The organism is Nitrospirota bacterium (genome assembly GCA_040752355.1).
Taxonomy (GTDB): Bacteria; Nitrospirota; Thermodesulfovibrionia; order Thermodesulfovibrionales; family Dissulfurispiraceae; genus JBFMCP01.
The window spans coordinates 1-57,508 of the sequence record JBFMHE010000004.1 but is presented as its reverse complement, the minus strand read 5'-3'; the positions used below and the strand labels follow the sequence as shown (position 1 = coordinate 57,508).

Genomic DNA, 57,508 nt, shown 5'->3' with positions numbered 1-57,508 from the left:
AAACCAGGTTCAGGACCGACGAGGGCATAATCACGGTGACCGATGTAATGCCGCTTTCGGGCGACATTCACGGCTGCGGAAAATCGGAGGCCCCTCCCGAAATCCACCGGATCGCCACCTGCGAAGAGGGCACGGTGGAGCTTGCTGTCGAATGGTCGCCCCGGTTCGACTACGGCCGCGCCGCGACCCGTATGGAGCGGACCGACGGAGGGTGGCTGGCGACGGGAGGCGGGGACAGACTCTCTCTCGGCGGCATCGGCGATGCGGTTATCACGGACGAGGAATCAGGTCCCGTGCTTCGTGCGCGCATAAGGATGGAAAAGGGAGAGCGTATGGTCCTGGTCATGCGCTGGGGCACGGAGGACGTATCGCACGATGTGAACGATTCGATGGAGAAGATGCGGCGCACGGTGGATATCTGGCATGAGTGGGCCCACCATGAAGCGGCCGCACACTTCGAGGCATGGGCGGGAAAGTGGCTTCCGCTTCTGATACGGTCCGAGCTCGTCCTCAAGATGATGTCGCATGCCGATACCGGGGCGATCGCTGCAGCTCCCACCACCTCGCTTCCCGAGGCGATCGGCGGAGTGAGGAACTGGGACTATCGCTATACCTGGATCAGGGACTCCTCGATGACCGTTCAGGCTCTCGTCGCGATGGGGCATGCACGGGAGGCGGTTGGGCTCCTCGAATGGATGGAGCGCGTCTCGGCAGGAGGCTCCACCGATGGATTACACCTGCAGATCATGTACGGGCTCCACGGCGAATCCGAGCTGGAGGAGCAGGAGCTTTCCCATTTCGAAGGGTACCGCGGTTCGCGGCCGGTGAATATCGGGAACGGGGCCGCGAAGCAGTTCCAGCTCGAAACCTACGGGGAGCTCCTCAACACGGGGTATGAATGGGCCAGGCGGGGAGGGCGGTTCGATGATAAGATCACGGCGTTCCTCCGCACAGTGGCGGACCACGTCCAGGCAGTATGGGATAAGCCCGACTACGGCATCTGGGAGGTGCGCGGAGAGCCGCGCCACTTCACCTATTCCAAGGTGATGGCATGGGTGGCGCTCGACCGTGCGGTCCACCTCTCGGAGCAGTTCGGGTTTCCCGGGGATGTCGAGCAGTGGAGGCGCACAAGAGCCGAAATCCGCGAACAGATCCTCGAGCACGGCTACAATCGTGAACGGGGCGCCTTTGTGCTCGCCTTCGATTCCGACGAGCTCGACGCAGCCAATCTCCGCATCCCCCTGATGGAGTTCCTCCCTATCGATGATCCGCGTGTCCAAGGCACTATCGACCGCACTCTCGAACAGCTCACCGAGAACGGGCTGGTTTACCGTTACCGCTTCGACGACGGGCTCCCCGGGGAGGAAGGGGCGTTCGGGCTCTGCACCTTCTGGATGGTCGATGTCCTGGCGCTCTCGAATCGCCTCGACGAAGCACGGAGCATTTTCGAGACGATGCTTCGTCATGTGAATCACGTCGGGCTCCTGCCGGAACAGCTCGATGCGCACACCGGGGAGTTCCTCGGCAATTTCCCCCAGGCATTCACGCATATCGGGATGATCAACAGCGCCCTCTATCTCGCCTATGCCGAGGGCAAGGAGATCCCGGAGCATGCGCCTATCGGCACGCCAGATCATAGAGAGGCCATCGGCAGACCATGAAAGAGGAGGGGAGTCGATCTATGCAGCAGGAGTGGACGAACTGGTCCGGCAGTCTGAGGTTTACGCCCGGCAGCACCGAGACCCCCTCGGACGAGGAAGAGCTCGCGCAGCTCGTGTGCAGGGCTGCATCCGACGGGCGCACCGTGCGTGCAGCGGGCGCAGGCCACTCCTCCTCTCCGCTGGTGCAAACCGAGGATATTCTCGTCTCCATGGAGAGGTTCAGAGGAGTCGAGCACCACGACCCCGGAGCCCGGGAGGTGACGGTAAAGTCCGGGATGATGCTCAGAGAGGCGAACCGGGCGTTTCTCGATCTCGGCCTGGCGCTGGAGAACCTCGGGGACGTGGACCTGCAGTCCCTTGTCGGCGCTATCGGCACCGGCACCCACGGTACGGGGAGGCGGTTCCATATCCTCTCTCATCATCTCATCGGCGGCCGCCTGGTAAACGGCAGGGGCGAGATCGTCGAGTTCCCAATGGAAAGAGATTCCGAATTTGTTCTCGCCGCGCGGGTCGCTCTCGGCGCGCTCGGTATCTTCACCGCGCTCAGGCTCCGCCTCGTGCCCGCGTTCCGTCTCCACCGCAGGGAGTGGTGCGCCCATATCGAAGACTGTCTGGCGGACCTGGACCGGCTCATCGAGGAAAACAGGAACTTCGACTTCTATTGGTATCCCCGGAGCGACGAGGCCAAGCTCAGGACGCTCAATTTCCCCGAAGAGGATCAGAAGACGACGATACCTTATGCCAGGTGCGTGAAGGAGATGTCGGGCTGGAGCGGCGAGGTCATACCACGGCAGCGCGAGCTCAGGTTTGACGAGATCGAGTTCTTCTTTCCGGCCGAGGCAGGGCCCCGATGCTTCAGGGAGGTGCGCAAGAGGGTGAAAGCGCGGCATCGAAAGAGCGTCGGCTGGCGGGTGCTCTATCGAACGATCGCTGCCGACAATGCGTACCTGAGCGGCGCGCACAGCCGCGACTCGGTCACGATTTCCCTGCACCAGAACAATACGCTCCCTTACGATGAGTACTTCAGGGATATCGAGCATATATTCCGGGACTACGGAGGCCGGCCCCACTGGGGAAAGAAGCATTACCTGAAAGCCGGAGACCTGAGACCGCTCTATCCGATGTGGGACCGGTTCCTGGAGCTCCGGCAGCGGATGGACCCCGAAGGGGTATTCCTGAACCCCTACCTGAGCGAGCTCCTCGGGTGCGGACGGACCGCACCGCTGCATGCCTGAGCCGACGGAGGCGGAGGCAAAGATGAAGATCATAGGAAGAACGACCTGGGCCATACCCGGGGGGCGCATTCCCCTGAACAGCACCGGACCGGAGCCCGACTTCACCAGCAATGAAGAGCTCTGCATCCTGAACGCGGGGTACCAGGATGCGAAGGTGGAGATCACCGTCTTTTACGAGAGCCGCGATCCTGTCGGACCGTACCGGATAACCGTGCCCGCCAAACGGACCAGGCACGTACGGTTCAACGACCTGATCGCCCCCGAGGCGATGCCGCTCGATACCGACTATGCCTGCATCGTCGATTCTGATGTCGCCATCGTCGTCCAGTTCAACCGCCGCGATACGAGCAGGGCCGAGAACGCCCTCATGGGTGTCATGGCCTTTCCGGTCGACTGAGGCGGTGGAAAGAGGGATATCTCCGATCATGGGCGCTACTATGCCGGGAGGCGAGCGCGTGCAGCGACGGGAGAAAGTAGCCGCTGTGCCCAAGGGAGGGGACCGCCTCAAATGGTACGGTCCCGGGCTCCTCTGGATGGTCTCTTCGGTCGGCTCGGGCTCGGTCCTTTTTACCCCGCGCGTCGGCTCCCGTTACGGTTATGCGCTCCTCTGGGCCGCCTTCCTCGTGGCCTTCCTGACCTGGGTCATTATCCGCGAGATCGGCCGCTACACCGTCGTGTCGGGCAGGACCATCCTCGACGGCTACTACAGCATTCCGGGACCGCGGGGCTGGGCTGTGTGGCTCATCTTCCTGCCGGGACTCGCGAGCGGGGTGGTGGTCGTTGCCGGGATAGCCGCTCTCGTCGGCAGCGCCCTGGCGATTGTAGTGCCCGGAGAACAGGCCTTCTTCTCGATCGGGATTATCCTCATCTCGGCTGTGCTGGTGATCAGCGGCAGGTATACCTATCTCGAAAAGGTGACTACCGTAATGGCCGTTATTCTCATCCTTTCCACCTTCGCTACTGCGGTCGCGGTTTTTCCCGGCTGGCGTGTCTATTCACGCGGCCTGGTACCGGTCCTGCCCCAGGATTTCGACGCCTACTTCGTGCTCCCCTGGATCGGCTTCCTCCTGGCCGGGGCCGCCGGGATGATGTGGTACTCATACTGGGTAGCCGCACGCGGTTATGGGGGAGCGGTCTTCGAAGAGGAGAGGCCCGGAGAGGAAGAGCTTCCGTCCGGCAGCAGCGCCGGGGCCGGCGGAAGCTCCGCGCTCCGCTCCTGGCTCGCGATCATGGGGAACGCGGCGGCGATCGGTGTGATCGGGGCGACGCTCGTCAACCTCTCCTTCCTCACCCTCGGCGCCGAGCTGTTCGGCCCCCTGGACATCATACCGCAGGGCATCCGTGTGGCCGAAGACATCGTGCGGCTGCTGTCCGGGGTATGGGGACCGGCCGGTGAGTGGATTCTCATAATCGGGATATTCGTAGCCCTCTGGGGATCGATCCTCGCCAACCAGGACGGCTGGGGCCGCATGTATGCCGACGCCACGCTCATGCTCGCGCGACGCGGCAGCCCCGAAGAGGGCGGTCCGCCCCGCAGCCCGGCAGGCAGCCGCCTCCTCATCAAGAACGGGTACATCATCGTGGTGCTGACCGCTCTTCCTATAGCCGTCTTCCTCATGCTCCGCGATCCGGTCGGCATCCTTTCCATAGGGGGCATCATCTCCGCCGCACACCTTCCCGTTGTCATAACCCTCACGCTCTACCTGAACAGCCGCAGGCTGCCCGCTGAATTCGGGCCCGGACCGCTCTGGACCGCAGCCACTGTCGCCGCCATTTTGTTTTACGCCTTCTTTTCCGGGTTCTATTTCTACCGTCTCCTGTTCCGGACTCAATAAAAAGGTGAAAAGATGTCACGAGCGAGAAGAAAGAATATGTGATAACAGAAGGGCACCGCAATGATAATAACCGCGTCCGGCCTCGAGACGGTTCCGAAGAGCCCTGCTACTTTTCGGCACTTCCCGGCCGGCGGGGGTAAGGGGGAGCCATGAGCCAGGCGCATACCGCTTGTCCCGTCAATTCGCACAACGAGTGGGACCCGCTCGAGGAGATCGTCGTCGGGAGGCTGGAGGGGGCGACCATCCCTCCTGCGCATGTGTGCGTAACGTTCAGCATCCCGCCGCTGACGAAAAAGCTCTACCGCCTCGCTGCGGGACGCAGGTACCCGAAATCACTGGTGAAGCGTGCGCAGAAAGAGCTCGACGGGTTCATTCACCTCCTCGAAGCCGAGGGGGTCGTCGTGCGGCGGCCTGACGCTCTCGATTTCCATGCGGAATTCAAAACGCCGCACTGGTCGGCCAGGGGCTTCTGTGTGGCATGTCCGCGCGATACGTTCCTGGTGGTCGGCAGCGAGATCATCGAGACCCCCTCGTGCTGGCGCTCACGGTATTTCGAGTCCTATGCCTACCGCAGCCTCTTCAAGGAGTACTTTATAAAAGGGGCGAGGTGGACGGCAGCCCCGAGACCCGAGCTGACCGACGACCTTTACGACTATAACTTCAGGCTCCCTAAAAAAGGAGAGCCTCTGCGCTACATCATCAACGGGAATGAGCCGGTCTTCGATGCCGCGGACTTCGTGCGCTGCGGGAGAGATATCTTCGTGACGAGAAGCAACGTCACCAACCTCCTCGGCATCGAATGGCTGCGCCGGCACCTCGGCGAACCCTACCGGATACACGAGATCGAGAGCCGCTGCCGCCAACCGATGCATATCGATTCGTCGTTCCTGCCGCTGGCGCCGGGCAAGGCGCTGGTGAATCCCGAGTACATCGACGTCACCCGGCTCCCGCCGGTCCTGAAGTCCTGGGATATCCTGATCGCGCCCCGGCCCGACCCTGTCAAAGGGCTCATCGCGAAGGCCTCGTCGGCAGTGAGCGAGTGGACGAGCATCAATGTGCTGATGCTCGACGAGAAGCGGGTGGTCGTGGACAGCTCCCAAACATCTCTCATCAAGGCGCTCAAGGAGTGGGGGTTTACGCCTATCCCCTGCGCGTTCAACAACTACCGGCCCTTCGGCGGCGCCTTTCACTGCGCCACTCTCGATATACGGCGCAGGGGGGCGCTGCAGTCGTACTTCTGAGGAGGGGGGAGAGCGGCGGTACAGGGCGTCACCCGGGTATCGTCTCGCCCTGCTTCTCTTCCGTGCCCGCGAGGACGAGGTCCCGGAGCGTTCGGTCTTCCAGGGAGCGGGCCCGGGCATGGTCGATACGGTCGAGGAGGACGTCGACCTCGTGAGGGGCGGAGGCGGCTCCGCCGTATCCGTCCCCTGTACCCGGTTCTTCCGCTTCGAGTATCTCCTGCAGCGTTATGGTCTCGATCGCCCGCGCCGGGAGATAGGCCGGCGGTTTATCGCGGGTCGCGGCGATAATGCCCTTCCTTTCGAGACGCCCGAGCACCTCCTGGACGCTGCCGGCCGGCACCTCGAGCCGCTTGGCGAGGGCATCGAGCCTCCACGGCGTCTTCTTATGATAAAACTGTTCGCCGATGAAGAACATGACCGAAAGCGAGAGCCGCTCCGTTGCCCTGCACCGGGAGAGAGTATCCTGCGGCGCTGCAACGAGCCGGGGATGCCGGAGGAAATCCTGCCCGAAGTTCTGCCGGAAATTCTGCCAGAAATTCTGATGATAAAAAGCGATCCGCGCACCGATGAGAAGAATGAACCAGCTCATATACAGCCACATGAGAAAGAGTATGGGGATGGCGAACCCCGAGTAGACGGCCGAATATTCGGCCGAGGATATGGTGAAGGTCGCGAATATCCAGCCCGCAGCCTCCCAGCCGATCCCTGCCAGTATGCCGCCTATGAGCGCAGAGCCGAAGCGCACCTTCGTATCCGGCAGGAACATGTAGATGAAGGTGAATACCGCGACGACGATGCCGTAGGGTACCAGCGCGCCGGCTGCATCGACCAGCGGGCCGAGCAGCCGTATCGAGAGCAGCCGCTGTACGAGGGTCGTGCTCATCAACGAGAAGGTGATGCCGGCTGCCGTAAGGAGGAGAACCGGTCCGACGAGCAGCACGATGGTGTAGTCGCCGAACCGGCGCAGCATCCTCCTCGTGCTCTCCACCTGCCAGATATGGTTGAGGGCCCGCTCGATCTTGTATATAAGAAAGAGCGCCTTGTAGAGCAGGAAAATGAAGCCTACGGCGCCGAGGACGCCGAGGTCGACCTCCTCGACGGTCGTGATCACCCGCCGTGCGAGGTCCTCTCCTGCGGGCCCTATCGGCGCCAGGGCGTTCGCGATGACGCCCTCCATCCTGGTATGGACGCCGAAGGCCTTGACCAGGGAGAAGCTTACCGCCAGCAGGGGAATGAGCGAGAGGAGCGTGGTATAGACGAGGCTCATGGTCCTCAGCATGAGCTGCTCGTCGAAGATCGCCCGCGCCGCTATCCAGAGCATCCCCCCGAACCGTACCGCGAACGCCTTCAGGACGCCGGCCGGGAGGCGCTTCACTCGGCCCACGCAATGGTGGAGAGCAGCGCGTTCTCGGACTGGCGCGAATCGAGCCGCGTATGCTGTACGACGATAGGCACATCGGATTCGATGACGCTGGCGAAGTCGGTGTCGCGGGGAATAGGCTCGGGGTCGCTGAGATTGTTGAAGCGCAGATGCTGCGTGCGGCGCGCCGGGACCGTAACACGATAGGGGCCGGCAGGCTCGCGATCGGTGTAGAAAATCGTGATCTCCACATGAGCGTCGTCATTGCCCGCATTGAGCAGGCATACGGTCTCATGGCTGGTGAACTGCGGCTCGGGGCCGTGGCTCCAGCCGGGGATATAACCCTCCGGAATGGCCCATCGCTTGCGGCCTATCGGAACAGATGGCGAACGCATGGTCTCCTCTTGAGGCAGAATTCAGGAGCCAGGAGTCGGAATCCAGAATGCACAGCCCTCGTTCCGGCTTCCGACTCCTTCACTTAAATTATAGCAAGGTATCGGTTCGCGGGCGACCCGGCGAGACGGTCGGGGCTTCAGAGGGAAGGAACGGCCGAGGGCTGCAGGGGGAAGGTGAGGGCCTCGCCCGGCTTCAGCTCGTACACCTCGCCGCGGAACCCTATCTTCGCCGTCTCCATCTCGCCTCTGCTCGAGGAGATGACCATCGACTCCGGCGTGGTGACGACATCGAGCCAGTTCCCCCGGTACTTGATGCTCATCGAGAGCCTGTTCAGGCCTTCCGGGATCCTCGGGTTGAACAAGAGCACGTCGTCGCAGAACTCGAGCCCCGTATAGCACCGCTGCAGGATATCGACGGTGCCTGCCAGGGCGCCGAGGTGGATGCCTTCGTGGGTGGTGCCTCCCTGGATGTCGGAGAGGTCGCTTTCGAGCGCCCTGTTGAACAGCTCGAGGGAGCCGGGGCGGTTCGACCGCGCCAATACCCACGAATGGACGATATTGCTCAAGGTGGAGCCGTTGGAGCTGCGGTGTAAATAGTAATCGATGTTCTTCGGCACCATCCGGGGATCGAAATCGTATCCCATATCCGAAAACAGCTTCCCGAGCTCTTCTACGGAGAAGAGATAGAAGAGCATGAGCACGTCCGCCTGCTTCGAGACCTTGTAGCGGTTGGTGGTATCCCCCTCTGCCTCGAGGATGCGGTCGAGGCGCTGTATGTTCCCGTATTTCCTGCGGTAGCCCTCCCAATCGAACTCCTGCAGCCGGTCGTATCCCTCGAACTGGCTTATGATGCCGTCCCCGTGAAAGACGACGCGCATCTTGCGGGCTATGTCCTGCCAGAGCTCGATCTCGGCGTTGTCCAGGCCGATGCTCTCCCGCAGGTCGCTCCGCCTCTTGGCCTGGAGCATCCCGAGGGCCTTGATCGCGGTGCGGAGCACCCAGACGGTCATGATGTTGGTATAGGCGTTGTTGTCGATCCCCGGGCTCTCGGAGTCAGGGTACCGCTCGTGGTATTCGTCGGGGCCGATCACGCCGGGCATCTCGTAGCGGTCCAGCTCCCCGTTGTAGACGGCGATGCTCGACAGCAGCCGGGCTATCCCGAGGAGCATCTCGGCTCCGTAGGTGGCCATGAACTCCCTGTCACCGGTCGCCTCGAAATACTGCCAGACGTTGTAGGCGATCGCCGCGGTGACGTGGCGCTGGAGATGGGTGTGGTCCGGAAGCCAGCGGCCCGACTTCGGGTTGAGATGGAGCTTCTGCGTCTCCTCTCTGCCGTTGCTGCCGCTCTGCCACGGGAAGAGGGCGCCCCTGAACCCCTCTTCCCGCGCTGTCATACGCGCCCTCTCGAGCCTGCGGTAGCGGTACAGGAGCAGGGAGCGGGTGAGGATCGGTATTCTCAGGTTCAGGTACGGGAAGATGAAGAGCTCGTCCCAGAATATGTGTCCCCGGTATGCCTCGCCGTGCCATCCTCTCGCCGGAACGCCGATGTCGAGGTCGATCGAGTTCCGGGAGACGGTCTGGAGGAGGTGGAAGATATGCAGCCTCAGGATCATCTGGGTGCGGTCGCTGTCCGCGATCCGGATATCGCAGCGGTCCCAGAGATGGCTCCATTTCATGCGATGGCTGCGGAGGAGCTCATCGAAGGCGCCTGCATGCCCGAGGGCCTCGATGCCGTCGAGGAGCGGTTCCGAGATCGCGAAGTCCCTCGAGGTGTAGAACGAGACGACCTTCTCTATCCTCACGGGTCTGTCCTGCGCCGCATCGATGAAGAGGTCATGGGCAGCGTATCCGCTCTCGGAGAAGAAGCGTCTTTCCGCCTCCGTCTCCCCGGCATCGGTATAGACCCTGGTCCTTGCAGCCTCGGCAACGCGGATGCCGGACTGGCTGGTCTGCACCAGCAGGAATATCCCGTCCCTGCCGAACTCCCCGGCCTGCACCGGTTCGAGGTGCTTGCTGTTGAGCTGCCGGTAACGCTCCACCCCTGCGTTGATCACGGTCCCGTCCAGGGCCGAACGGACCTGCATGCGGCCCGACCAGTTTACGGGAGTGATCGTGGTGACCAGCGCGGCCAGGTGCATCGCCGCCATGTGCACGATCCGCTGCTGGAAGATCGCGGTCTCCCTGCCCTGTTTATCCCTGAAGCGGACGGCCCGCGTGAGTACGCCGTGCCGTATGTCCAGCTCCTGCCGGTAGGAGACGAGGTCGACGGACATGAGGTTGAACCAGTCGCCTCCCTCCGGCCTGAAGGTGAGGACGAGCCAGTTCGGCATGTTCACCAGGTCTTCGTTCTCGACGACGCGGCCGGCGATCTCTGTCTTCAGGCGGTTGTATCCTCCGGCCAGGTAGGCGCCGGGATAGTGGATGTCGTCGGCCCCCGACTCCGGCGCCGCGCCCCTCGTCGCGAAATAGCCGTTGCCCAGAGTGCAGAGCGCCTCCCTGAGATTCTCTCTCGTCGGCTCGAACTCCTCATACGTCAGCGTCCAGCTGTTCATCGCGGCCTCCTTTGCAAAGGGGGATCAGCGCACGCAGGAGCTCCCGTACCTCGCCGGGGTCCTTCAGGCTGTATGCTGCTGCTGTCTCGAACGGTTCGTCCCGCACCACGATCCCCAGCCCCCGGCCCCGAAGCTCCCTGAAGGCGTCCTCGTCGGTCACATCATCGCCGATATAGACCGGCAGGACTCCTTCGCTGCCCAGGCCGAGGGTGCGGAGGAGCGAGAGGAGGGCCTTCCCCTTGTCCCAGTCGATCGAGGGCCGGAGCTCGAATACCTTTTTGCCGTAGGTCTTCCTGAGCTGCGGGTAACCGGAGGCGACCCTGTCCACTACCTCCTCGACCGTGCGCACCTCTTCGGGGGCGACACGGCGGTAATGGACCGCGATCGCGAACCGCTTCCGCTCCACCAGGGCTCCTCGTACAGCGCCGAGCCCGCGTGACAGCTCTTCCTCCGCCTCGTCCAGGACGGGCAGGAATTCTTCGATCCCTGCGGGGCCTTCCATCGTACCCCCCGGCCCGGAAATGTCGAAGCCGTGGCTCCCTGCGTAAACGGCGGAGCCGACCGCCACCTTGTCCCGCACATCGCCGAGGTCGCGTCCGCTGATGATCCCCACCGTACAATACTGCGCCAGGCGCGTAATCACCTGCCGCATATCCTCCGTCATAACCGCTCTGTCCGGCGTCTCGACGATGGGAGTGAGGGTGCCGTCGTAATCGAGGAACACGGCGAGCCGTTTCCCGGCGGCCTTCTGCGCTATCTCGCTCACGCTGTCGAGCGCCGAGGGCAGGAATTCTCTCTCTCCGGCGTCCTCCGCCCCGACCTCCGACAGGTCCTCGACCGCAATGTCCGCGCCGTTGCCGAGCAGGGCATCCCTATCGCCCTTCCGGGCCACGCCGATCACGAGCTTGAACCCTCCGGCCCGGCCCGCCCGGACGCCTGCGAGAGCATCCTCGACGACAGCCGTTCTCCCCGGCTCCGCGCCGAGCTGACGGCAGGCCTCGAGGAGGATGTCCGGCGCCGGCTTGCCCTCGATACCGAGCCGCTCTGCATCGATGCCGTCCACTTTCACATCGAAGAGTCCGGCAAGGCCCGCGGCCTCGAGCACCGGGGCGGCGTTCTTGCTCGACGAGATGACGGCTGTCTTGATGCCCTGTCTTTTCAGCGCGTGTATGAGAGCCACGGTCGATCCGTACGCCCTGACCCCTTGCCTCTCGAGCTGCTCCCTGAAATACCTGTTCTTCAGATTGCCCAGTGCATGCACGCTCTCCTTTCCGGGCGCATCCCCGGGAGCGCCCTCGGGCAGGCGTATATCCCTCGACCGGAGGAAGCTCCGAACCCCGTCGATCCTCGGTCTCCCATCGATGTAGAGACGATAGTCCGCGTCCCTGTCGAAGGGCGTAAAAGGGATCCCGTTCCTCACTGCGTACTCTTCGAGGAACTCGTCGAACATCCTCTTCCACGCCTCTGCGTGGACCGTTGCGGTATCCGTGACCACGCCGTCCAGGTCGAAGACGACCGCGTCGAAGTCCGCCTTTGCAATAGTATATGCGGCGCCTTTGCGCTGTATCGGCGCCTTCACTGCCGCTCCTCTCCCTGTTGCGGCAGCGCTGAAGGGATATGGCATCTCGTGCAGCTCTCGTCGCTCCAGCCGGTATGGTTCAGGGGATACGGGCTCTCGCCCTTCATGCCATGGCAGCTGTCGCAGGGCCGGTATCCCTCAATGGGGTGAGGAGTATCCGAGGCCGCTCTCACCGACGCGGTAGCCGGCAGATCGAGCAGCTCGGGATTCTGGACCAGGGCGAAGACGGTGGTTACGATGACAATGAGCACCCCGGTCGCAATCGCCAACTGAATCGCATACAACTGTCTCATGAAAATCACCCCTGTCGCTATACGAAATTGAAGCTCTCGGACTCGACCTGCTCGAGCGGCAGTCCCAGTGCATCCAGGGCGGCCCTGACACCGCGCTGCATCGGCTCAGGCCCGCAGATGAAATACGCGCACTCCATCCTGTTCTCCGGGAGATAGCGGGCTATGAGCCCGGCTGTAACCCGGCCCCGCTCTCCCTCCCAGCCTTCGTGCGGACTGTCGAGCACATGCACGACCCGCATCGCAAGACGCTGCTTCAACTCCTCGAGATCTTCCCGGAAGGTCACCTCCTCCCAGGTCTTGTTCCCGTAGATGAGCACCACGGGCCGCGCATCACGCCGGTCGGCCATGGTGCGGAGTATGCTCATCACCGGCGTGATGCCGACGCCTCCCGCGATAAAGACATAAGATGGCGCGTTCCTCGTATCGATGGTGAAGGTCCCGTACGGACCGTCGATATAGGCGCGGGTGCCGGGCGGTATCTCCCCGATCTTCCCCGTGAAGTCGCCGAGCTCCTTTACGGTCATCGTGATCGTCCTCGTGTCCATGGCGCTCGATGAAAAGGAGAAGGGATGCTCCCTGATCGAAAACGGGGACCTGCCTGCCGTGAGCCATGCGAACTGGCCCGGCCTGAAGCGCATGCCCTCGTGGCCCTCGGGACTGAGCACCAGGGTCCACGATCTCCCCCGCTCCTTGATGACCCTTTCTATTCGATAGGGAGCTTTGAGCATCTTCGCCTGCTTGATGAGCCGCACGTAGACAAGGGCGAGTACCCATGCGATGACTACCGCAATCCAGACCCCCCGTTTCAGGTTCCCCTGCACATAGTAGCTGACGCCCACGATATGGACGACCGAGAGCGTCACCGCCGCAACCGACGCGTACCCGTGAAGAGCACGCCATGCCTCATAGCGCAGGCCCAGCTTCATCCGGTAGAGGGATGTCCCGATCACTATGCCGAACGCCAGCAGCCCGAGCAGTCCTGCCGCCGTCCGCCGCGGCATCATTGCCGGGATCATAAGCACAAGGGCGTCGGGACTCGCAGCAAAGATCATGACAGGGTGAAGAAGGATGAAGAGGAACGCGATCAGCGAAATGGAGCGATGGAAGTGGTAGACCACATCTATCCCGTAGGGAAAGGTGATGCTCCGGAAGCGCCCTGTCAGGAAGAACTGGAGTCCCATCATCGAGAGGCCTGCAAAGCCGAGCCCGACCGAGAGCTCCCGCCAGAAGCCGCGGCCCGGAGGCGTAGGGCCGACCAGCATAACGAGAAGGGGCGTCATCACGACGATGAAGTACACCCCGATCCAGAACGCGCTTCGCACGAAATGTCCCATGCTCATCCGGCAGACCTCATTCCTGCTGCTGCGGTGACGACCTTGGTTGACGATGCCCTGCGCCAGAAGCGCTCTCTACACAAAAGGATATCATTAACGGAAGGGCTTCTCAAGGGCGGGCCAATTAGGGAGGAGGCTCGCCCTTTCGTTTGACAACCGAAGTGAGGGGTGATAGCATCTAAGAAACAAACGCGCCATTTCTACGCTGTGCTATTGACGGCCTCCTGCAGTATGTATCACCGCTCCCGGAGCATCTGACACCATGAACGAGACCTGGTACCAGCGCACTGTTCAAGAGACCTTTGCCGAGCTCGGCGCCTCCGAGCACGGCCTGTCCGACGCAGCGGCGAAGGAGCGCCTCGAGCGGTACGGTCCGAACAAGCTCGCGGAAGAGGAGGAGATAAGCAAGCTCCGGATACTCCTGCACCAGGTCGCCAGCCCGCTCATCTATATCCTCATCATCGCCGCGATAGTCACGTTCATCCTGAGAGAGCTGATCGATACCGGCGTCATCATGGCGGTCGTCATCTTCAATGCGGTCATCGGGTTCTTCCAGGAGTACAAGGCCGAGCAGAGCATACGGGCGCTCAAGCAGATGGTGGTCCCCAAGGCGCGGGTGTTGAGAGACGGCAAGGAGCGGGAGATAAGGAGCGAGGAACTGGTTCCGGGCGACATCGTGCTGCTCGCCTCGGGCACGAGAGTGCCCGCGGATATGCGGGTGACCCATGCTCTCGAGCTGAAGGTCGAGGAGGCGATGCTGACCGGTGAGTCGCTTCCCTCCGAAAAGCATTCCCGTCCGATCAACGAGGACCATCTGTCCCCGGGAGACCAGAGGAACATGCTCTTCATGGGGACCATTGTCCTGAGCGGCAGGGCCAGAGGGGTCGTCGTCGCCACGGGCTCCGCTACGGTGCTCGGGACGATCGCGAGCGAGGTGAGGGAGTTCGAGGTGAGCAGGACCCCCTTGCAAAGGAAGTTCGACCGGTTCGCCAAATGGATCGGCGTGATCGTCCTCGCCGCCTCGATAGCGCTGTTCGGTGTCGGGGTCCTCGTCGGCGAGGATATCCGGAGCATGTTCATGACCATGGTCGCCGCTGCGGTGGCGACCGTTCCCGAAGGACTGCCCATCGTCGTTACCATAACCCTTGCGATCGGGGTCGCGCGGATGGCGCGGCAGCATGCGATCATCAGGAAGCTCCCCGCGGTCGAGACCCTCGGCAGCACGACGGTCATAGGCTCCGACAAGACCGGGACCCTGACCAAGAACGAGATGACCGTGAAGGCGATCTATGATGGCAAGCGTATCTATGAGGTTGAGGGGAGCGGCTATGAGCCTGCAGGGGAGATACGCGGAGGAGGGAAGGCCGAGGACCCTGAAGCGATGCAGCGTCTGAGGCGTGTCCTCCGCATAGGGCTGCTCTGCAACGAGTCGGACATTTACGAGGAGGAGGGGCGGTACAAGGCCGACGGCGATCCTACCGAGGCGGCGCTCATCGTCTCTGCGCTCAAGGGGGGGCTCGACAGGGAGGAGGAGCAGGAGGAGTATCCCCAGATCGGGATCGTCCCCTTCGAATCCGAACGGGGATACATGGCGACGCTGCACCGGCACCGGGGGCGCACCCTGGTCTTCGTCAAGGGAGGCCCCGAGAAGGTGCTGGACATGTGCGCCCGGTATTCTGTCGATAACGGTGATGAAGGGCCGGAGAGAGAGGAGATCGCCCGCCGCGCGGCACGGTTCGCCGAGGAGGGGCTGCGCGTCCTCGCCCTCGCCTACAAAGAGGCCCCCCCGGAGATGGACGAACTGACCCACCACGATGCGGAGTCAGGGTTGACCTTTGCAGGGCTCCAGGGCATGATCGACCCGCCGCGGCCCGAGGCGATAGAGGCTGTCGAGGGCTGCAAGCGCGCGGGGATCCGGGTCGTGATGATCACCGGCGACCACGCGATCACTGCAAAGGCCATCGCGAAGAAGATCGGCATTGCCGAGGGCGATGAGGCGGTCCTCACCGGCAAGGAGCTGGAAGAGATGGATGACGCGGCGCTCTTCGAGCAGGTGAAGACCGTATCCGTATACGCACGGGTATCCCCGCACCATAAGCTGAGGATCGTGGAGCAGCTCAAGACGAACGGGGAGATCGTGGCCGTTACCGGCGACGGGGTCAATGACGCGCCGGCGCTCAAGGCGGCGCATATCGGCATCGCCATGGGCAGGAGCGGCACCGACGTGGCGAAAGAGGCCTCGGACATGGTGCTCACCGACGATAACTTCGCCAGCATCTTCAATGCGGTGAAAGAGGGCAGGATCGTCTTCGACAACATCCGCAAGGTCGTCTTCTTCCTCATTCCCACCGGGATCGCCGCGATCATCTCGATTATCGGCACGGTCCTCCTGGGACTGCCCATACCCTACCTGCCTTCGCAGCTTCTCTGGATAAACCTGGTGACGAACGGCCTGCAGGTGATCGCCCTCTCGTTCGAGCCGGGCGAGAGGAATGTCCTTACCCGGCCGCCCCTCGATCCACGGGAAGGGATAATGTCCCGGGTGCTGATCGAGCGGACGGTGCTCGTCGGTCTCCTCATCTCGGCAGGCGTGGTCTATAACTTCTTCATCTCCCTCAGGGGGCCGGGGTCGCTCGAGCATGCGCGCACGGTTGCGGTGACCACGATGGTGGTCTTCCAGTTCCTCCAGGCGTGGAACAGCCGTTCCGAGTACCAATCCGTGTTCCGGATGCGCCCTCTCGGCAACCCGTTTCTCTTCTACGGCATGATCGCCTCGTTCCTCGCCCAGGGTGCGGTCATTTATCTGCCGGCGCTCCAGTGGGTCTTCAGGACCGAGCCGATAGCGGTCGGCGAGTGGGCGCGGATTCTCGCCGTCGCTGCCACGGTCATCGCTGCCGTCGAGATCGACAAGGCGGTGAGGAGGGCGAAGAGGGGCACGTCCTGACCGGAGGCGCTATGGCCGTTCCGAAATTCTATATCGCCCTCCTGATCGTCCTCGCCGTACTCTTCGGCTATCTCAGCTATCTCGTGGCAGCGCCGTTCCTTTCCTCTCTCGTATGGGCCCTCGCGTTCTCGGTCGTCTTTCACCCGGTGTATGCGTTTCTCCTCACCTATGTGCGGTGGAAATCTCTCGCCGCCTCCCTGGTGCTGGGGTTGATCCTCGCGCTCATCGCGGGCCCGCTCTCCTATGTGGCGGTTCTGCTGGGGAGGGAGCTGTTCTCCCTCGCGGAATATCTCGAGAGCGGCGGGATATCGAGCTTCGGCGATATCGCCCGGCACCCGCTCTTCCGGGAGGCGGTCGAGGCGATTGCGGATATCACCTCGGTTCCCGAGGAGAAGGTAACCCGGACGATCATGAGCAATCTCTCGACAGCAGGAAGAGAGCTCGCCTTCAGGATCACGGGCTTTGCCGAAAGCCTCCTTGCCGCACTCCTCAATCTCTTTTTCATGACGGTCGCAATCTTCTTCCTCCTGAAGGACGGCGCCGGGCTCTTCCGGAAGGTCCGCGACTCCCTGCCTTTTGCGGCGGAGCGGAAAGAGACCGTGGCGCGGCGCGTCAAGGACATCATCTTCTCGACCATGTACGGCGGCGTCGTCATCGCCATGGTCCAGGGACTCCTGGGAGGGATCGCTTTCTTCGGCCTCGGCTTCTCGTCTCCGGTCCTCTGGGGATTCATCATGGCCGTCGCCTCATTCCTTCCGGCAGTCGGAACGCTCGCTGTCTGGGGCCCTGTCACCGTCTACCTCTTCGTTCAAGAGGAGGTCGTCAAGGGCATCATCCTCGCCGCAGTGGGGGTGTTCGGCATCAGCATGGTGGATGAGTTCCTGAGACCCTACGTCATCGGCAGCAGGACACGCATGCCCTTTCCCGTTCTCTTCTTCAGCGTCATCGGCGGCGTGCAGCAGTTCGGCCTGCTGGGGCTCGTAGCGGGCCCGATGATCCTGGTCATCTTCGCCTCGGTCATGGAGGTCCTGCGGGGAGTCGAGAGAGCGCGGCAGGGCGAGAGCAGCGTTTCTTGACAGGCGAAAGGAATCCTGATAAATAGGAATTAGATCAGGAATTAGATCAATAAGTCCTCTCTTCCCGGTAAAAGGAGCGAGTATGACATCGACGAAAGAATATATACGCTGGTTCGAGGACCTGGGTTCGCGCGACGTGCCGTCGGTGGGCGGAAAAAACGCCTCGCTGGGAGAAATGATCCGCTCCCTCAAGGAGGAAGGCATTCGCGTGCCCGACGGCTTTGCCACTACCGCCGAGGCTTATTGGAAGTTCCTCGGGACCGGCGGCATCGGAAGCAAGATCTCATCGTATCTGGATGCGTGGCGTGCAGGGACGATGCCGCTCGACAAGGCGGGAAAGGCTATACGCCGCCTCTTCCTGGACGCGGAGATCCCGGAGCAGATCGCCGCGGCTGTTCTGAGCGCCTACCGGGAGCTCTGCCGCCGCTATGACACGGAGGATGTGGATGTCGCGGTCAGGAGCAGCGCCACTGCGGAGGACCTTCCCGAGGCGAGCTTTGCCGGTCAGCAGGAGACCTTTCTCAACATCACCGGCGGGAAAGAGCTGCTCGACGCATGCAGGCGGTGCTACGCCTCGCTCTTCACCGACCGGGCGATAAGTTATCGCGATGCCCACGGGTTCGACCACATGAAAGTGGCGCTCTCGGTCGGGGTGCAGAAAATGGTGCGCTCCGACAGAGCGAGCGCGGGGGTGATGTTCTCGATCGATACCGAAACCGGGTTCCCGGAGGCGGTGGTGATCAACGCCTCGTGGGGGCTGGGCGAGAACGTGGTCAAGGGTGCGGTGACTCCCGATGAGTATATGGTCTTCAAGCCCCTGCTGAGGGATCCGCAGCTGAAGCCGATCATCGAGAAGAGCCTCGGCACCAAAGAGAAGAAGATGGTCTATGCAACCGGAGGGACCGGCACCACCAGGAATGTCGACACCACCATGGGGGAGCGCCGCGCGTTCGTCCTGGAGGACGGCGAGATCGTACAGCTTGCGCGGTGGGCTTCGGTCATCGAGCGGCATTACGGCGTGCCGATGGATATGGAATGGGCCAAGGACGGCGATACGGGAGAGCTGTTCATTGTGCAGGCGCGGCCCGAAACCGTACAGTCCCGGAGAGAGGCGGACGTATTCACGTCCTACGCGCTGAAAGAGAAAGGGGAGCTGCTGCTTACCGGCCTCGCTATCGGCCAGGCTGTTTCGGCGGGCAGTGCCCTCGTCATCAAGAGCGCCGATGAAATCGGCCGTTTCGAGGAAGGGGCCATCCTGGTCACGGGGATGACCGATCCCGACTGGGTGCCGATCATGAAGAAGGCGAAAGGCATCGTCACCGACTACGGCGGCCGGACCTCCCATGCAGCGATCGTGAGCAGGGAGCTCGGGATCCCCGCGGTTGTCGGCACGGGCAGCGCCACAAAGGTCCTGCGGGACGGCGAGGAGATAACGCTCTCCTGCGCCGAGGGCGATCAGGGCCATATCTATAAAGGCATGCTCGAGTTCGAGGAGACCGAGATGCGCCTGGAGGACGTCCCCCGCGTCAAGACGCAGATGATGATGAACATCTCCAGCCCTGCAGCGGCATTCCGGTGGTGGCGCCTGCCGGTGAGAGGAGTGGGCCTGGCGAGGATGGAGTTCATCGTCAACAACATCATAAAAATCCACCCGATGGCCCTTGTCCGTTTCGATCAGGTGGAGGACACGAACGCGCGAAGAGCGATCGAAGAGCTTACGGCGGGCTACGGGGATAAGGCAGAGTATTTCATCGAGAACCTGGCGTACGGTATCGCCAGGATCGCCGCATCCCGCTACCCCGACGAGGTCATCGTCCGCATGAGCGACTTCAAGACGAACGAGTACGCCGATCTCATCGGCGGACGGCAGTTCGAGCCGGAGGAGGAGAATCCCATGCTCGGGTTTCGCGGCGCCTCGCGCTACTACAGCGACCGTTACCGGGAGGGTTTTGCGCTCGAGTGCAGGGCGCTCAAACGGGTCCGCGACGAGATAGGGATGACCAACGTCGTCATCATGATACCGTTCTGCCGGACCCTGGAGGAAGCCGACAGGGTGCTCGATGTGTTATCGCACAACGGGCTCAGGCGCGGCGAGCGGGGCCTCCAGGTGTATGTCATGGCGGAGATACCCTCCAACATCATCCTCGCCGAGCAGTTCGCGGAGCGTTTCGACGGCTTTTCGATAGGGTCGAACGACCTGACGCAGCTCGTGCTCGGCGTGGACCGCGATTCGGCGGAGCTGAAAGCGCTCTTCGACGAGCGCAACGAGGCGGTCAAGAGAATGATCCGGAGCCTGATCGAGACCGCCCATCGGAGCGGCGTCAAAGTCGGCCTCTGCGGCCAGGCGCCGAGCGATTACCCCGAATTCGCGGAATTCCTGGTAGAGGCGGGCATCGACTCCATATCGCTCAATCCCGACAGCGTCCTCCCGGTGATCCCCCACGTAGCGAAGGCCGAACAGGCCGCACTGACACCCGCCTGATCAAACCGATGCAAAGAGCGGCCGCCGCCCTGCGCACTTGACAGGGGCAAGGAAATATGGAAAGATTTATAAATAGAAATTATTTCCATTTACCAGGACGGCACCGGCGGCCCGATCGATGCAGTGCTCATACCATCAGACATTGAAGCGCCTCAACCTCAAGGCGACGCCGAAGCGGCTCGCGATCCTCGATATCCTCGCGGGCGAGCTCGTCTACCTGGGGCCCGAAGAGGTCTGGGCCCGGCTGAAGGAGCGCTTCAGGCGGGTAGGGCTCCCGACGGTCTACCGGAACCTCGAAGAGCTCTCCGAGGGCGGCGTCATCTCGAAGGTGATCCACCCCGACCGCAAGCTCTACTACTATTACTGCAGGAACGAAGGCCACCACCACCACTTCATCTGTATCTCCTGCCGCAAGGTGGAGGATGTCGCCTTCTGCGCGGAGCAGGAGATCACCCGGGAGGTCGCCGAGAAGATCAAGGGGAGGGTCCTCTCGCATATCCTCCAGATAAACGGCCTCTGCAGGAAATGCGTCGGCAAGGAGAAGCGCCGTGCCGGGTGAGCGGAGCGCCGTCATTCGTTTCTTCAGGGCAGCCGGCATGCTCGCGCTGGTGCTGCTGGCCGCCGCCTGCACGAAGCCCGAGAGCCGCGACCCGGGAAAACCCCGGGGCGCCGGCGGCCAGCGGCTCGAAGCGGTCGCCAGTCTCTTCCCGCTCTACGACTTCGCCCGGCAGATCGGCCAGGAGAGGGCGGACGTCACGCTGTTCCTCCCTCCCGGCGTCGAGCCCCACAGCTTCGAGCCGAAGCCGAGCGATGTCGTGCTCCTCGGCAGGGCCGACCTCGTCATCTACACGAATAAATACATGGAGCCCTGGATCGACGATATCCTCAAAGGGGTAAACAATCACGGGCTCCTCGTGGTCGACGCGAGCAGGGGCATCTCCCTTTACGAGGGGAAAGAGGAGGCGCACGGCCGCGATCATGGACACGGGCACGAGAGCGGGAGAGCCGTCGATCCCCATATCTGGCTCGATCTCTCGAATGCCATCGTCATGGTCGATACGATCCTCGAAGGCTTCGTCGCGAAAGACCCGGCCAACGGAGACTTCTACCGGAAGAACGCCGAGGCGTACAAGGCGAAGCTCGCCGCCCTCGACCGGCGGTTCAGCGAGACCCTGAACGGCTGCAGACGGCGCACCATCGTGAGCGGCGGCCACTTCACCTTCGGCTACCTGGCGCGGCGGTACGGCCTCGCGCATGTCTCCGCCTACGGCTTCTCCCCGGACGCCGAGCCCACGCCGCAGGGGATCATCGCGGTCAGCAGGACGTTGAGACAGCACGGGCTGAAACACCTCTTCTACGAGGAGCTCATCACTCCCCGCGTAGCCGAGACGATCGCGCGGGAGACCGGGGCCGCGCTCCTGATGCTCCACGGAGCGCACAACATCTCGCGGGAGGATTTCGAGCGCGGGACCACCTTTCTCTCGCTCATGGAGCAGAATCTCCATAACCTCACCATAGGACTCCAGTGCCGATGACAGCGGGCGAAACGGTCGTCGCGCTCGAGGGGGTCGGCCTCGAGTACAACGGCATCGAGGTGCTGAGCGATATCTCCTTTGCGGTGGAGCGGGGAGACTACATCGGCCTGGTAGGGCCCAACGGCTCGGGCAAGTCTTCCCTCGTCAAGGTGATCCTCGGCCTGCTCCCGGCCTCGCACGGGGCGGCGGCGCTCTTCGGGCAGCCGGCCGCGTCGCTGAAGGAGCGGCGCAGGGTGGGCTATCTGCCCCAGAGGATAGGCTCCTTCAACCCCTTCTTCCCGTCCACTGTGACCGAGATCGTAGGACTCGGCCTGATCGCGACAAAGCGCTTCCCCCGGCGCTGGACGAGAGCGGACAAGTCGGCCATCGAGAGGGCGCTCGACCTCCTGGGCATCGCTGCCATAAAGGATAACCTCATCGGCGAGCTTTCGGGGGGGCAGCAGCAGCGGGTGCTCATCGCGCGGGCGCTCGTGCACGAGCCCTCGGTGCTGATCCTCGACGAGCCGACGACCGCGCTCGACCCCGAAACACGGGAGAACTTTTTTGCGCTCATACGCGACCTCAACCGGCAGCACGGGGTGACGGTGATCCTCATTACGCACGACATCGGCAGCATCGGAAAGTATGCCTCGAAGCTCCTTTACCTCGACAAGAAGGTGATCTTCTACGGCAGCTTCGCCGAGTTCTGCCTCTCCGACCGGATGGCGAAGTTCTTCGGCATCGCCTCGCAGCATCTCATCTGCCACCGGCATGGATGATATGAGAGCGATAACCCCGAAACTCGAATCCCGAAATTCGAAAGCGGAGAGCCGCCTATGAATGTAGGCGAGCTCTTGCAGTACGGCTTCATCCAGCGGGCGCTGCTGGCAGGCGTCTTTGTGGCGCTGCTCTGTTCGAACCTCGGCGTTCTCCTCGTGCTCAGGAGACTCTCGCTCATCGGCGACGGGCTCGCGCATGTCACCTTCGGGAGCGTCGCCCTCGGCCTCGTCCTGAGGGTCTATCCGCTGTACGCGGCTATACCGCTGGTGATGCTGAGCTCGCTGGGCATACTCAAGCTCACCCAGAAGGCGAGGATATACGGCGACGCCGCCATAGGCGTCGTCTCGGCCTTCGGCATCGCCGGGGGCGTGGTGCTGGCGAGCATTGCCGGCGGCTTCAATGTCGATCTCTTCAGCTATCTCTTCGGCAATATCCTCGCGATCAGCGCCGCGGAGGTCCTCACCGCCGTGGTCCTCTCGATGGCTGCGCTGCTGATCGTTTATCTCTATTACCACGAGCTCCTTTCGATCACCTTCGATGAAGAGTTCGCGAGGGCATCGGGCATCAATGCGGACCGGCTCAATGCCGTCGTCGTTCTCCTCACCGCAGTCACGGTCGTGCTCACCATGCGGGTGGTGGGAATACTGCTCACCTCGGCCCTGCTCATTCTGCCTGCGGTCACCTCGCTCCAGCTCGCCCGGGGGTTCAGGCACTCCCTCGTCATCGCCTCCGCAGCCTCGGTCTTCTCGGTGGTGGCGGGAATCGCCCTTTCCTTCTACGCCGACCTGCCTACCGGCGCGACGATCGTCCTCATCAACCTGCTCCTCTTCGTTGCCGCCTTTGCCTTCAAAAGCGCCCTCGTAATGCTGCGCTCCCGGTCCGGACGGCACGGGAGCTGAGCGGCAGCGGAGCGGGCCTGTTCCCCTCCTTGTATCGCGATTTCTTCCATCGTTCTCCCGATGACAGGCAATAAGAAATGTGATACGCTTTATTTAGATTTTTCGTGCAGCAGGCGTAATGGTGCGGACGGATTCCTGATGACTTCATCCGAGAGGAAAGGAGGTGCTTTCATGATGCGGTTCATGGTCCCTGTTACGGCTCTTGTGCTCGCTCTCTCGTCCGGATGCGCTTCGAAGGAGTATGTGCGGCAGCAGGTCGAGCCGTTAAACGACCGGATCGGCAGGCTCGAGCAGCGGGTGGCGGGTCTCGAAGGCAGGCCCTCGCTGTCGGCGGCTGACCTCGATGCAGCGCGCCGCGACGCTGCGGACGCGAAGGCGATGGCACAGGAAGCGCGCAGCGCTGCCAAGGGCGCCGATCCCGATGCCGCCAAGCGGGCAGAGGACGCGGCCAGGCGGGCCGAAGCTGCGGCAGAGCGGGCTGAGAAAGCCGCAGACCGCGCGGCAAAGGCGTTCGAGCTGCAGCAGAGGAAGTAGGAGCGCCGGAGGGCGGGGGCCGGCGTTGCGTGGACGCGCCGCTCCCGTTTCCGGTTATGGAGTGGTATCCTGCATGAAGCCGCGATCGGAGATATCGACAGGAACACCGCTCTTTTCCTTGATGGCCTGCTCGAGGCGGTCGTAATCGATCCGGCCGGCATCGAGCCCCATTCTCGTCAGTAAGAGCATCGCCTCGTCGTAGTAATCATACCGCTCATGCACCGGACCCGCAGGGTCCTCGTGGACCTCGATATGAATGCGGCCCTCCCGGACCCCGATCTTCACCGGCTGCCGCACGATGACCACCTTCGCTCCCACCGGTGTCAGTTGGTAGAGGCGGGGGATATCTTCGGGGTAGAGCCTGATGCAGCCGTGGCTGACGCGCCTGCCCACGCCCCAGGGCCGGTTGGTGCCATGGACGAGAAGAGAGCCGAGCGAGAGACGGAGCGCATGGGAGCCGAGGGGGTTATCAGGCCCGGGAGGCACGACCCGCGGGAGCCCGGGTCTCTCTTTCCTGATCGACTCAGGCACATGCCAGCTCGGGTTCTCTCTCTTCTCGACAACCGTGAAGGCGCCTGTCGGCGTGTCGTTGCCCTCGGCGCCGATACCGATCGGAAAGGTGGCGACGAGGCGCCGGCCGTCCTTTCCCTTTTTCAGGAACGCGTAGAGCCGCATCTCGGAGAGATTGATTACCAGGCCGTCGTACGAAGGGACCCGGGGCAGGACCCATGACCGCGGGACCGTAATCATCTCTCCTTTTCCCGGGATAAAGGGGTCGAGGCCGGGATTCGCAGCGGCGATCTCGTTGTAGCCGAGACCGAATTCCCGGGCCTTTTCGATGAGGGATTCGCCCTTGCCCGTGATCGTTGCAACGGAGACCGCGCCGATCACGGTGGCATTGTCGTCGTAGGAGTATACCTCGGCGCGGGCCGCAGGGCACGAGGCGAGCGCAACCAGGAGCACCGCAGAAAAGAGTGCGTGAAGGACCATACCTCTTCATCATAAAGCACAAAACGGCCCCTGGCAAGGAATTGACAAAAGGCGCGTACCTATAGTTAAATATAAATTCCCGGGCGGATAGCTCAGCTGGGAGAGCGCAGCCCTTACAAGGCTGATGTCACAGGTTCGATCCCTGTTCCGCCTACCATCCATACCGTAATCAGTGATCGGTGGCGGGTGATCGGTAAACAGAAGAAGAAGCGTGATTTTCTTCTCATTAAACTGATCACGGATAACGCATTACCCATCACGGCTTTTAGATTGGGGCGGTAGTTCAGCTGGTTAGAACGCCTGCCTGTCACGCAGGAGGTCGCGGGTTCGAGCCCCGTCCGCCCCGCCAGTTTTTATATTTAATTTCAGCAGCTTATTTTTTTGTTATGTAAAAAAGTACCGTCCCCGGAGTGTCCCCAAAATGCAAAATGTAGTTATCGGATTGACGAGGGGTTGTTAAAATCCGCCTGTAAAACTGTTTGCTGTCGCGTTCCTTTAACATAATCGCTAGTGCCTGATCAAACACCATGAATGTCACTGCATGGCCAAAGAAAACTGGACAAAACCAGACGCTTGTAGTTATGCTGTAAGACCTTCAGCTATCGTGATATAATGAAGTTGAAGTCATCTCCGATAACAATCAAAGAAAGGAGAGCCGAGATATGCCCATCGCAGAGTTCATCGTAAAAGTGCCGGTCAAGATAAAGAAAAAAGCAAACGTGTATATTTCTTCCTGTCCAGTACTTGATGTATATTCACAAGGCAATACTGAAGCTGAGGCAAAGAGAAATCTGGCGGAAGCATTGAGGTTGTTCCTTGTGTCCTGCTTGGAGAGAGGGACATTGGATGCAGTCTTGAAAGAGTGCGGCTTTAAGCTGGTTAAGAAGACAGTTCATGCCCCGAAAGATCAAAATTACGTCTCAATACCTATCCCCTTCAATGTTTCAGGTGGTTGCGCTGTAGCATGCCACGCCTAACGCCGGTTCACTGGAAAGTTCTCGAATGCATTTTTCAAAAGGCTGGCTTTACATTCAGTAGACAGGATGGTTCTCATCGCGCCTATGTTAAAGATGGCGTGCTCAGGCCTGTAGTAATTCCCACCTATAGCAGTATCGATCCTGAACTCATCAAATCCAACATGAGAACAGCTGGGATGTCGAGAGAGCAGTATTTCGAATACCTGAAGGAATGCAAAGGTAAAGCTTAGTCAGCTTTCTTTGAAATGAATAAGGAGCGGGCCTGAGAATCGGGGGGCGATTGTTAATCGGCATCGAATCTTGACCCACCATCGGCGTCCAATTTTGACCCACCCCTAGCGGTCGTTTTTCTTTGCGTTTCTCGTCTTGATTCTCCAGCTATCGTTTCCGGTCTCAATGATATCACAGTTCGGTTGTGTCTTACGGTCATAGGTGAACTCGGTGGCATTGCCCCGGAGCACCTTCTTTACGGTGTTGCGGGACAGGGTGAACTCACGGGCTATCTGCCGTATGGTCTTTCGGTCCCTCTGGTATGCGACACGAATCTTACGGATGGTTTCCACTATCAGCATCTCCTTTCATGTGCTCCTCTCTGTCGTTCATTGCAGAGAGCATGCAGTATCCGCTGAGGTGGGTCAATTTTGGACGCCGATTTACAAACGGCACTTGATCCTACAAAGAATCCCTGGTACAAAGTAAATAAGAGGAGTATCCCGTGAGCAAAGGCGGGTACACACAGCGGAGGATGCCGGCTACAGATTGCGTGGACGGGCGATATCGTCGAGCTGCTCCCTGATGAACCCTTTAGCCCATGGCCTTTCCGGCATACGCCCCTCGTTGTCCAGGTAACGGCCCGCCCGCTGTTCGACAGGAGGAGATCATGTCAGCCTCACAAGTATCGAGTGAACAAAAGAGAGGAGCCCTGAGGAGCGTGAAGCGCCTTTCCGGATTCACCGTCTTTGCAGAGGGCGACGAGGTCGGTCCAAGGTGACGATCTGCGCAAGCCGGTTCATCCTCGCCCTGATCATGCTCCTCTCCTTGTGTCGGTCCGTATCCGCGAACGTTCATGAGCAGCATACCGTCTTCTACCCTCTGGGCTACAGCCAGTTTACCGAGCAGCTGAATGCGGACAACATCGCGTCCGTGACTGTCGAGGGGCTCACGCTGACCGGCGAGCTGAAGGAAGAGACACTGCTGCGGATACCGCCCCAGCCGGGCACCTCTCCCCTGGAGGGGCGGACCGTGCCGGTCAAGAGCTTCCTGGTACACCTGCCCTTTCACAATGAGGCGCTCTTTGCGAGGCTCGAGGAAAAGCGGGTAGCTGTCAACGTCCTGCCTCAGCAGAAGAGCAGTGCAGCAGGCCAGTTCTTCATGACCCTCCTGCCTTTCCTCATCATAGCCGGGATGCTGCTTTTTGTTGCGAGGCGCGCACGGCAAGCGCAGGGGATGGACGGGCGCTTTAGAATGGGCGAAAGCAAGGCAAAACTGTATGATGAGAAAAAGCCCGGCACTACCTTCAGCGATGTGGCGGGGATGGAGAATGTAAAACAGGAGCTCAGGGAGATTGTAGAGTTTTTGAAGAACCCCGAAAAATACCGGGAGTTCGGCGCCAAGATCCCCAAAGGGGTGCTCCTGGCAGGGTACCCCGGCACGGGGAAGACGCTCCTGGCGCGCGCGGTGGCAGGTGAAGCAGGGGTCCCTTTCTACAGCGTGAGCGCATCCGAGTTCGTCGAGATATTCGTGGGGGTCGGCGCCTCGCGGGTGCGGAGCATGTTCAAGGCGGCAAAGGAGAGCCAGCCGAGCATCATTTTCATCGACGAGATCGATGCGGTCGGCCGTGCACGGGAGGCGGGTATCAGCGGAGGGCACGGGGAGCGGGAGCAGACGCTGAACCAGCTCCTGAGCGAGATGGACGGCTTCGAGCCCCATGAGGAGGTCATCGTCATGGCCGCGACCAACAGGCCCGATGTCCTCGACCCGGCGCTCCTCAGGCCCGGCAGGTTCGACAAGCACATCATGATCGACAGGCCCGGCTTGCAGGAGCGGAGGGCGATTCTCGAGGTCCATGTGAAGGGGAAGACGCTGGCGCCCCATGTCGATCTCGAGGCTATCGCCCGCGGGACCCCCGGGATGACCGGGGCAGACCTCGAAAATCTCGCGAATGAAGCAGCCCTTATCGCAATAAGGAACAACCGGGACAAGATAGCCATGACCGATTTCGAGGAGGCGAGGGATATCGTGCTGATGGGGGCTGTTCGAGGAGAACCCATCAGCGAGCTGGAGAAGAGGATCACTGCGTATCACGAGTCCGGGCATGCCCTCGCCGCCCGTATGCTCCCCCATACGGACCCCGTCCACAAGGTCAGCATCATCCCCAGGGGAATGTCCATGGGGGTGACGCAGCTCCTGCCCAAGGAGGACAGGCATTACTATCCCAAGACGTATCTCATGAACAAGCTGAGCGTGGCGCTCGCCGGGCGGGTCGCCGAGAGAATCATCTTCAACGAAACGAGCAGCGGGGCCCACAGCGATCTGAAGGAAGCGACCGCCCTCGCCGAAAAGATGGTGGCCCAATGGGGGATGGGCGACCAGGTAGGCCCCGAAGTCCTCGCCCGGGGTGAGGATGACCTCTTTCTCGGCCGGGGGCTCGCCCGGCCCAAACAGCACAGCGAGCAGACGGCGTGGCTCCTGGACCAGGAAATACACCGGCTGCTCGTCGACGCCGAAGCAAAGGCCGAAGAGATACTCGCAGGCAACAGGGACATCCTCGAAACCCTTGCAGCAACGCTCATGAGAGAGGAGATCGTGGACGGGCATGCCATAGAGCGTATCATAGCGGAGGCCAGAGAGGGGAGCCAATAGCCAAGAGGGTCAGAGCCAATAGCCAAGAGGGTCAGACTTAATTATTGACTTTAGAGGTTTGCGTAAGCAGCAGAAACTAGGGAAGCTACGGGGCAGGTCGTGCAATAACGCATTTTGAATAGTGTTGTACTGTAAGACCCCACTATTTTCACGCCTCACCCGCAAGGCTCAGGGCCTTTTTCAAAATCTCATCGGTAATATAGAATCTGTGCCTCTTAAGATTTTCCCATAGCGGAGCAAGTTCAGAAATGAGCTCTTTCCGCATCGACTGCCGGCGGGATATGAACTTTTCCGAAGAGTTTCCCGAGAATCCAAAGGCGGTCGATCTTGTCGAGGAGTATTAAGGGGCTTGTGTTGGAGACCGCGATCATTCCGGCTTATTTAAAAGCCCTGCTTCTTCTTCCAGCTCTTCAGGAGTTATCCTTATGTACGGTATACCTTTCATTCCGGCGTACCGTATGAATTCAAATCTCTCCATGCCGAGTATTTCTGCTGCCTTGCCGCTCGACAGCTTTCCTTCACGGTATAATTCGAGGATAGCGGCCTCTTTTATTATGTCGGCGCTTTGCTGGTACGTTGTTGACAGCAAGTCCAGGACTTCTGAACTGTTCTTGATGACATCTGGCAGGTCGCATGCACCTTTTCCTCGGGCCGGTCTCCCTACTTATCACTTACCAGTAGATCTACATGCAGTCAAGAAAAAACAGGCGTATCCAGACTTGTACAGGCAACGGCACTTGATCCTACAAAGAATCCCTGGTACAAAGTAAATAAGAGGAGTATCCCGTGAGCAAAGGCGGGTACACACAGCGGAGGATGCCGGCTACAGATTGCGTGAACGGGCGGTATGCAGTAACCATAGGTAAAGCCACCGCTGCTATCGGAACCGTTCTGGACTGGGTGTGGAGGACCGATCATACCATTTCCCCCTGTGCATCGAGCTCAGTTATGAGTCTGACGCGGTCCGCCAGGCTCATCCGGCCCCTGCGCCGATGAGGAGCGCCCGTGCCCTTTGATCTGTCGCCTGCATTGAAACGTCTCGACGGTCTGGCCGACGGCTTTATGCGGGCGCTGCCGGGCATTTTCGTAGCCCTCTTCGTCTTTCTCATCTTTTACGCTGCTGCCAAGGCGGTCAGAATGCTGGCCCGGCGCGCCGCCGAACGGCGCGGACACGTGCATGCCGCGGGACTGGTGATCGGGCGACTGGCCCAGGGGGGAATTGTCCTCGTCGGCACGCTCGTCGCGCTCTCCGTCGCTCTGCCGACCTTCAGGCCGGGCGATATCGTCGAGCTGCTCGGCATCGGGAGCATCGCCATAGGCTTCGCCTTCCGGGATATTCTGCAGAATTTTCTCGCCGGGGTGCTGCTCCTCATAACACGCCCCTTTTACATCGGCGACCAGATCGTGGTGGATACCTATGAAGGAACCGTCGACGATATCCAGACGAGGGCGACGTTCATCAGGACCTACGACGGCCGCCGTATTGTCATTCCGAACGCTGTGCTCTTCACACAGAAGGTCACCGTCAACACTGCGTTCGAGAATCGCCGGCTCGAGTACGACATCGGCATCGGGTACAGCGACAACATCGAAACGGCAAAGCGGCTCATTCTCGATGCGATACGGGAGACGGAGGGACCCCTGAAGATGCCGGAGCCCGATGCGCTCGTTATGGACTTTGGGCCATCGAGCCTCATGATCCGTGCCCGGTGGTGGATAACGCCGCCGCGCCATGCCGATGCCCTCGATGCGCGCGACAAGGTTCTCGCCGCAATACGAGTCAAGCTGAAAGAAAACGGGGTCGACCTGCCGTTCCCGACGCAGCAGATACTCTTTCACGATCAGACCGAAGAGACCGATGGGGACCGGTCGCAGCAGCGGGAGGGATGGCCCGCGGGAAAAGGTCCGGTCCCCCGTCCCCGCGGCATAGCCGGGGCTATCGCGCAGTATGCTCGCCTGTCCGGGCAAAAGGATGGCGATGAACCACGCAGGCCACGCCGATAGCCACGATGGGACGAAATAAAGGGACGCGAAATAAAGGGACGGGTACATTAAGTCGTACCGTACCGCCAGGGGAATGGAAGCGAACGCGGCGGCTTCCAACATGAGGCAGCGGTGCAGAAGTCTCCGAGGTCCGAGGATGGATATGGCCGGGGTCGGCGCCGGCGACTATTCGTTCAGAAAGTGATAAACTGGAGTATGCCCTTCAGCGGCGGCTAACGAACGCACCGGGAGAAGCCTGCGCCATGAGCGATGAAGAGAAACTGGAAAAGCTCGCTCGATTGATCCGCTCCTATATTCTTGTCTCCACTACGGCGGCCGGATCAGGGCATCCGACGTCGTCGCTCTCGGCGGTCGAGCTGATGACCGGCCTCCTTTTCGGCGGGACCTTTCGCTTCGATGCCGGCAACCCCTCCCATCCCAATAACGACCGTCTCATCTTCTCCAAAGGCCATGCTTCTCCTCTCCTCTACGCGCTCTGGGCGGCAGCGGGAGAGGTGACCGAGCAGGAGTTGATGACCATGAGAAAGTTCGGCAGCCCTCTCGAAGGGCATCCTACTCCCGCTTTCCCCTATGCCGAGGCGGCAACGGGCTCGCTGGGGCAGGGGCTCTCCATCGGCTTCGGGATGGCGCTCAATGCCCGCTGTATCGACAAGCTGCCGTACAGGACGTACGTGCTCCTGGGAGACAGCGAGATGGCCGAGGGATCGCAGTGGGAAGCGATACAGCTTGCAGCCCGCTACGGGTTGAACAATCTCATCGGCATCATCGACGTGAACCGGCTCGGACAGCGCGGCGAGACGATGTACGGACACGACCTCTCCGCCTATCGGCAGCGCGTTGCCGCCTTCGGCTGGCATACGGCGGTTATCGACGGGCACTCCTTCCCGGAAGTCCTCGCAGCCTATGAGAAGGCAGTGCAGGCGACCGACAGGCCGACGATGATCATCGCAAAGACCGTCAAGGGAAAGGGCGTTTCGTTCCTCGAAAACATAAACGGGCTCCATGGCACTGCCGTGAAGAACGACAAACTGAAAGCGGCGCTGGAGGATCTCGGAGCGGTCGAGACGGCGGTCCGCGGAGTCATTGCAAAGCCGGAGGCTATAAGACCCGAAGAAAGAAATCCGGTTAAGGCAGCCGAGGTCTCCTATCCCGCCGGTGCTGCTGTGGCGACCAGGAAGGCCTACGGGAACGCGCTGGTACGGATATTCCCGCAGTTCCCCCGAATGGCGGTCCTGGATGCGGAGGTGAGCAACTCCACCTATGCCGAGCTGTTCGGGGAGCGCTATCCGGAGCGCTTTTTCGAGATGTATATTGCCGAGCAGAATATGGTCGGCACAGCGCTCGGGCTCTCGCGCAGAGGAACGATACCCTTTGTCTCTACGTTTGCCGCCTTCTTTACCCGCGCCTTCGACCAGATCAGGATGAGCCGGTACTCGGAAGCGAACATCAAGTTCGCCGGCTCCCATGCAGGGGTATCGATCGGAGAGGACGGCCCTTCGCAGATGGGGCTCGAGGACATCGCCATGTTCAGGACGCTCCTGGACAGCGTGGTGCTGTATCCTTCGGACGCGGTGGCGACGGAGCGGCTGGTCGAGGAGGCTGCCCGGCACAGAGGCATCGTCTACCTGCGGACCACCAGGAAGGAGACTCCTATCATTTACGGCAACGACGAGGCGTTTCCCATCGGCGGGAGCAAAGTGCTCCGGAAGAGCGATCGCGATGCCGTAACCGTGGTTGCAGCAGGCATCACGCTCCACGAGGCGCTCAGTGCCTGCGACGCATTGGAGAAAGAAGGCATCCCCATCCGGGTGATCGACCTCTACAGCGTCAAGCCGATCGACCGGGCCGCGCTCCGCGAGGCTGCCGAAGCGACAAAGAGGATTATAACCGTAGAGGATCACGTCGAAGAAGGCGGCATCGGCGAGGCGGTCAGGAGCGCGCTGTCCGGGTATGCTGTCCCTGTCCATTCGCTGGCGGTGCGGAAAGTTCCGAAGAGCGGGAAGCCGCAGGAGCTCCTCGATTACGAGGAGATATCGAAGGAAGCCATCATCAGGAAAGTGAGGGAGCTGCTATGATGAACGCTGTGTACTCCGTGAGCTTGTCTCCTCACGCTATCCGCACGCCCTCCCTCTCAGGTTGAAGAGGAACGCAAGCCCTTTTTTCACCGTATCCGAGAATATCTTCGTCGAAAGGAAGTTCCCCGCAACCCTCTTGTTGATCTCGCCGAGAGTCGGGTAGGGGTGGATCGCCGAGGCGAGGGTCGAAAACTTCACCTTGCCGTTCATGACCGCGACCCATTCGCTGACCAGCTCTCCCGCATGAGGGCCGAATATCTGGACGCCTATCGGCTTTTCCTTTTCGTCGAGGAGCATCTTGATCCTCCCCGCCTCTTCGCCCTCGGCAAGGCTCCGGTCGTTCATCCTGAACTCTTCGGTCCAGACCGAGTAGCCGATGCCGGCCTTTCTTGCCATCCCCTCGTTCATCCCGATGCTCGCCAGTTCGGGGTCCGTGTAGGTGCACCACGGGAGATACGTGAAATCGGCCTTCCGGGGGAGATGGAAGACGGCGTTGCTCACCACAATGCTGCCCTCGTACCCGGCTGCGTGGGTGAAGAGGTATTTCCCGTTGACGTCGCCGATCGCATACATGTGCTTGTGGCTCGTCCTCATCCGGTCGTCGACCTTGATTCCTTTCTTATCGAAATCCATGCCGATGTCTTTCAGCCCCAGGCCTTCCACATTGGCGTCTCTCCCTATCGCGACGAGGATGGTCTCGGCCCTGAGCGTAACTGCAGCGCCTTCGGCGGTCGTGATGACGACCTCCCGCTCGCTGCCCAGATCCCGGGTGCTCTCGATCGAGGCCTTCAGGTAGAAGGTGACCCCCTCGCTGCTTAGAACATTCATCACCATATCCGCCATATCCTTATCTTCCTTGTGAAGAATCTGGTCGGGCCGCTGGATCACGGTAACCTTTGTCCCGAGGCGGGTAAAGGCCTGCGCCATCTCGGTGCCGATGGGACCGCCGCCGAAGATGATCATCGATTTCGGGAGACGCTCCAGGGAGAATATCTGCCTGTTGGTGATGAATGGGGTTGCGTCCAGTCCTTTTATGGGAGGAACCGAGGGCGAGGAGCCCGTCGCGATGACCCAGTTCTTCGCCGAGCAGGTCTTGCCGTTCAGGCGTACGGAATGCTCATCGACGAAGGTCGGTTCTCCGAACTCGACTTTGGCGCCCAGCTTGCAGAATCGCTCCTCGGAATCATGCCTTTGAATGATGCCTATGACGTGTTGAATTCTCTTCGCCACCTCTCCGAAGTCGACCGGCGGCAGCTCGACCGCCGGAAGGCCGAAACGCCCCGCCTGCTGCATCAGATGCCTGACGCGGGAGGTCATGATGAGCGTCTTGCTCGGGACGCATCCGAAATGGAGACAGTCGCCGCCGAGCTTGCCTTCCTTATCGATGAGGAGGGTTTTTGCGCCGAGCTGGGCCGCTCCGGCAGCCACGGTCAATCCGCCGGACCCTCCTCCCAGAATGCCGATATCGAAATCATAGCTGGCCATACATCCTCCTTTCGCAGAGCCGTATATAAGAACTGTACCAGATTTCCCCCTTATCCTCCAGCCGCTTTTGAGGTAGAATGTAACAAATGGCCGCCATGCATGGTGTAGTGCGCCTGCTGCGCGGCGGAGCGCTCTTTCTGAATCATGATAACGAACAGGCGCTGCATTTGATGTAACGGCTATTACCGTTTTCATTCGATTTTTGCTGCATCATATTATAATGAAGGAGATTCCGGAGGATTGGAACTGCATCGCTATCTCAGGAGAGAGCTATAGGTTCTTCTTGAATAACATAAGAGACCCGGAGGCTAAACAGCAGCGGTAAGAGGAGCAGACGCGAACAGAGGACGGGTCGTCTTGATCCTGCATGACGGAATTTTTATGTGCAAGCCACACTTTGAATGCAGAGGGAGGGTTCATGGCGGTTTTGTGGGAAAACGAAAGAATCAGGAAGTCGGCGATCAGCGTCGTTCAGATCAATCTCGGGGACCGGTGCAACCAGAGCTGCTCGCACTGTCACCTCGGGGCATCTCCTCGGGGCAAGAAGAACATGGAGACCGCTACCGCCGGGCATATTCTCCGGAAGCTTCTTGAGACGGATGTCGGCGAGATAGAATTTACCGGAGGCGCACCGGAGCTCAACCCCAGCCTGCGGGTGTTTATCGAGGAGCTGGGAGGGCGTGGTAAACGAACGGTGGTCAGAACGAACCTTACGGTCCTCGATATGCCCGAGCACGGTTCTCTCATCGATATTTATAAGAGATGCGGTACAAAGGTCATTGCGTCGCTGCCCAGCTGTTTCAGGGAGACGACTGACGGACAGCGCGGGAAAGGAGTATTCGATGCGAGCGTCAGCGTCCTGAATAAATTGAACAGGAACGGCTACGGCGTGGACAGCCGTCTTGTGCTGGACCTGGTATACAATCCCGAGGGGGGGTATCTCCCCCCGTCCCCGTCTGACCTGGAACGCGACTACAAGAAGCTGCTCAAGGAGAGGCACGGAATCTCCTTCAACAACCTTATTACCATTACCAACTCGCCGATAGGAGGGTTCAAGCGCTATCTCGTGAGGCGGGGAAGTTTTGATGAGTATATGAAACTGCTGGTGAACAACTTCAACCCTGAGACGTTGAACAGCATCATGTGCAGGCGCCTGCTTTCGGTCGACTATAGGGGCAATGTATACGATTGCGATTTTAATCTTGCTCTCGGCATGAGGATAAAAGGATACGAGGACCGGCGGTTCTGGGAGATCGACTTCGACGACTTCGAGCCCGAGATAACCTGCGGCGAACATTGCTACGCCTGCACGGTTACCAGGGGAAGCAGCTGTCACGGTGCGCTTATAAAAGATGAGGCCGAGTTTGACGTGAAGGAAAGCGTCAGGGACTACTACGGCAGGGAGCTGCGGTCCTCGGCGGACCTGAAGACGACCGCCTGCTGTACCCCCGATGCGCTCCCCGGGCACGTCAGGGAGGTGATGCCCTATATCGCCGACGAGATCAAGGCAAAGTACTACGGGTGCGGTTCGCCTATACCGCTGAGGATCGAGGGACTGAGCGTTCTCGACCTCGGCTGCGGCACCGGACGGGACAGCTACGTGCTCTCGAAGCTTGTGGGCGAAAAAGGCTTTGTGTACGGCCTCGATATGACCGGGCAGCAGATCGAGGTCGCCCGGAAGCACCGGGAGGATCAGGCGAGGAGGTTCGGCTATACAGAGCCCAACACCGAGTTCATCTTCGACTGTATCGAAAATGCGGGGCAGCATTTCGGCAGGGAAACGCTCGACCTGGTCATTTCGAACTGCGTCATCAATCTCGTCGAAGACAAGGAGAGAGCGATCGGGCAGATTTACGAGATGCTGAAGTACGGCGGCGAGTTCCACTTCTCCGATATCTATGCCGACCGGAGACTTCCCGAACATATCAGAAAAGACCCGGTCCTCTACGGAGAATGCCTCGGCGGCGCGCTCTACTACAGGGATTTCGAGAGAATGGCGCGAAGGGCGGGCTTTGCCGACCCGCGTATGATGTCGAAAAGAACCGTTGCGATAACCAACGATGAGGTAAAGAAGCTCACCGGAAACATAACGTTTTTTTCTATTACCTACCGCCTCTGGAAGCTTGAGGGGCTGGATGACGCCTGCGAGGATTACGGGCATATCGCCATTTATAGGGGCGGCATCTCCGAGTCACCCTTCGCTTTTGAGCTCGATGGCTCGCATATTTTCGAGAAGGACAGGCCGGAAAGAGTCTGCGGCAATACGGCATTGATGCTTTCCCGGACGAGATTCGAAGAGTTTTTCGATGTGAGGGGGGACTTCACACAGCATTTCGGAGAGTTTGCAGCCTGCGGAACATCTCTCAGCAGCAGCCAGAGGGGAATGGAACAGGCAGGGGGGGCGTGTTGCTGACGCTGAGAGCAGGCGCGCTCCGGCCGCTGAGCGGTGCGCGTATGGTCTCTCATAGAAATAGAGAGGGACAATGGAAAATAAAAGATCCTTTAAAAAAGTCCTCATCATCGGCATCGTCGTCGGACTCATCGCCGCGTTCTGGTATTTCGACCTCGGTCGATACCTGACCCTGCCTTATATAAAGGATCAGCAGCATAAGTTTTCGCTGCTCTATGCCGGGAATCGTCTGCCGGTCATCGCCGGCTATATGATAATCTATATTCTCGTCACGTCGCTCTCCCTGCCGGGTGCCGCTGTCATGACCCTTGCGGGCGGTGCGCTCTTCGGGTTATGGGCCGGCACGCTGATCGTCTCTTTTGCGAGCACCATCGGTGCGACCCTGGCCTGTGCAGTCTCCCGTTTTGCCCTCCGCGATTGGGTCCAGAAGCGGTTCGGCGACAGATTGAGGGCGGTAAACGAAGGAGTTGAGCGGGAGGGAGCGTTTTACCTCTTCACCCTCCGGCTCATACCGCTTCTCCCCTTCTGGCTGATAAACCTCGCCATGGGGTTGACGAAGATGTCTCTGATTAAATTCTACTGGGTCTCGCAGCTCGGGATGCTGCCCGGCACCGTTGTGTATGTGAATGCCGGAAAAGAGCTCGCCAGGATCGACTCCCTCTCCGGCATCCTCTCGCCGGGGCTGATCTTTTCGTTCGTGCTCCTGGGGCTCTTCCCCCTCGCGGCGAAAAAGCTGCTCGCCCTGTACAGAAGAGAACGGGAAGAGGTCGGAAAATAATCACGAATTTGCTGCCTTATGATATCCGGGGTGGAGGCGGTGAGGGGAGACGCCCGGCTAAGATTGCGTCAATCCGCAGCTTCATCATTTTTGACTTCCAGGAAGTAACCGAGCCCCCGCATCGTCTTGATGTACTTCGGGTTATCGGGGTCGCTCTCGATCTTCATCCTGAGCCGCCGTATGTGGACGTCGACGGTTCTGGGCTCTACGTAGACGCTGTTGCCCCAGACCGCATCGAGAAGCTGGTTTCTATTGTAGATCCTGTTGGGGCGCTTCGCGAGGTAGACGAGCAGCTTGAATTCGATGACGCCGAGCTGTACCGAGCGGCCCTCGACGGTGACCGTATAGCGCTCCTTATCGATGGTGATGGCGCCGACCCGGATGGTGCTCCCTGCGTTTTTGTCCGCCTTTTGCGCGACATCGTCCTTCCGGTCGGTCCTCCGCAATACCGCTTTGACCCTCGCCACGAGCTCCTTACTGCTGAAAGGCTTCGTGACATAGTCGTCGGCGCCCATCTCGAGGCCGAGGATCTTATCGATCTCCTCGCTTTTTGCGGTGAGCATAATGATGGGTATATGAGCGCTATCGGGTCTGCTCTTGATGATCCGGCATATCTCGAGGCCCTGCATTCCCGGCAGCATCAGGTCCAGGAGGACCAGATCATACGTCTTGGTTCCGATTTCCTTTAACGCCGTCTCACCGTCAGGGGCAATAAAAAAGGAAAAACCCTCTTTCCGGAGGTTGTAGCCAACCAGCTCGGCGATATCTGTCTCGTCCTCGACAATGAGTATGCTTTTTGACATGAGGTGAAATAGTCCGCCCGAAGCCGACCGGGCCTTTTTATAGTAACCAATAAATGTTACATTCATGTTAAGCGCACATTAAGATCAGGTTAAAGGCTCCCCGCATGGACTCCGACGATGTAACCGACAGGTAATGTCCCTGTAATCCCCTGGTAATGATGCGCGATTTACAATAGTCACTATGAGTACGGGCCCAGGAGAATGCCTCCTTCCCCCTCATCACAACAAAGCGCTAGGCGGGTATGACTGATAAAGAACGATTTCTATGGGGAGTGGCTACCTCCGCGTTTCAGCTCGAGGGATCTCCCTATGCCGACTGGGCCACGTGGGATGAGAAGCTGACGTCGAATCCGAACGTAACCGAGCACTTCAGCCGGTACAGGGAGGATTTGCGGTTGCTGAAAGAGCTGGGCGTTAATGCCTACCGGTTTTCGGTTGAATGGAGCAGGATACAGCCTCGAGAGAATACCTGGGACGCTGCTGCCCTGGCACATTATCAGGAAATTATAGATATCCTCATCGGCAGCAACATAGAGCCGATGGTCACGCTGCACCATTTCACCCATCCCCTGTGGTTTCTTAAGAAATATCCCTGGCACCATGAAGCATCCATTGAAAAGTTTCTCGCCTTTGTAGAGAAGGTTGCCGAAACGCTAAAAGGGGTTCGCTACTGGATCACCTTCAATGAACCGTATGTCCTCGTCCTGGCGGGCTATTTCGAAGGGTGTACGCCGCCGGGCATCAAGGATGTTTCCCTTGGCCTGAAGGCGCTGCAGCATATCCTCATCAGCCATGGCGCAGCATACGACATGCTTCATGCCATGGTTGCCGGCGATCCCCTGGTGAGCGTCGCCCATAATATGGCCGCCCTCTCGCCATGGCGCCGCTGGAATCCGCTCGATAAGGTCCTCGCGAAGATTGCGAAGTATTTCTACAACCATTCGCTTATCGACGCCTTTCTGACCGGCACCCTGCATATCCGGATGCCGTTTAGAAAAGAGGTCAGTGTTGCGGTCCCTATAAAGGATAAGCTCGACTTTTTCGGCGTGAACTACTACACGAGGATCCATATGAGGTTTAATCCCTTCAAGAAGATGGGGATCGAACTGAGGCACCTCGACATCGACGGATACGGGCTGACCGACATGGGATGGGAGATCCATCCCCGGGGCCTCGAGAAGGTGCTGCGGTATGCATCGAAGCTGAAGGTGCCTTTGATCATAACGGAAAACGGCATCGCTACCAGAGACTGCCAGGAGAAGATCCGGTATATGAGACACCACATCGATGTGCTCGAGAAGTGCATCAAGGCCGGCATGGACGTGAGGGGATATTTCTACTGGACGCTCATCGACAACTATGAATGGCTGGAAGGGCTCGACGCCCGCTTCGGACTCTATCACGTCGATTTCGAAACACTCGAACGCACGCCCACCAACGCCGCTTCCTACTATTCGTACCTCATCAGGAGCCGGTCGGAGGCGATACGGGAATGGTGCTGTCACACTCGCACCGAGTAGGAATCTCCTCTCCTCTGTCTCATGGAACTCCCCTCCGGGATGCGTCCTGAACCTTAACGCAAATGTAATGCTCCCTTAATACTGCGGTAACCGTACCCGTCGTATTCTTTAGGTAATGCTGCTGTGTGATTTTCATATCCATACCAAGTATTCCGACGGTTCGGTGGCGCTGGATACGGTGATCGATCTCTATGGGCAGGCAGGATTCGACGTTATCGCAATAACCGACCATGTGGTGAACGGCGACAACTCTCTGGGCAAATTCGCACGCCGCTTCAATCTCTCCGTGCGTGCCGACAATTTCGATCGCTATAAGGAACATATCGACAGGGCGGCGGCACGAGCCTGGGATAAATACGAGATGCTCGTCATTCCGGGGGTCGAAATAAGCAAGAACTATTTGACGGCGGAGAAATCGGCACATATCCTGCTCCTCGATATCAAGGAGTTCATTCCTGCCTGCATGAGTTACGAGCATATCTTTCTGGAAGCGAAACAGCAGGGCGCTCTTACGGTGGCGTGTCATCCGCACCATATGTCGGACCTGAGCAGGGATACACTTTTCCTCTGGAACAACCGGGACAAATACGCCCGGTACATCGATGCCTGGGAGGTCGCCAACAGGGACGATGTGTTCAACGTCGTCAGCCTGAAGAAATATCCTTATATAGCGAACAGCGATTTCCACAAGGTGCGGCATCTCTACTCGTGGAAGACGCTGCTCAACTGCGACAAGAACAGTGCATCGATAAAGCAGTGCATACGGCATAACAAAGGCGTTGCGATAACCCTTTTCAGACAGTAAAAGGAGGGATAATGGAGACCTACTGGATCTTTTTTGCCGCTGCAGTCTTCGGCCTGGTGTTATACGGCTTTCAGCTCCTTGCCGTACGTTCGTCTCTCTCTGCTCCCCGTGACGCGGGGGAGGATAACTCCCTCTCCCCCTTTTCCCCCCCGATCTCGATACTGAAGCCTCTAAAGGGGCTTGACGACAACCTGCTCGACAATCTCCTGAGCTTCTGTGCTCTCGATTACCCCGAGTACGAGATCATCTTCACGCTCCAGAATCACAATGACCCGGCCTACAAGGTTGCCCGGAAGGTGAGGGAGCGCAATCCCGGCAAAGACATCACGATCATCGTCGAGGAGACGCCGATCGGGCTCAACCCCAAGGTAAATAACCTGGTTGCGGCATACAGGGCCGCCCGGTACGAATATGTGCTCATAAGCGACAGCAACGTCATGGTCGAGGAAGACTACTTGAAGGCGGTCGTCAGCCCCCTGAGGGATCCGCAGGTCGGCCTGGTGAGCAATGTGATACGGGGAGCGGGGGGACGCACGCTGGGTGCGGTCTTCGAGAATCTGCACCTCAATTCATTCATTATGGGGAGTGTCTGCTTTCTCGACAGGTTCCTCAAGATGCCGTGCGTCATCGGCAAATCGATGCTCATGAGGAAGCGCGACCTCGAAGCGATCGGCGGGCTCAGGGCGGTCAAGGACATCCTGGCCGAGGACTATATCATCGGTGAACGCATGCACAAGAGCGGCAGACGCGTGGTGCTCTCGAAGCACATCATCAACAACATCAATGAGTATTGGAGCGTACAGCGTTTTTTCAACCGCCACACGCGATGGGGAAAGCTGCGCTGGAAGATCGGGGGACCGAAATACCTCGTCGAGCTCCTCGGCAATCCCGTATTCCTCTCGGTCCTGCCGCTCCTGTGGGAGCAGTCCAGGGTGACCATCTCCGTTGCACTCTTCATCTCGCTGGTCAAGATCCTCGGCGATTTCACGCTGGCGAGAAGAACGGGAACGGAGCTGGCGAGCCCGCTCCTGTATATGCTGTCTCCCGTCAAGGATATTCTTATCGGGCTGCTCTGGTTTGTGCCGCTGGTGAGCACGACGGTGGTGTGGCGGGGCAACCGGTATCGCATCGGCAGGAATTCCGCACTCTTCCCCTGTCCCGAGACCGGCTTCTGGTCCCTGCGGTACCGCATTGTCGATGTGATAAAGGGGAGGCTGGCATAAGCCGCCGTACGCTTCCCGGAGGCGCGTCCTCCCCCTCCGCTGCGTCTGCCTGCCGGCGGACCGAAGCAAAGCAGAAATATCATGCGCCCTTAATGCTCCTGTAACATCGCGACGCTATACTGCACTCATGCGCCTGTTCAAAAAAGCCGTCGACATGGTAATCAAGCTGCTGATCCCCTTTGTTATTCTCGCGCTCATGATCGGGGTGGCGCGACTCTTCTTCGATCTGCGGGCGGTGTTCGGCAGCCCGACCGTGCATGCAGGGTTCGACCTCATGGTGACCAATCTCCTCTCGATGTTCGTTGTCATCGAGCTGCTCAGGAGCATAATCGAGTATTTCGAGGTGCACCGTCTCAAGATAACCTTCATCATCGATGCAGCCCTCGTTTTCTTTTTGCGCGAGGTCATGATCGCCGTATACCGGCACGCAATGGGAGTACGGGAGGTGGTCGCTTTGGCAGCGCTCATTCTCGTGCTGGGGATACTCAGGACGCTCGCCATCATCTATTCACCCGATAAGGCAAAGGAGAAGCTTTCGCATGAATAAGCCATTCCAGGAACTCTATGAAGACCTCGCTCTTTTCATGATTCTCATCGGCGGCATACTCCTCATTATCCGGCACTGGCAATGATACAAGAAATTAACGGTACTGACATGGCCCTGTAACAGAGGCGTGGTAAGGTTAAGATAAACGAACAGGGAGAAGGAAAATGATTACAAAAGAGATAAGAGAATGCGGCGCCGGAAGGGGCTGGATGCACGGGTACTCCTGTCCTTATTACAGGATGCAGGATGATGTCTGCACCGTATCGCTCTCGCAGCTGGTAGTGGACCGCCACCGAAAGAGGCATTACTGCGCTGCCGAGGATTACGACAACTGTCCTCTGCTGCTCGCCAAGCTCCTGAGGAGCAGGTGAAGCGGTGCGCGCTATTCGTATGGCGCCTCTATTACAAGAATTTAACCGTCCCGTCATCATTCCGTAACGGGAGCGATGTTACTATTTACTAAAAAGGGAGAAGGTAATGCATATACGGTTTATCCTGCCCTGTCCCAACCTCAAGGGAACTTCGGAGGGCGCACAATGCCTGGTTACCCAAGGTCTCATAAAGACCATGGAAGAGGTGACCATCACTACCTGCATGAGCAGGCACTATGAATCCTGCGTCCATTACGTATCAGGGCTCAGAGCGCTGGCCTTCACTGCACTGCCTGCAGATGCCGTTCTGGAAGCGTAGAGGGCATGGTGAATACGTCGGCAGAAGATATGGGCGGTATAAAGGAAAAGGACGTAATGAGCAGGGTGGCGGTCAATGACGAGGGAGCAGGAGTGAAGTGCCCGGAGTGCGACCTGGACGCCCTCTACCGGTACGGCAGAACAGGACAAGGGAAGCAGCGGTTCCTCTGCCTTCTCTGCGGAAGGCAGTTTACCCAGGACGCCGCACGGCACGAAGTGAAGTGCAAACCCGAATGCCCCCGGTGCGGAAAGCGTATGCATCTCTATAAGAGGGAGGGAAAGGTGTTCCGGTTCAGGTGTTCGGACTATCCCCTGTGCAAGACCTTTAAAAAAACCACGATGGAGGGAGAGGATGACGGACTACTACATTCATAACGTTCCCGGAAGGCTTCGCCTGAAGAGCCCGGCGTTCAAAAGGAACAGGAACGTAATTGATGAGCTGAAAAAGGCCCTGAGCACCATAAGCGGCATAGGAACGGTTGATGTCAACCCCACCACCGGCAGCCTGCTTATCAACTACAATCCCAAGGCGGTGCAGCACCAGGAGATCATCGGGCTCCTCCAGCGCAAGGGCTACTTCGACAGCGCCAAAGCCGCGACGAACGACCAGTATATCCATAGCGCCGTCACCAGGGCAGGCAACCTGGTGACCAGGGTGGTCTTCGGCTCGGTTGTCGAGAAGACCTTCGAAGGCTCCGCCTTGTCGTTGCTGACGTATCTGATTTAGAGCCAAAGTCGCTCTCCACCCCACCCCCGAACACATCCGCCCGTCCCCGGACGGGCTTTTTTTCAGCCATTCCTTAGTGTATCGAACGATCACTCGACGCTGATCGGCAGGATCAGGTGACTTCCCGCTGGAGCGAAGAGAGGCCCGATACCACATGCTGGTGCGCAAGGCTGGTCAGGGTTTTTCTGTCAGGAGCGGCTCCGGAAAGGGGCGGGCTGCAATGGCCCCGAACCGAGATGGTCCTGATGGAGAGGAGATGCCAAAGATGGGGAGCGAGGGAGCGCCGCTCGCCGAGAGTGACGCTGCATGCCAGCAGGGCTCCCCAGAACAGGGAGAGGAGAGTGATAATGAGAAGGAAGAGGACGCGGACCGCCCTCAGGAAGCCGGGCACAGGCCCCCGGCAGCTTCAGGGAAATAGCGGCGCCTGTATCGCTGCACGAGGCGTTCCGTCTCGAGGAGGACAAAGAGGTCCGTTGTCCCGAAGTGCGGATCGCGGGCGGGCGTGCCGCAGAGCCGCGCTCCCAGGCGCAGGTATCCCTTCACCAGGGGAGGAAGTTTCTTGCAGATTTCCCGGAGATCGGGGACTGCAGTCAGCTGCACTCCGCGCAGCGCCTGATAGGGATACACGGTGTATGCAGCGTCTGCCCGATGGAAGACGTGCAGGTACGAGTAGATCATGCTCACCTCGCGGGGGTCGCTGGTGTGGAGACTGGCGCAGCCGAAGAGATAATGCACCTTATACAGCTCCACATAGCGCGCAATACCGGCCCAGAGAAGGCTGATCACACTCGCCTGGCGATAGTCGCGGTGCACGCAGGACCTGCCGAGCTCGAGCTTTTCTCCCGGAAGTTTCACGATCGAAGAGATATCGAACTCACTTGCCGAGTAGAAGCCCCTGTTGTGCTCGGCGACGAAGCCCAGCATGAGCCGGTACGTCCCCACGACCTCATCCGTGCGGCTATCAACGACGATCAGGTGATCGCAGAAGTCGTCATACGGGTCGTAATCCAGGCCGGTCGCATAGGAGGCGTCGAGGCCGCATCCCATCTCCTTGTTGAATACCGTGAACCTCAACCTGAGGGCTTTCTCAAACTCTTCGTAGTGTTCGGCTATTTTGACGATGAAACGATCATGACTGAGGAGTATGCAGGATTGCTGTGCAGCGTACATACCGAGTACCTCCTGTAATTTTTTTCGTGGTGACAGCACCGGCGCCGGGGAACCGGCGGTCCGTTACTCACGTTGAGGTACTTTACCGGAGGCGCGTTGCAGGGGTTTTACAAGGGAATGACATTTCGGTTAAGGATACGGCTGTGTTTGCCGGATGCCCTTATCCATTCGAGAGGATCCGTGCCTTATCGATCTTCTCCCACGGCAGGCCGACATCCATCCTCCCCATATGTCCGTAAGCGGCGAGCTTTCTATAGAATCCTCCCTTGATGCGGGAGGGCAGGCGGCGAAGGTTGAACTGCCTCACGATACCCGCAAGCCGGAAATCGAAATGGCGCTCCAGGGCATCGGCGATCTGCTCCTCGGCAACGGCGCCGGTGCCGAACGTCTCGACCTGTATGCTTACCGGCCGGGCGATGCCTATGGAATAGCTGAGCTGCACCTCGCACTCCTCGGCGAGACCCGCGGCAACGACATTCTTTGCTGCATACCGTGCAGCGTAGGCGCCGATGCGGTCGATGCGGAGCGGGTCCTTGCCGCTCAGGGCAGCGCCGCTCTGGCGGGCATACTCCCCGTAGGTATCGATGGCGTTCTTCCTCCCCGTCAGTCCCGAGTGTACCGCAGGTCCTCCGGTGATGAAGGGACCGTCAGGGTTGATGAAGATCAGGGTGCCGGCATCGGGCTTTACGGGCTCGTCGTGAAAAACGCTCTCGATGATCGCCTCCCTGATATCCTCGGCAAGGTGTTTTCTGTCCGGCGCTCCTGCCTGGTGCTGGCTGGCGATGACGGTGATGCTGTGTATCCTGTGGGGTTTGCGGTTCCTGAACTCGATGCCGACCTGCGTCTTTCCGTCGGGGGCGAGGTAGGGCAGCACCTTCTGGAGCCGGGCCGCGGTGAGTTTCCGGGCGAGCTTGTGCGCAAGCCAGAGGGGAAGGGGCATGAAGGCGGGCGTCTGGGTGCAGGCGAAGCCGAAGACCGTCACCTGGTTTCTCGCGGGGATCCGCTCGATCTCCTCATCGCTCAGGTCGAGCTCGTCGAAGCAGCAGAGCTCGTCGCCGGGCAGTTCCTTGAGGCTCGTCAGGATGCTGCAGGTCTTGCCGTTGAATGCCTGCTGATCGTAGCCGATCTGGTTGATCACCTGCCGGGCGATGGCCGGGAAGTCGATGCTCGCTTCAGAGGAGAAGCGCGCCGCGATAAAGACGATCGAGGTCGAGACCGCGCACTCCGCAATGACGCGCGAATAGGGGTCCTGCTGGAGGAAGTGGTCGACGACGGCATCGCTGATCTGATCGCAGAGCTTATCGGGATGTCCCTCAGTGACCGATTCGGAGGTGAACATGAAGTCCTTTTTCATGGTGCGGCGCCTTTCCCGGAGTGTACGGATCCTGATTTTTTTGTCGATTCATTGACGAGGAAGGGAAGCAGGGCGCTGCCGCCGATGATCGCGCCGTCGATGATGGTGACCGGAGCGAGCCCCAGCAGCCCCCTCAGACCGGGAACGAGCAGGGTGAGCCCTTGCAGGCCCAGCGAGAGGCCGAGTGCGCCGTCGAGAATCCGGTTCGGCGGCAGTTTCCGCTTATCGAAGATGGTGTGATGCTCGGAGCGGCAGCTCACGGCATGCAGCAGCTGGGCCAGGGTGAGGCTCATGAAGGCCATCGTTCCCGCCTGGTGACCGCGGCTGTAGCGCAGGAGTCCGTATCCGTAAGCCCCAAGGGAGCTTGCGCTCATGACGGCCGATTCGAAGACGATCCTCCTCAGATCGGCGTTGTTCATGATCGGCTCGTTCGGGTTGCGCGGCGGCTTGCTGAGCACATCGGGCTCGGGCGGCTCGAGGGCGAGCGCAAGACCGGGGAAGATGTCGGAAACGAGATTGATCCAGAGGAGCTGCATCGCATTCAGCGGCTGCCCCATGCCGCCGGCGATGGCGGCGAACATCACCATGATCTCACTGAGATTGGTCGAGAGGAGAAAATGGACCGATTTCCTGATGTTGTTGTAAATAGTGCGCCCCTGGCTGACCGCGATGATCATGGTCTCCAGGTTGTCGTCCTCGAGGACAACATCGGCCACTTCGCGGGCCACATCCGTGCCGGTATGTCCCATGGCTACGCCGATATCGGCGGCTTTGAGGGCGGGCCCGTCATTGATGCCGTCTCCCGTCATGGCGACAACTTTTCCGGCCCGCTGCAGGGCCTGTACGATCTGGAGCTTATGGGCAGGACTGACCCGGGCGAAGACATGGACCCGCTCGCAGAGGGCCTTCATCACCTCGGGGTCGATATTGTTGAGATGCGTGGAGTCGAGGATCTCGAGCTGCCCGCCATTGCTCAGGTCCAGCTCCTTCCCGATGGCATAGGCGGTAGGGCTCTGATCGCCCGTGATCATGACGGTCTCGACGCCCGCCCGATGGAAGGTGCCCATCAACGCTCTGACTCCTTTTCTCGTCGGGTCCGCCATGCCGACGAGACCGAGCCAGATAGAGATGGGGCCATCGTCCGGAGTGCCGCTGCCATTCTCCGCATAGGAGTATGCAACACCGAGCACCCGCAGCGCATCTCCCGCCATGCGTTCGTTCTCGGTCTGGATCGCCTCTCTGTCACCGTCGCTCAGTTCGAGCCGCTTGCCGTCCCGTATATGCCACCGGCACAGGGCGAGCACTTCATTGGGACTCCCCTTCAGGGCGGTGAGGGAACCGCCGTTCAGGAAGCGGTGCGAGGTCGTCATGTAGTTGCGGTTCTCGGAGCGATGGGTGACCTTCACCAGGGGGAGCTTGTCTCGCAGTTGTATGATATCGACGCCGGCGCTCAGCGCCATATGCATGAGCGCCATTTCGGTCGGCGACCCGCGCAGCAGATAGGAGCCGGTACCGCTCGAGAAGAAACAGCCTCCTGCCGGTTCGTCGCCGGCGCAGTCCTTCACCTCTATCTCGGACTCGTTGCAGAGCACTGCCACATGGATGAGCCTGAGCAGCTCTTCAGAGGAATAGGGGTTGACCGCGCCTTCCGGCGAGACGAATGAGCCGTCGGCAGCTTCGATACGCCTCATACCGGTATGCACCCTGACGACGGTCATCCTGTTCATGGTGATCGTCCCGGTCTTGTCGAGACAGATTGTCTGGACCGAGCCGAGGGTCTCGACCGCCTCAAGATGGCGTATCAGGACGTTATGGCGACGCATAGTCCGTATGCCCAGCGCGAGTGTGGTCGTAGCGACTGTCGGCAGTCCTTCGGGTACGGCGGCGACGGCGAGGGAAATGGAGGTCTTGAGCATCTGGAGGAATCCGTATCCGCGCAGAAGGCCGATGATGAAGACGACACCGCAGACAGCGCCGCCGATCATTACCAGTTGGGCGCCCATACGGTCGAGCTGTCTTTCCAGAGGAGTTTCCGGCGGACGCGCCTCTCCCACGAGACTCTGGATCTGGCCGATCTCGGTGAATTTTCCTGTGGCGACCACCACTGCCAGGCCCTGGCCTCCGGTGACAAGCGTGCCCCTGTACACCATATTGACCCTGTCGCCGAGGGGGAGGCTGCGATCGCCGAGCCTTTCCGCTGCCTTGATCACCGGCAGGCTCTCGCCGGTGAGCGTCGATTCATCGACGCTGAGGTGGTTCGCTTCTATCAGCCTGCTGTCGGCGGCAACGTAACTTCCGGGCCTGAGCACGAGAATATCACCGGCAACGATATTTTCGGCAGGGACCTCTTTGTACGCATTCTCGCGAATCACCAGGGCCGAGGGCCTGACGAGCCGCTTCAGAGAGTGAATCGTTTTTTCGGCCTGCGATTCGGTCAGATAGCCGATGGTCGCATTGATGGAGAGTACACCGGCGATGACCAGCGCATCGGCTACACCTCCGGTGGCGACCGAGAGCGCCGCAGCGGCGCCCAGGAGCGCCGTGGGCAGAGAAGTGAACTGGCCGAGGAGGATGGAGAGGCCCGAGCGGGGCACCGCTTCCGGCAGCACATTCGGGCCGTACCGTTTCAGACGGGCGAAAGCGGCCTCAGGGGAGAGCCCCGTCTCCTTCGAGGTCGAGAAGCGCCGGACAACTTCACCGGAGGAGAAGGTATGCCACGCCTCGGCCTCCTGCTCCTCTGCGTGGACAACGAGCGTGCGGAGCTTCCTCCTGCTCGACAGCAGCTTCCCGGCTTCTCCCGCTTCAGGAGACAGGTCGCGACGAGCGGCGGCAGAGGGCTGCGGCGCCGACGGCGCTCTCGGTCCGTTGCCGTGCGCCGAGACGAGCAGCGTGATATGACCGGCTATCGTTTCGGGAGAGTTGCCGGAATTGAAGATGACGAGCAGGTTGCCGGTGAGCGGATTAGCGGAGGCGGCGGAGATACCCTTCTTGCTCAGAAGGCCGGATTCAAGGCGGCCTTTGAGGGCTTGCGACCGGTAGAGGCCGTCGACCTTGAACCTGGCCCTTCCTGCAACCGAGGTATGGAGCGTCTGAACCATCATAGACTGTCCTGCCGGCTGCCGGAGCAGACGGCGCTATGCTCTCCCTATCTCCCGGTCTCCATATCGGGGGCTCCCGCCCTGGCACGGGGGAGCGCGGCGCCGGCAACCTCCTTGACGCCGGAGACGACTCCCACCAGCATATCCCTGACCGCCTTTACCGCGGTAGAGCCTATAGAGCCCGCGGCCTCAATAGCGCTGCCGACTGCGACCGTAGCGGTGTCGCCGACGTTGCCGCCCACCTCTTTCGTTGCTTCGAGTACTCCGTCCACGGCCCTTCTGGCTACGAGGGCTACGTCCGCGCCGATTTCGGCGGCTCCCTTCACGGCGCTCCTCACCGTCTGGCTGGCGACGGTGGTAACATCGCCGCCCACGTCGTTGACGCCCATGACGAGCCCTTTTGCCACGCTCTTGGTGCTCAGGATGAGACCGGTGCCCACCTCCTCAGTCGCCTGAATCGCCCCTTTCACCACGTCGGAGGTGATGGCTACACCCTCGTTGGCGATCTCTCCCGTCGCCCGCAGCGTATTGGAGACGGTCGTGCGGACGAGGCTCACGATCTCGGCCTCGATCTCGTTGATACCCTTCAGGCTGCCGACGATCCCTTCCTTTACGGCGGTCCCGGCCCTGCCGATGCCCTCTGGTATCCTGCTGCCGCTGGCTGACCTTTCCCTTGCGTGCCCGATGATGCCGACGCTCTCCCCGACTGTCGGACCGGATTTTCTTGGTGCGCTTTTCGCCATGATACCCTCCTCTTTTCTCCTCGTTGACGTTACTACGTTCCCTGCGGCCCGCCCGCCCTTCGTGACGGATCGGTAAAAATGCAAAAGCCGCGGCTATGCTATGCTGCTCCCTCGCCGTCTCCGGGCAGGGACTTCAGCACTATGTTCAGGGCATACCAGAATGCCGTGTACCATGCGGGGGCTGCGAAATTCCCCCTGCTGATCTGGTAGATGCCGAGACCCAGCAGCGCCAGGAAGGCGATGGCCGGGGTGTCGATCTCGTTGCCGGTAAGCTTCCTGACCTCGCTGTCTGCCTTGTTGAAGAGCGAGACTACTCTGCCCGAGAGAGGAACGGCAGTCTTCTCCTGCAGCGTCTCGAGCCTGAAAAGGTTGCCCTGCGCTCCGTGCTCGCCGATCCGCCGTGCATCGAGCGCATGAACGAAGAGCACGCTGCCGGTCAGCGGGTTCGCCTCTATCTCCGCGATCCCGAGATAGGAAGAGAAGTGCTCTTTGAGCGCGGAGAAGTACGCCGTATCCCCCTTTCGGGAGGGGACCTTTATCCGGAGCCTCCCCCGGCTCGCATGGCTGATGGTCGCCCGCGGTACCATTGTCGATCACGGGGCAGTGCTGTCCGAGCCGTTCCCGGCAGGGGTATGATGCGATTCCTCTATCTCTGCCTTGACCTCGGCCATCAGATCTTCGAAGATCTCGCCCGCCTCGGCAACGGTCTCCCTGCTCCGCTCATAGAGCAGAATGCCGCCCTTTATCGCAGCCTTGGCAACCGGCTTTACTATCCCTGCCAGCACCGGGATGACCGCGGGCGCAACGACCGCCGCGCCGATGCCGACGGCGAGCCCGGTAAGGAGATTGCCTTTCAATCCGTTATCCAAAAGTCCCATGATATCCTCCTGCGCATCGTTACTGAGGTGCTTACATCCTATCACTCGTACCGGTCTGTACAACCCCCTGCGGGGGTGAACATGCCGACGGTATCGCTCTAGTTAACTGATATTTATACTTTTCTGTCTATCGCGTTCGCCATTACTTGCCTACTTTCGAGAGAGATTTCATCGAAATGTCACGTGCAGTTCATCGTCCGGTAAAGGGAGATATGGTTAACTCGATAATGAGGACTCTAAGGAGGTCAGCATGATAGCGTATACGGTCGTACATCATGTCCCGGGACGCATCAGGATAGAGATCCCGATGCTCAAGAGGCTCTCCTTGCCGGATCTGCGGAAGCTCTCGACCATTCCTACGCCCTCGGGGGTAAAGGGGGTTCGTGCAAATCCCATCACCGGGAGCCTGACCATTATCTACGACCCCCAGAGCATCGATATCGTGGCGTACATCGCCCGTATCGCTTCGGGCAGCGATCTGCAGACCTTTCTCGCTCATTAACGAGCGTTCCACGCAGGGAGGGCAGGGAGGCAAGCATATGATAGCGGTTGCGGAAAAGCGGTCACGATGCGCTCGATCTGATCAGGAGAGGAATGAGCGCTGTCCTCATCTGAAGAAGGGCAGTACGTCGCCTGCCGGCGCCTGCAGGGCGGGGATGCGCGAGTATATGCCGAGCCCTTTCCAGCGTGCGGAATACTGCAGGAGCCGACAGTACAGGAAGTGTCCCTTTTTTTAAACGGGACGTAACCGCCTTGTCATTCCGCGGTAATGTTGCCCTGCTAATCTTTACTTATCGACCCGCAGTTCACGCTGTTCACGCATAGTCTTGATAAAGGAGGTGATGCTCTCCAGCAGCGGATGCAGTGACGAGCAATGAGGGCGGGGATTGCCTGGCAACCCCGAAAGCAGTAATAATTAAGGAGGACATGATGAGGAAGCGTAATGTAATGGCAGCTGCAGTCGCGGCGCTCATGGCGGTGGTCGCCCTTGTTGGAGGCGCCGGTCACAGCATCGCGAAAGAAAAGCCCGCGGTAAAGCATATCATCCTTTTTATCGGCGACGGCATGCAGCTCGAGCACGAGATCGCTACGAGCAGGTATCTCTACGGCTCTGACTACGGCCTTGCGTTTCACCGCCTGCCGTACAGGGGGCACGCAACCACCTGGGACGTGAGCACTTACGACGGGTATGCCAACGTCGAGGGAGCATCGCTCTATACTCCTTCAGCGCTCGTGCCGGGTCTCGGCTATAACCCCAACCGGGGGGGAAAGAGGCCTTTCCCTCTCGACCGCTCGAGGATCGATGACGGTTATTTCCTGAACCCGCGGTTTGCGACGGATTCGGCATCGGCCGGCACGGCGCTCGCTACCGGCCACAAGACCGTGGACGGCAATATCGCCTGGAGAGCGGGCGAGCCCGATGCGACCGGCAGGAGGACCGATCCGGCCGACGGAGCGCTCAAGACCATTGCCGAACGGCTGCGAGAGGAAAAGGGATTCGCCATCGGCGTGGTCAGCACCGTGCCGTTCTCCCATGCGACTCCTGCCGCCTTCGTCAGCCATAACCCGAGCCGCAACAACTACTATGCTATAGCCGACGAGATCATAAGGACGGTGAGACCCGAGGTCGTGATCGGCGGCGGCCACCGGAGCTTCAGCACCAGCTACCTGTCCGAGATACTCTATAACGATGCGAAGAACAGCGCTCTCGGCGAGTATGTTTTTGTCGAGAGAGAGGCGGGAAAGGACGGCGGCGCCTCGCTCCTGATCGCTGCCGAGACTGCGAAAAGCCTCAACAAGAAGCTCTTCGGGCTCTTCGGCGGCAGCGGCGGTAATTTCGAGCCCCCGGTCCCTGCCGACATGCCCGGCATGCCGCAGGTGAACAGGGCTACCGTCGAGAACCCTCTCCTGAAGGATGCGACGCTCGCCGCGCTCGAGGTGCTGAGCAGCGACGAAGACGGCTTTTTCGTGATGATCGAGCAGGGTGATATCGACTGGGCGAACCATGCGAATGACTATGCATGGATGATCGGGACCACGTGGGACCTGCACGAGGCGGTGAAGGCTGCCCTGCAGTTCGTCGAGCGTCCCGGCGATGACATCGACTGGTCCAACACGCTGCTCCTCGTAACGTCGGATCACGGGAACAGCTACATGAGGCTCAATAATGCAGCGCGGCTCGAACCGGGAGATCTCCCCGCCCAGGTTGTCAAGCCTGCCGGATACGTCTGCCCCTCGGGCTCTTACTGCGGGACCTATCTGTATCCGGATGACGAGGTGAGCTACGGGACCGGCAGCCATACCAACGAGCTGGTCACCGTCTACGCGAAGGGCAACGGCGCCCGTCATCTGAAGGAATATGAGGGTGCGTGGTATCCCTGCACCACGATCATCGACAATACCCAGCTCTTCCACGCCATGACCGACGCTGCGGGTATGACGCTCGTGTCTCCGCTCAAGGCGATCTTAAAGAGACCGGTGGTCTGTTCCCCTTCATCTTCGGGAAACTGAGTTCAATCAGACCCGTGTGCAGGGAGAGGGGGCGGTTTTTCCACTCTCCCTGCACGCCATTTCTTTTTCATCCCCGCATGTTGCGCAAATGTAACATTCCGTTAATACGCGCGTAACATCGCTCGTCTATGCTTAATGAACACAAGGTGCTGCGGCTCCGGAGCCTGCATAGGAGTAATGGGCAGTGAGAAAAGGAGTTCCGCAGTACGCGTGATGCAAGGGACGGAACAGGGAGGTGAGAGCATACGCGTAACATTATGTAATGAGCGTGCCTGTACTGGTGTGTGCCCTAAGGAAAACTAATCCGAGCAGGAGGTTGTGATGAAGAAGATACTGAGCGTTGCGGTAATGATGGCGGTCCTCGTATCCTTTGCCGCTGCAAATGCAGAGGACAGGCTCGTCAAGGTCGACGGGTCGAGTACCGTCTATCCGATAACGGAGGCGGTGGCAGAGGAGTTCCAGAAGGCCAAAAGAGGAGCGGTCAAGGTCACCGTCGGCATATCCGGCACCGGCGGCGGCTTCAAGAAGTTCTGCAGGGGTGAGATCGATATCTCCGACGCTTCGAGGCCCATTCTCAAGAAGGAGATGGACGTCTGCAGAGAGCAGGGGATCGAGTACATCGAGCTCCCTGTCGCGTATGACGGCCTTGCGGTCATGGTGAATCCGAAGAACAGCTGGGTCAAATCGCTCACGGTCGCCGATCTCAAGAAGATGTGGGAGCCTGCTGCCCAGGGGAGCGTCATGAAGTGGAACCAGGTGCGGCCCGAGTGGCCCGATGCGCCGCTCAAGCTCTTCGGCCCCGGCGTGGATTCCGGCACCTTCGACTATTTCACCGAGGCGATCAATGGAAAATCGAAGGCCTCCCGCGGCGACTTCACCGCGAGCGAGGACGATAATGTGCTGGTGCAGGGCATTGCGGGAGACAAGAGTGCCCTCGGCTATTTCGGCCTCGCCTACTATGAGGAGAACAGGAATAAACTGAAGCTCGTGCCGGTCGACGGCGGCAAGGGGCCGGTCCTCCCGTCCGAAAAGACCGTCATGGACGGCACCTACCAGCCCCTTTCGAGGCCGATCTTCATCTATGTGAGCAAGAAGGCGATGGCCAAACCAGAGGTGAAGGAGTTCGTCGATTTTTACCTGAAGAACGCTTCGAGGCTCGTCAAGCAGGTCAAGTACATTCCGCTCCCTCCGAAGGCGTACAAACTGGCAGAGGAGAGGGTCGCCCAAGGCAAGACCGGCACCATGTTCGGCGGTGAGGCCGAGGTGGGAGTGAAGATCGAGGAGCTCATGGCCCGCGAAGGGAAGAAGTAAACGGCATCTTCGTCATGCCGCGGCGTACGAGGGGGCGTCAGGTTTGACGCCCCTTTCTTCAGGACGACCATAACGAAGAAAACAGAGATAGCGAGCGAACCTGATCATGAATGGGGCAGAAGAAGCAGCATCAAGGGAAAGCGACTATTCAATACGCATGAGCAGTAATCTCCATAAAAAACTCAAGGAACGCGCCATCGAGGCGGTCCTGTTTCTGAGCGCACTTTCGTCTGTCTTTATCACGCTCAGCATTGTCATCGTCCTCGCCTACGAATCGTTCGGTTTCTTCAGAGAGGTCCCCCTTCTGGAGTTCCTGACCGGAACGCAATGGACACCGCTCTTTGCCGAGCCGAAGTTCGGGATTCTCCCGCTCGTGACCGGCACGCTCCTGACGACCGCCATCGCGCTCGGGGTCGCGCTTCCCCTGGGGTTGATCGCGGCGATTTACCTGAGCGAGTATGCCCCTCATCGCCTGCGAGAGACCGTCAAGCCCGTGCTCGAGCTCCTCGCAGCGGTGCCTACGGTGGTATACGGATATTTTGCGCTCCTCTTCCTGACGCCCCTTCTCCAGGTGCTTATCCCCGAGCTTTCGGGATTCAACGCACTGAGTCCCGGCATCATTATGGGAATCATGATTATCCCGTATGTCAGCTCGGTCAGCGAGGACGCGATGAAGGCGGTGCCGATGCAGATACGGGAGGGGTCGTATGCCATGGGCGCGACCAAGTTCCAGACGGCCTTCAAGGTCATTATACCGGCCGCCTTCTCGGGCATAGCAGCGGCGTTCATAATGGGAATATCCCGGGCCATCGGAGAGACCATGGTTGTCGCGATTGCCGCGGGGATGATGCCCAACTTCACCGCCAATCCTCTTGAGCCTGTCGAGACCCTTACCGCCTATATTGTTCAGGTCAGCCTTGGCGATGTCCCCCACGGCACGCTCGAGTACAAAACGATCTTTGCAGCCGGCGTGGTGCTCTTCCTGATGACCCTCGTCCTCAATATCATAGGGTTCTGGTTGAGGAAGAGAATCAGGGAGGCATATTAATGGCCGATAGCACCAGAGAGGAAATCATGAAGAATAAAGAGGGAGAGAGAGGGTTATGAACGAGGAGCTGCGAAACGTAGAGACAATAAAGAAGCGCATTGCCTATACCAAGTTCTGGGACCGCGTCTTCCTTAGTGTCGGGTCCCTGGCGACCCTCGTAGGTCTGGTCCTCCTGTTCACCCTCTTCATCGACCTGTTTGTCGACGGAGCGCCCCGGCTGAGTCTTAAATTTCTCACGTCCTTTCCGTCGCGCTTTCCCGAGGAAGCGGGAATACTCTCCGCGTGGGTCGGAACGTTTCTCGTCATGCTGGTCACCGCCTTTGCGGCTATACCGGTCGGCATCGCCGCCGGCATCTACCTCGAAGAGTACGCCCGGAAGAACTGGCTGACCGATATTATCGAAATTAACATATCCAATCTCGCCGGCATTCCGTCGATAGTGTACGGCCTCCTCGCGTTGGGACTGTTCGTCTATTTCTTTAAATTCGGCGAGAGCGTGCTCACCGGCGGGCTCGCCCTGGCCCTGCTCGTACTCCCCATGGTGATCATCGCGACGAGGGAGGCGATACGGGCGATCCCCAACTCGATACGGGAGGCATCGTACGCGCTCGGCGCGACGAAGTGGCAGACGGTGCAGTGGCATATAATTCCGTATTCCGTGGGCGGCATTCTCACGGGAATTATCATCGGGCTCTCGCGGGCGATCGGGGAGACCGCGCCGATCATCACCGTCGGGGCGCTGACCTTCATCGCTTTTCTCCCCAGCTCCCCGGTGACCCCGGATTTTCCGTTCCTCTCTTTTAAATGGCTCTCCGATCCCTTTACGGTGATGCCGATACAGCTGTTCAACTGGGTATCGAGGCCCCAGCAGGCGTTCCATATCAATGCCGCAGCCACGGGGATCGTCCTCCTGCTCATGACCTTGCTCATGAACGCCCTTGCAATTTATATCAGGTATCGATCGAGGAAAAAGATAAAATGGTAACCGATGCGCTGAAGGCGGAATCCAAAGAGCTTAATTTCTACTACGGGGACGTGCATGCACTGAAAAAGGTGAACATGCCTATTTCCCTGCATAAGGTCACCGCGCTCATAGGCCCGTCGGGCTGCGGCAAGACGACCTTTCTCCGGTGCTTCAACCGCATGCACGACCTCTACCCGCACAACCGCTACGAAGGCGCGATCATGCTCTACCCTGAGAACATCAACATCATCGCCGCAGCGATAGATCCCATCGAGGTCCGCATGCGCATCAGCATGGTCTTCCAGAAGCCCAATCCCTTTCCCAAGTCGATATTCGAGAATGTCGCTTACGGCCTCAGGGTGAGGGGGATCAGCAGGAGGAGCGTGCTCGAGGAGAAGGTGGAACGCTCCCTGAAGAATGCGGCGCTCTGGGACGAGGTGAAAGACAGGCTCGATAAATCGGCCTTCGACTTTTCGGGAGGCCAGCAGCAGCGGCTCTGTATAGCCCGGGCGCTCGCCACCGACCCCGAGATCCTTCTTTTCGACGAGCCGACGTCAGCGCTCGATCCGATTGCGACGTCGAAGATAGAGGAGCTGGTCGTTCATCTGAAGAAAGAGGTGACGATCCTGATAGTGACGCACAACATGCAGCAGGCGGCGCGCATTTCGGACTGGACGGGCTTCATGATGCTGGGGGAGCTGATCGAGTTCGACAGGACCGACAAGATCTTCACGGCTCCCTCCGAGAAGCTTACGGAGGATTACGTAACGGGGAGGTTCGGCTGATGTCTGTCTTCGATACCGAGTTGATGCAGCTCAAGGG

General features: G+C 59.8%; 51 protein-coding genes, 2 tRNA genes and 1 pseudogene (1 of these 54 cut by a window edge). 36 read left to right on the top strand and 18 right to left on the bottom strand.

Going from position 1 to position 57,508, the window contains the following annotated elements:
• The 5 genes from AB1805_04115 to AB1805_04095 all read left to right on the top strand — a co-directional run.
• Positions 1–1,661: the 3' portion of a glycoside hydrolase family 15 protein gene (locus tag AB1805_04115; protein MEW5744610.1), read on the top strand. It extends 235 nt beyond the left edge of the window; 1,661 of the gene's 1,896 nt are visible here — the last part of the coding sequence; the start codon falls outside the window, past its left edge; its stop codon occupies positions 1,659–1,661.
• A 20-nt stretch (positions 1,662–1,681) separates the two neighbouring features.
• Positions 1,682–2,896, top strand: coding sequence for a D-arabinono-1,4-lactone oxidase (locus tag AB1805_04110; protein MEW5744609.1), 1,215 nt, complete (start codon positions 1,682–1,684; stop codon positions 2,894–2,896).
• 22 nt (positions 2,897–2,918) lie between these two features.
• Positions 2,919–3,293 carry a sensory rhodopsin transducer gene (locus AB1805_04105; protein MEW5744608.1) on the top strand — a complete coding sequence of 125 codons (375 nt, stop codon included), beginning with the start codon at positions 2,919–2,921 and terminating at the stop codon, positions 3,291–3,293.
• Between the two features lie 28 nt (positions 3,294–3,321).
• Positions 3,322–4,731: an Nramp family divalent metal transporter gene (locus AB1805_04100; GenBank protein MEW5744607.1), complete on the top strand. Its 1,410-nt coding sequence runs from the start codon at positions 3,322–3,324 to the stop codon at positions 4,729–4,731.
• 149 nt (positions 4,732–4,880) lie between these two features.
• Positions 4,881–5,972, top strand: a complete 1,092-nt coding sequence (locus tag AB1805_04095) for an amidinotransferase (GenBank protein MEW5744606.1) — start codon at positions 4,881–4,883, stop codon at positions 5,970–5,972.
• Positions 5,973–6,000: 28 nt separating this feature from the next.
• On the opposite strand, the gene AB1805_04090 is transcribed toward AB1805_04095, so the two are convergent.
• From AB1805_04090 to AB1805_04065, 6 genes are all read right to left on the bottom strand, one after another.
• On the bottom strand, positions 6,001–7,347 hold the full coding sequence (locus AB1805_04090) for a YhjD/YihY/BrkB family envelope integrity protein (protein ID MEW5744605.1): 1,347 nt from the start codon (positions 7,345–7,347) through the stop codon (positions 6,001–6,003).
• Positions 7,344–7,727 carry a sensory rhodopsin transducer gene (locus AB1805_04085; GenBank protein ID MEW5744604.1) on the bottom strand — a complete coding sequence of 128 codons (384 nt, stop codon included), beginning with the start codon at positions 7,725–7,727 and terminating at the stop codon, positions 7,344–7,346. Before AB1805_04085 ends, AB1805_04090 begins: the two co-directional genes overlap by 4 nt.
• A gap of 137 nt (positions 7,728–7,864) precedes the next feature.
• Positions 7,865–10,279: a glycosyl hydrolase family 65 protein gene (locus tag AB1805_04080; protein ID MEW5744603.1), complete on the bottom strand. Its 2,415-nt coding sequence runs from the start codon at positions 10,277–10,279 to the stop codon at positions 7,865–7,867.
• A complete protein-coding gene (otsB, locus tag AB1805_04075; GenBank protein ID MEW5744602.1) occupies positions 10,254–11,858 on the bottom strand; it encodes a trehalose-phosphatase in 1,605 nt (534 codons plus the stop codon). The genes AB1805_04080 and otsB overlap by 26 nt, the downstream gene beginning before the upstream one ends.
• Positions 11,855–12,151 carry a hypothetical protein gene (locus tag AB1805_04070; GenBank protein ID MEW5744601.1) on the bottom strand — a complete coding sequence of 99 codons (297 nt, stop codon included), beginning with the start codon at positions 12,149–12,151 and terminating at the stop codon, positions 11,855–11,857. Before AB1805_04070 ends, otsB begins: the two co-directional genes overlap by 4 nt.
• Positions 12,152–12,168: 17 nt before the next feature.
• The gene (locus AB1805_04065) at positions 12,169–13,485 is read right to left on the bottom strand and encodes a ferric reductase-like transmembrane domain-containing protein (protein MEW5744600.1); all 1,317 of its coding nucleotides are present in this window, start codon (positions 13,483–13,485) and stop codon (positions 12,169–12,171) included.
• Positions 13,486–13,747: 262 nt separating this feature from the next.
• On the opposite strand from AB1805_04065, the gene AB1805_04060 reads away from it, so the two are divergent.
• The 8 genes from AB1805_04060 to AB1805_04025 all read left to right on the top strand — a co-directional run bounded on the left by AB1805_04060 (position 13,748) and on the right by AB1805_04025 (position 23,714).
• Positions 13,748–16,429: an HAD-IC family P-type ATPase gene (locus AB1805_04060; protein ID MEW5744599.1), complete on the top strand. Its 2,682-nt coding sequence runs from the start codon at positions 13,748–13,750 to the stop codon at positions 16,427–16,429.
• Between the two features lie 11 nt (positions 16,430–16,440).
• The gene (locus AB1805_04055; protein ID MEW5744598.1) at positions 16,441–17,505 is read left to right on the top strand and encodes an AI-2E family transporter; all 1,065 of its coding nucleotides are present in this window, start codon (positions 16,441–16,443) and stop codon (positions 17,503–17,505) included.
• An 82-nt stretch (positions 17,506–17,587) separates the two neighbouring features.
• Complete coding sequence (gene ppsA / locus AB1805_04050; protein MEW5744597.1) at positions 17,588–19,987, top strand: phosphoenolpyruvate synthase; 2,400 nt, start codon at positions 17,588–17,590, stop codon at positions 19,985–19,987.
• A 118-nt stretch (positions 19,988–20,105) separates the two neighbouring features.
• Entirely contained in the window at positions 20,106–20,546 is a 441-nt protein-coding gene (locus AB1805_04045) for a transcriptional repressor (GenBank protein MEW5744596.1), read from the top strand.
• Complete coding sequence (locus AB1805_04040) at positions 20,536–21,522, top strand: metal ABC transporter substrate-binding protein (GenBank protein MEW5744595.1); 987 nt, start codon at positions 20,536–20,538, stop codon at positions 21,520–21,522. The genes AB1805_04045 and AB1805_04040 overlap by 11 nt, the downstream gene beginning before the upstream one ends.
• Positions 21,519–22,280, top strand: coding sequence for an ABC transporter ATP-binding protein (locus tag AB1805_04035; protein ID MEW5744594.1), 762 nt, complete (start codon positions 21,519–21,521; stop codon positions 22,278–22,280). Before AB1805_04040 ends, AB1805_04035 begins: the two co-directional genes overlap by 4 nt.
• Positions 22,281–22,337: 57 nt before the next feature.
• Complete coding sequence (locus AB1805_04030) at positions 22,338–23,180, top strand: metal ABC transporter permease (GenBank protein ID MEW5744593.1); 843 nt, start codon at positions 22,338–22,340, stop codon at positions 23,178–23,180.
• Positions 23,181–23,351: 171 nt separating this feature from the next.
• Complete coding sequence (locus AB1805_04025) at positions 23,352–23,714, top strand: hypothetical protein (GenBank protein MEW5744592.1); 363 nt, start codon at positions 23,352–23,354, stop codon at positions 23,712–23,714.
• A gap of 54 nt (positions 23,715–23,768) precedes the next feature.
• Here AB1805_04025 and AB1805_04020 read toward each other — a convergent pair whose 3' ends face one another.
• Positions 23,769–24,704, bottom strand: coding sequence for a L,D-transpeptidase family protein (locus tag AB1805_04020; GenBank protein ID MEW5744591.1), 936 nt, complete (start codon positions 24,702–24,704; stop codon positions 23,769–23,771).
• An 81-nt stretch (positions 24,705–24,785) separates the two neighbouring features.
• On the opposite strand from AB1805_04020, the gene AB1805_04015 reads away from it, so the two are divergent.
• The 4 genes from AB1805_04015 (at position 24,786) to AB1805_04000 (ending at position 25,911) form a co-directional block, all read left to right on the top strand.
• A tRNA-Val gene (locus AB1805_04015) sits at positions 24,786–24,861 on the top strand.
• 115 nt (positions 24,862–24,976) lie between these two features.
• A tRNA-Asp gene (locus AB1805_04010) sits at positions 24,977–25,053 on the top strand.
• A gap of 313 nt (positions 25,054–25,366) precedes the next feature.
• On the top strand, positions 25,367–25,681 hold the full coding sequence (locus AB1805_04005; protein MEW5744590.1) for a hypothetical protein: 315 nt from the start codon (positions 25,367–25,369) through the stop codon (positions 25,679–25,681).
• On the top strand, positions 25,669–25,911 hold the full coding sequence (locus AB1805_04000) for a type II toxin-antitoxin system HicA family toxin (protein MEW5744589.1): 243 nt from the start codon (positions 25,669–25,671) through the stop codon (positions 25,909–25,911). The genes AB1805_04005 and AB1805_04000 overlap by 13 nt, the downstream gene beginning before the upstream one ends.
• A gap of 180 nt (positions 25,912–26,091) precedes the next feature.
• On the opposite strand, the pseudogene AB1805_03995 reads toward AB1805_04000, so the two are convergent.
• A pseudogene (locus tag AB1805_03995) lies at positions 26,092–26,253 on the bottom strand (helix-turn-helix domain-containing protein).
• 415 nt (positions 26,254–26,668) lie between these two features.
• Here AB1805_03995 and ftsH point away from each other — a divergent pair.
• Positions 26,669–28,543, top strand: coding sequence for an ATP-dependent zinc metalloprotease FtsH (gene ftsH, locus AB1805_03990; protein MEW5744588.1), 1,875 nt, complete (start codon positions 26,669–26,671; stop codon positions 28,541–28,543).
• Positions 28,544–28,910: 367 nt separating this feature from the next.
• Here the strand turns inward: ftsH and AB1805_03985 are convergent, their stop codons facing one another.
• Positions 28,911–29,138 carry a UPF0175 family protein gene (locus AB1805_03985; GenBank protein MEW5744587.1) on the bottom strand — a complete coding sequence of 76 codons (228 nt, stop codon included), beginning with the start codon at positions 29,136–29,138 and terminating at the stop codon, positions 28,911–28,913.
• Positions 29,139–29,548: 410 nt separating this feature from the next.
• Here AB1805_03985 and AB1805_03980 point away from each other — a divergent pair, with 410 nt between their 5' ends.
• Positions 29,549–30,547 carry a mechanosensitive ion channel family protein gene (locus AB1805_03980; GenBank protein MEW5744586.1) on the top strand — a complete coding sequence of 333 codons (999 nt, stop codon included), beginning with the start codon at positions 29,549–29,551 and terminating at the stop codon, positions 30,545–30,547.
• A 242-nt stretch (positions 30,548–30,789) separates the two neighbouring features.
• The gene (locus tag AB1805_03975; protein ID MEW5744585.1) at positions 30,790–32,622 is read left to right on the top strand and encodes a transketolase; all 1,833 of its coding nucleotides are present in this window, start codon (positions 30,790–30,792) and stop codon (positions 32,620–32,622) included.
• A gap of 36 nt (positions 32,623–32,658) precedes the next feature.
• Here AB1805_03975 and AB1805_03970 read toward each other — a convergent pair whose 3' ends face one another.
• Positions 32,659–34,107 (bottom strand): FAD-dependent oxidoreductase, encoded by a 1,449-nt coding sequence (locus AB1805_03970; GenBank protein ID MEW5744584.1) that lies wholly within the window; start codon positions 34,105–34,107, stop codon positions 32,659–32,661.
• A 418-nt stretch (positions 34,108–34,525) separates the two neighbouring features.
• On the opposite strand from AB1805_03970, the gene arsS reads away from it, so the two are divergent.
• Positions 34,526–36,520, top strand: coding sequence for an arsenosugar biosynthesis radical SAM (seleno)protein ArsS (arsS, locus tag AB1805_03965; GenBank protein MEW5744583.1), 1,995 nt, complete (start codon positions 34,526–34,528; stop codon positions 36,518–36,520).
• A gap of 70 nt (positions 36,521–36,590) precedes the next feature.
• Positions 36,591–37,295 carry a TVP38/TMEM64 family protein gene (locus tag AB1805_03960; GenBank protein MEW5744582.1) on the top strand — a complete coding sequence of 235 codons (705 nt, stop codon included), beginning with the start codon at positions 36,591–36,593 and terminating at the stop codon, positions 37,293–37,295.
• 68 nt (positions 37,296–37,363) lie between these two features.
• Here the strand turns inward: AB1805_03960 and AB1805_03955 are convergent, their stop codons facing one another.
• Positions 37,364–38,098: a response regulator transcription factor gene (locus AB1805_03955; protein MEW5744581.1), complete on the bottom strand. Its 735-nt coding sequence runs from the start codon at positions 38,096–38,098 to the stop codon at positions 37,364–37,366.
• 242 nt (positions 38,099–38,340) lie between these two features.
• Between AB1805_03955 and AB1805_03950 the strand changes: the two genes are divergently transcribed.
• From AB1805_03950 to AB1805_03915, 8 genes are all read left to right on the top strand, one after another.
• Positions 38,341–39,618 (top strand): family 1 glycosylhydrolase, encoded by a 1,278-nt coding sequence (locus AB1805_03950; protein ID MEW5744580.1) that lies wholly within the window; start codon positions 38,341–38,343, stop codon positions 39,616–39,618.
• A gap of 115 nt (positions 39,619–39,733) precedes the next feature.
• The gene (locus tag AB1805_03945) at positions 39,734–40,423 is read left to right on the top strand and encodes a PHP domain-containing protein (protein MEW5744579.1); all 690 of its coding nucleotides are present in this window, start codon (positions 39,734–39,736) and stop codon (positions 40,421–40,423) included.
• Positions 40,424–40,434: 11 nt separating this feature from the next.
• Positions 40,435–41,646, top strand: coding sequence for a ceramide glucosyltransferase (locus AB1805_03940; GenBank protein MEW5744578.1), 1,212 nt, complete (start codon positions 40,435–40,437; stop codon positions 41,644–41,646).
• Between the two features lie 154 nt (positions 41,647–41,800).
• Positions 41,801–42,193, top strand: a complete 393-nt coding sequence (locus tag AB1805_03935; GenBank protein MEW5744577.1) for a phosphate-starvation-inducible PsiE family protein — start codon at positions 41,801–41,803, stop codon at positions 42,191–42,193.
• 164 nt (positions 42,194–42,357) lie between these two features.
• The gene (locus AB1805_03930; protein ID MEW5744576.1) at positions 42,358–42,564 is read left to right on the top strand and encodes a hypothetical protein; all 207 of its coding nucleotides are present in this window, start codon (positions 42,358–42,360) and stop codon (positions 42,562–42,564) included.
• 106 nt (positions 42,565–42,670) lie between these two features.
• Positions 42,671–42,883: a hypothetical protein gene (locus AB1805_03925; protein MEW5744575.1), complete on the top strand. Its 213-nt coding sequence runs from the start codon at positions 42,671–42,673 to the stop codon at positions 42,881–42,883.
• Between the two features lie 5 nt (positions 42,884–42,888).
• Positions 42,889–43,257: an IS1 family transposase gene (locus AB1805_03920; GenBank protein MEW5744574.1), complete on the top strand. Its 369-nt coding sequence runs from the start codon at positions 42,889–42,891 to the stop codon at positions 43,255–43,257.
• Positions 43,235–43,609 (top strand): HMA2 domain-containing protein, encoded by a 375-nt coding sequence (locus tag AB1805_03915; protein ID MEW5744573.1) that lies wholly within the window; start codon positions 43,235–43,237, stop codon positions 43,607–43,609. Before AB1805_03920 ends, AB1805_03915 begins: the two co-directional genes overlap by 23 nt.
• Positions 43,610–43,721: 112 nt before the next feature.
• Here the strand turns inward: AB1805_03915 and AB1805_03910 are convergent, their stop codons facing one another.
• From AB1805_03910 to AB1805_03880, 7 genes are all read right to left on the bottom strand, one after another.
• Positions 43,722–44,000, bottom strand: a complete 279-nt coding sequence (locus AB1805_03910; GenBank protein MEW5744572.1) for a hypothetical protein — start codon at positions 43,998–44,000, stop codon at positions 43,722–43,724.
• A complete protein-coding gene (locus AB1805_03905; protein ID MEW5744571.1) occupies positions 43,985–44,779 on the bottom strand; it encodes a GNAT family N-acyltransferase in 795 nt (264 codons plus the stop codon). Before AB1805_03905 ends, AB1805_03910 begins: the two co-directional genes overlap by 16 nt.
• A 160-nt stretch (positions 44,780–44,939) precedes the next feature.
• A complete protein-coding gene (gene metK, locus AB1805_03900; GenBank protein MEW5744570.1) occupies positions 44,940–46,133 on the bottom strand; it encodes a methionine adenosyltransferase in 1,194 nt (397 codons plus the stop codon).
• Entirely contained in the window at positions 46,130–49,231 is a 3,102-nt protein-coding gene (locus AB1805_03895; GenBank protein ID MEW5744569.1) for a cation-transporting P-type ATPase, read from the bottom strand. The genes metK and AB1805_03895 overlap by 4 nt, the downstream gene beginning before the upstream one ends.
• Before the next feature lie 47 nt (positions 49,232–49,278).
• The gene (locus tag AB1805_03890; GenBank protein MEW5744568.1) at positions 49,279–49,974 is read right to left on the bottom strand and encodes a hypothetical protein; all 696 of its coding nucleotides are present in this window, start codon (positions 49,972–49,974) and stop codon (positions 49,279–49,281) included.
• Positions 49,975–50,072: 98 nt separating this feature from the next.
• Positions 50,073–50,561 carry an HMA2 domain-containing protein gene (locus AB1805_03885; GenBank protein MEW5744567.1) on the bottom strand — a complete coding sequence of 163 codons (489 nt, stop codon included), beginning with the start codon at positions 50,559–50,561 and terminating at the stop codon, positions 50,073–50,075.
• A 6-nt stretch (positions 50,562–50,567) separates the two neighbouring features.
• Entirely contained in the window at positions 50,568–50,852 is a 285-nt protein-coding gene (locus AB1805_03880; protein MEW5744566.1) for a DUF5132 domain-containing protein, read from the bottom strand.
• Between the two features lie 250 nt (positions 50,853–51,102).
• On the opposite strand from AB1805_03880, the gene AB1805_03875 reads away from it, so the two are divergent.
• From AB1805_03875 to pstB, 6 genes are all read left to right on the top strand, one after another.
• Entirely contained in the window at positions 51,103–51,354 is a 252-nt protein-coding gene (locus tag AB1805_03875) for an HMA2 domain-containing protein (protein MEW5744565.1), read from the top strand.
• 425 nt (positions 51,355–51,779) lie between these two features.
• Positions 51,780–53,363, top strand: coding sequence for an alkaline phosphatase (locus AB1805_03870; GenBank protein ID MEW5744564.1), 1,584 nt, complete (start codon positions 51,780–51,782; stop codon positions 53,361–53,363).
• A gap of 321 nt (positions 53,364–53,684) precedes the next feature.
• Positions 53,685–54,674, top strand: a complete 990-nt coding sequence (locus AB1805_03865; protein ID MEW5744563.1) for a PstS family phosphate ABC transporter substrate-binding protein — start codon at positions 53,685–53,687, stop codon at positions 54,672–54,674.
• Positions 54,675–54,831: 157 nt separating this feature from the next.
• Positions 54,832–55,722: a phosphate ABC transporter permease subunit PstC gene (pstC, locus tag AB1805_03860; GenBank protein ID MEW5744562.1), complete on the top strand. Its 891-nt coding sequence runs from the start codon at positions 54,832–54,834 to the stop codon at positions 55,720–55,722.
• A gap of 55 nt (positions 55,723–55,777) precedes the next feature.
• Positions 55,778–56,707, top strand: a complete 930-nt coding sequence (pstA, locus tag AB1805_03855; protein ID MEW5744561.1) for a phosphate ABC transporter permease PstA — start codon at positions 55,778–55,780, stop codon at positions 56,705–56,707.
• A complete protein-coding gene (gene pstB / locus AB1805_03850) occupies positions 56,701–57,471 on the top strand; it encodes a phosphate ABC transporter ATP-binding protein PstB (protein MEW5744560.1) in 771 nt (256 codons plus the stop codon). Before pstA ends, pstB begins: the two co-directional genes overlap by 7 nt.
• The last annotated feature ends 37 nt before the right edge of the window (positions 57,472–57,508 follow it).

What these genes read in the sequence shown, in the direction of transcription:
- AB1805_04110 (MEW5744609.1), top strand. Translation starts at nt 1,682, where the DNA reads ATGCAGCAGGAGTGGACGAACTGGTCCGGCAGTCTGAGGTTTACGCCC.
- AB1805_04105 (MEW5744608.1), top strand. Translation starts at nt 2,919, where the DNA reads ATGAAGATCATAGGAAGAACGACCTGGGCCATACCCGGGGGGCGCATT.
- AB1805_04100 (MEW5744607.1), top strand. Translation starts at nt 3,322, where the DNA reads ATGGGCGCTACTATGCCGGGAGGCGAGCGCGTGCAGCGACGGGAGAAA.
- AB1805_04095 (MEW5744606.1), top strand. Translation starts at nt 4,881, where the DNA reads ATGAGCCAGGCGCATACCGCTTGTCCCGTCAATTCGCACAACGAGTGG.
- AB1805_04085 (MEW5744604.1), bottom strand. Translation starts at nt 7,727, where the DNA reads ATGCGTTCGCCATCTGTTCCGATAGGCCGCAAGCGATGGGCCATTCCG.
- AB1805_04080 (MEW5744603.1), bottom strand. Translation starts at nt 10,279, where the DNA reads ATGAACAGCTGGACGCTGACGTATGAGGAGTTCGAGCCGACGAGAGAG.
- AB1805_04070 (MEW5744601.1), bottom strand. Translation starts at nt 12,151, where the DNA reads ATGAGACAGTTGTATGCGATTCAGTTGGCGATTGCGACCGGGGTGCTC.
- AB1805_04065 (MEW5744600.1), bottom strand. Translation starts at nt 13,485, where the DNA reads ATGGGACATTTCGTGCGAAGCGCGTTCTGGATCGGGGTGTACTTCATC.
- AB1805_04060 (MEW5744599.1), top strand. Translation starts at nt 13,748, where the DNA reads ATGAACGAGACCTGGTACCAGCGCACTGTTCAAGAGACCTTTGCCGAG.
- AB1805_04055 (MEW5744598.1), top strand. Translation starts at nt 16,441, where the DNA reads ATGGCCGTTCCGAAATTCTATATCGCCCTCCTGATCGTCCTCGCCGTA.
- ppsA (MEW5744597.1), top strand. Translation starts at nt 17,588, where the DNA reads ATGACATCGACGAAAGAATATATACGCTGGTTCGAGGACCTGGGTTCG.
- AB1805_04045 (MEW5744596.1), top strand. Translation starts at nt 20,106, where the DNA reads ATGCAGTGCTCATACCATCAGACATTGAAGCGCCTCAACCTCAAGGCG.
- AB1805_04035 (MEW5744594.1), top strand. Translation starts at nt 21,519, where the DNA reads ATGACAGCGGGCGAAACGGTCGTCGCGCTCGAGGGGGTCGGCCTCGAG.
- AB1805_04030 (MEW5744593.1), top strand. Translation starts at nt 22,338, where the DNA reads ATGAATGTAGGCGAGCTCTTGCAGTACGGCTTCATCCAGCGGGCGCTG.
- AB1805_04025 (MEW5744592.1), top strand. Translation starts at nt 23,352, where the DNA reads ATGATGCGGTTCATGGTCCCTGTTACGGCTCTTGTGCTCGCTCTCTCG.
- AB1805_04020 (MEW5744591.1), bottom strand. Translation starts at nt 24,704, where the DNA reads ATGGTCCTTCACGCACTCTTTTCTGCGGTGCTCCTGGTTGCGCTCGCC.
- AB1805_04005 (MEW5744590.1), top strand. Translation starts at nt 25,367, where the DNA reads ATGCCCATCGCAGAGTTCATCGTAAAAGTGCCGGTCAAGATAAAGAAA.
- AB1805_04000 (MEW5744589.1), top strand. Translation starts at nt 25,669, where the DNA reads ATGCCACGCCTAACGCCGGTTCACTGGAAAGTTCTCGAATGCATTTTT.
- AB1805_03975 (MEW5744585.1), top strand. Translation starts at nt 30,790, where the DNA reads ATGAGCGATGAAGAGAAACTGGAAAAGCTCGCTCGATTGATCCGCTCC.
- AB1805_03970 (MEW5744584.1), bottom strand. Translation starts at nt 34,107, where the DNA reads ATGGCCAGCTATGATTTCGATATCGGCATTCTGGGAGGAGGGTCCGGC.
- arsS (MEW5744583.1), top strand. Translation starts at nt 34,526, where the DNA reads ATGGCGGTTTTGTGGGAAAACGAAAGAATCAGGAAGTCGGCGATCAGC.
- AB1805_03960 (MEW5744582.1), top strand. Translation starts at nt 36,591, where the DNA reads ATGGAAAATAAAAGATCCTTTAAAAAAGTCCTCATCATCGGCATCGTC.
- AB1805_03955 (MEW5744581.1), bottom strand. Translation starts at nt 38,098, where the DNA reads ATGTCAAAAAGCATACTCATTGTCGAGGACGAGACAGATATCGCCGAG.
- AB1805_03950 (MEW5744580.1), top strand. Translation starts at nt 38,341, where the DNA reads ATGACTGATAAAGAACGATTTCTATGGGGAGTGGCTACCTCCGCGTTT.
- AB1805_03945 (MEW5744579.1), top strand. Translation starts at nt 39,734, where the DNA reads ATGCTGCTGTGTGATTTTCATATCCATACCAAGTATTCCGACGGTTCG.
- AB1805_03940 (MEW5744578.1), top strand. Translation starts at nt 40,435, where the DNA reads ATGGAGACCTACTGGATCTTTTTTGCCGCTGCAGTCTTCGGCCTGGTG.
- AB1805_03935 (MEW5744577.1), top strand. Translation starts at nt 41,801, where the DNA reads ATGGTAATCAAGCTGCTGATCCCCTTTGTTATTCTCGCGCTCATGATC.
- AB1805_03930 (MEW5744576.1), top strand. Translation starts at nt 42,358, where the DNA reads ATGATTACAAAAGAGATAAGAGAATGCGGCGCCGGAAGGGGCTGGATG.
- AB1805_03925 (MEW5744575.1), top strand. Translation starts at nt 42,671, where the DNA reads ATGCATATACGGTTTATCCTGCCCTGTCCCAACCTCAAGGGAACTTCG.
- AB1805_03920 (MEW5744574.1), top strand. Translation starts at nt 42,889, where the DNA reads ATGGTGAATACGTCGGCAGAAGATATGGGCGGTATAAAGGAAAAGGAC.
- AB1805_03915 (MEW5744573.1), top strand. Translation starts at nt 43,235, where the DNA reads ATGACGGACTACTACATTCATAACGTTCCCGGAAGGCTTCGCCTGAAG.
- AB1805_03905 (MEW5744571.1), bottom strand. Translation starts at nt 44,779, where the DNA reads ATGTACGCTGCACAGCAATCCTGCATACTCCTCAGTCATGATCGTTTC.
- metK (MEW5744570.1), bottom strand. Translation starts at nt 46,133, where the DNA reads ATGAAAAAGGACTTCATGTTCACCTCCGAATCGGTCACTGAGGGACAT.
- AB1805_03895 (MEW5744569.1), bottom strand. Translation starts at nt 49,231, where the DNA reads ATGGTTCAGACGCTCCATACCTCGGTTGCAGGAAGGGCCAGGTTCAAG.
- AB1805_03890 (MEW5744568.1), bottom strand. Translation starts at nt 49,974, where the DNA reads ATGGCGAAAAGCGCACCAAGAAAATCCGGTCCGACAGTCGGGGAGAGC.
- AB1805_03885 (MEW5744567.1), bottom strand. Translation starts at nt 50,561, where the DNA reads ATGGTACCGCGGGCGACCATCAGCCATGCGAGCCGGGGGAGGCTCCGG.
- AB1805_03880 (MEW5744566.1), bottom strand. Translation starts at nt 50,852, where the DNA reads ATGGGACTTTTGGATAACGGATTGAAAGGCAATCTCCTTACCGGGCTC.
- AB1805_03875 (MEW5744565.1), top strand. Translation starts at nt 51,103, where the DNA reads ATGATAGCGTATACGGTCGTACATCATGTCCCGGGACGCATCAGGATA.
- AB1805_03870 (MEW5744564.1), top strand. Translation starts at nt 51,780, where the DNA reads ATGATGAGGAAGCGTAATGTAATGGCAGCTGCAGTCGCGGCGCTCATG.
- AB1805_03865 (MEW5744563.1), top strand. Translation starts at nt 53,685, where the DNA reads ATGAAGAAGATACTGAGCGTTGCGGTAATGATGGCGGTCCTCGTATCC.
- pstC (MEW5744562.1), top strand. Translation starts at nt 54,832, where the DNA reads ATGAGCAGTAATCTCCATAAAAAACTCAAGGAACGCGCCATCGAGGCG.
- pstA (MEW5744561.1), top strand. Translation starts at nt 55,778, where the DNA reads ATGAACGAGGAGCTGCGAAACGTAGAGACAATAAAGAAGCGCATTGCC.
- pstB (MEW5744560.1), top strand. Translation starts at nt 56,701, where the DNA reads ATGGTAACCGATGCGCTGAAGGCGGAATCCAAAGAGCTTAATTTCTAC.